Origin of the sequence: Mesorhizobium huakuii (genome assembly GCF_030160235.1) — a bacterium.
Classification (GTDB): domain Bacteria; phylum Pseudomonadota; class Alphaproteobacteria; order Rhizobiales; family Rhizobiaceae; genus Mesorhizobium; species Mesorhizobium huakuii.
The window spans coordinates 1-55,213 of record NZ_BSNY01000010.1 but is presented as its reverse complement, the minus strand read 5'-3'; the positions used below and the strand labels follow the sequence as shown (position 1 = coordinate 55,213).

The 55,213-nt window shown below is 62.1% G+C and carries 55 protein-coding genes, 1 tRNA gene and 1 pseudogene (1 of these 57 cut by a window edge); 21 read left to right on the top strand and 36 right to left on the bottom strand.

The annotated features are described in order from the left end of the window. Nucleotides 1–876: the 5' portion of a glycosyltransferase family 4 protein gene (locus QQK95_RS03525; RefSeq protein WP_284268989.1), read on the bottom strand. 186 nt of this gene lie to the left of the window's left edge; the window shows 876 of its 1,062 coding nt (coding positions 1–876); it begins with the start codon at nucleotides 874–876; its stop codon lies beyond the left edge, outside the window. On the opposite strand from QQK95_RS03525, the gene QQK95_RS03520 reads away from it, so the two are divergent. From QQK95_RS03520 to QQK95_RS03510, 3 genes are all read left to right on the top strand, one after another. Next, a complete protein-coding gene (locus tag QQK95_RS03520) occupies nucleotides 875–1,564 on the top strand; it encodes a hypothetical protein (protein ID WP_284268987.1) in 690 nt (229 codons plus the stop codon). The two genes, QQK95_RS03525 and QQK95_RS03520, sit on opposite strands and share 2 nt — an antisense overlap. Before the next feature lie 147 nt (nucleotides 1,565–1,711). Next, a tRNA-Lys gene (locus QQK95_RS03515) sits at nucleotides 1,712–1,787 on the top strand. 209 nt (nucleotides 1,788–1,996) lie between these two features. Then, nucleotides 1,997–2,479 (top strand): BA14K family protein, encoded by a 483-nt coding sequence (locus tag QQK95_RS03510; RefSeq protein ID WP_284268985.1) that lies wholly within the window; start codon nucleotides 1,997–1,999, stop codon nucleotides 2,477–2,479. 110 nt (nucleotides 2,480–2,589) lie between these two features. Here the strand turns inward: QQK95_RS03510 and QQK95_RS03505 are convergent, their stop codons facing one another. The 16 genes from QQK95_RS03505 to QQK95_RS03430 all read right to left on the bottom strand — a co-directional run bounded on the left by QQK95_RS03505 (nucleotide 2,590) and on the right by QQK95_RS03430 (nucleotide 19,396). Beyond that, nucleotides 2,590–3,066 (bottom strand): DUF6882 domain-containing protein, encoded by a 477-nt coding sequence (locus QQK95_RS03505; protein WP_284268983.1) that lies wholly within the window; start codon nucleotides 3,064–3,066, stop codon nucleotides 2,590–2,592. A 31-nt stretch (nucleotides 3,067–3,097) separates the two neighbouring features. Beyond that, nucleotides 3,098–4,591 carry a glycerol kinase GlpK gene (gene glpK / locus QQK95_RS03500; RefSeq protein ID WP_284268981.1) on the bottom strand — a complete coding sequence of 498 codons (1,494 nt, stop codon included), beginning with the start codon at nucleotides 4,589–4,591 and terminating at the stop codon, nucleotides 3,098–3,100. 90 nt (nucleotides 4,592–4,681) lie between these two features. Further along, nucleotides 4,682–6,406, bottom strand: coding sequence for an ABC transporter substrate-binding protein (locus QQK95_RS03495; RefSeq protein WP_284268979.1), 1,725 nt, complete (start codon nucleotides 6,404–6,406; stop codon nucleotides 4,682–4,684). Between the two features lie 79 nt (nucleotides 6,407–6,485). Beyond that, nucleotides 6,486–6,773: a DUF2160 domain-containing protein gene (locus QQK95_RS03490; protein WP_127278379.1), complete on the bottom strand. Its 288-nt coding sequence runs from the start codon at nucleotides 6,771–6,773 to the stop codon at nucleotides 6,486–6,488. A gap of 2 nt (nucleotides 6,774–6,775) precedes the next feature. Next, entirely contained in the window at nucleotides 6,776–7,657 is an 882-nt protein-coding gene (locus tag QQK95_RS03485) for a carbohydrate ABC transporter permease (protein WP_409371652.1), read from the bottom strand. 37 nt (nucleotides 7,658–7,694) lie between these two features. Next, a complete protein-coding gene (locus tag QQK95_RS03480; RefSeq protein WP_284268975.1) occupies nucleotides 7,695–8,561 on the bottom strand; it encodes a carbohydrate ABC transporter permease in 867 nt (288 codons plus the stop codon). Beyond that, nucleotides 8,562–9,626, bottom strand: a complete 1,065-nt coding sequence (locus QQK95_RS03475) for an ABC transporter ATP-binding protein (protein ID WP_284268974.1) — start codon at nucleotides 9,624–9,626, stop codon at nucleotides 8,562–8,564. Between the two features lie 10 nt (nucleotides 9,627–9,636). Then, entirely contained in the window at nucleotides 9,637–10,716 is a 1,080-nt protein-coding gene (locus QQK95_RS03470; RefSeq protein ID WP_284268972.1) for an ABC transporter ATP-binding protein, read from the bottom strand. A gap of 41 nt (nucleotides 10,717–10,757) precedes the next feature. Beyond that, nucleotides 10,758–12,284 carry a glycerol-3-phosphate dehydrogenase gene (gene glpD, locus QQK95_RS03465; RefSeq protein ID WP_284268971.1) on the bottom strand — a complete coding sequence of 509 codons (1,527 nt, stop codon included), beginning with the start codon at nucleotides 12,282–12,284 and terminating at the stop codon, nucleotides 10,758–10,760. A gap of 127 nt (nucleotides 12,285–12,411) precedes the next feature. Then, nucleotides 12,412–13,179, bottom strand: coding sequence for a DeoR/GlpR family DNA-binding transcription regulator (locus QQK95_RS03460; RefSeq protein WP_284268970.1), 768 nt, complete (start codon nucleotides 13,177–13,179; stop codon nucleotides 12,412–12,414). A 126-nt stretch (nucleotides 13,180–13,305) separates the two neighbouring features. Beyond that, nucleotides 13,306–14,718 (bottom strand): pyridoxal phosphate-dependent decarboxylase family protein, encoded by a 1,413-nt coding sequence (locus QQK95_RS03455; RefSeq protein ID WP_284268969.1) that lies wholly within the window; start codon nucleotides 14,716–14,718, stop codon nucleotides 13,306–13,308. A 210-nt stretch (nucleotides 14,719–14,928) separates the two neighbouring features. After that, complete coding sequence (locus QQK95_RS03450) at nucleotides 14,929–15,660, bottom strand: peptidase (protein ID WP_010909605.1); 732 nt, start codon at nucleotides 15,658–15,660, stop codon at nucleotides 14,929–14,931. 31 nt (nucleotides 15,661–15,691) lie between these two features. After that, on the bottom strand, nucleotides 15,692–16,483 hold the full coding sequence (locus QQK95_RS03445; protein ID WP_284268967.1) for a transglutaminase family protein: 792 nt from the start codon (nucleotides 16,481–16,483) through the stop codon (nucleotides 15,692–15,694). A 7-nt stretch (nucleotides 16,484–16,490) separates the two neighbouring features. Then, entirely contained in the window at nucleotides 16,491–17,432 is a 942-nt protein-coding gene (locus QQK95_RS03440; protein ID WP_038646939.1) for an alpha-E domain-containing protein, read from the bottom strand. Nucleotides 17,433–17,576: 144 nt separating this feature from the next. Continuing rightward, the gene (locus QQK95_RS03435) at nucleotides 17,577–18,989 is read right to left on the bottom strand and encodes a circularly permuted type 2 ATP-grasp protein (protein ID WP_284268964.1); all 1,413 of its coding nucleotides are present in this window, start codon (nucleotides 18,987–18,989) and stop codon (nucleotides 17,577–17,579) included. Between the two features lie 170 nt (nucleotides 18,990–19,159). Beyond that, nucleotides 19,160–19,396: an Lrp/AsnC family transcriptional regulator gene (locus tag QQK95_RS03430; protein WP_010909609.1), complete on the bottom strand. Its 237-nt coding sequence runs from the start codon at nucleotides 19,394–19,396 to the stop codon at nucleotides 19,160–19,162. Between the two features lie 252 nt (nucleotides 19,397–19,648). Between QQK95_RS03430 and QQK95_RS03425 the strand changes: the two genes are divergently transcribed. Beyond that, nucleotides 19,649–20,068, top strand: coding sequence for a DUF4864 domain-containing protein (locus QQK95_RS03425; RefSeq protein ID WP_284268909.1), 420 nt, complete (start codon nucleotides 19,649–19,651; stop codon nucleotides 20,066–20,068). A gap of 4 nt (nucleotides 20,069–20,072) precedes the next feature. On the opposite strand, the gene tgt is transcribed toward QQK95_RS03425, so the two are convergent. The 7 genes from tgt to coaD form a co-directional block, all read right to left on the bottom strand. Further along, entirely contained in the window at nucleotides 20,073–21,203 is a 1,131-nt protein-coding gene (gene tgt, locus QQK95_RS03420) for a tRNA guanosine(34) transglycosylase Tgt (RefSeq protein WP_284268907.1), read from the bottom strand. After that, the gene (locus QQK95_RS03415) at nucleotides 21,196–21,465 is read right to left on the bottom strand and encodes a hypothetical protein (RefSeq protein WP_010909612.1); all 270 of its coding nucleotides are present in this window, start codon (nucleotides 21,463–21,465) and stop codon (nucleotides 21,196–21,198) included. The genes tgt and QQK95_RS03415 overlap by 8 nt, the downstream gene beginning before the upstream one ends. Continuing rightward, complete coding sequence (gene queA / locus QQK95_RS03410) at nucleotides 21,458–22,543, bottom strand: tRNA preQ1(34) S-adenosylmethionine ribosyltransferase-isomerase QueA (RefSeq protein ID WP_284268904.1); 1,086 nt, start codon at nucleotides 22,541–22,543, stop codon at nucleotides 21,458–21,460. The genes QQK95_RS03415 and queA overlap by 8 nt, the downstream gene beginning before the upstream one ends. After that, complete coding sequence (locus tag QQK95_RS03405; RefSeq protein WP_284268902.1) at nucleotides 22,543–22,992, bottom strand: DMT family transporter; 450 nt, start codon at nucleotides 22,990–22,992, stop codon at nucleotides 22,543–22,545. The genes queA and QQK95_RS03405 overlap by 1 nt, the downstream gene beginning before the upstream one ends. An 8-nt stretch (nucleotides 22,993–23,000) precedes the next feature. Continuing rightward, the gene (locus tag QQK95_RS03400; protein ID WP_010909615.1) at nucleotides 23,001–23,513 is read right to left on the bottom strand and encodes a peptidylprolyl isomerase; all 513 of its coding nucleotides are present in this window, start codon (nucleotides 23,511–23,513) and stop codon (nucleotides 23,001–23,003) included. Between the two features lie 27 nt (nucleotides 23,514–23,540). Beyond that, the gene (locus QQK95_RS03395; protein WP_284269401.1) at nucleotides 23,541–24,035 is read right to left on the bottom strand and encodes a peptidylprolyl isomerase; all 495 of its coding nucleotides are present in this window, start codon (nucleotides 24,033–24,035) and stop codon (nucleotides 23,541–23,543) included. A 112-nt stretch (nucleotides 24,036–24,147) separates the two neighbouring features. After that, nucleotides 24,148–24,648 carry a pantetheine-phosphate adenylyltransferase gene (coaD, locus tag QQK95_RS03390; protein WP_027044617.1) on the bottom strand — a complete coding sequence of 167 codons (501 nt, stop codon included), beginning with the start codon at nucleotides 24,646–24,648 and terminating at the stop codon, nucleotides 24,148–24,150. A 194-nt stretch (nucleotides 24,649–24,842) separates the two neighbouring features. Here coaD and QQK95_RS03385 point away from each other — a divergent pair, with 194 nt between their 5' ends. Further along, nucleotides 24,843–24,995, top strand: a complete 153-nt coding sequence (locus QQK95_RS03385; RefSeq protein WP_019858284.1) for a hypothetical protein — start codon at nucleotides 24,843–24,845, stop codon at nucleotides 24,993–24,995. Between the two features lie 72 nt (nucleotides 24,996–25,067). Here the strand turns inward: QQK95_RS03385 and gyrA are convergent, their stop codons facing one another. Further along, nucleotides 25,068–27,872: a DNA gyrase subunit A gene (gene gyrA / locus QQK95_RS03380; RefSeq protein WP_284268896.1), complete on the bottom strand. Its 2,805-nt coding sequence runs from the start codon at nucleotides 27,870–27,872 to the stop codon at nucleotides 25,068–25,070. 174 nt (nucleotides 27,873–28,046) lie between these two features. Here gyrA and QQK95_RS03375 point away from each other — a divergent pair, with 174 nt between their 5' ends. Both QQK95_RS03375 and QQK95_RS03370 read left to right on the top strand, forming a co-directional pair. After that, nucleotides 28,047–29,786: a SulP family inorganic anion transporter gene (locus QQK95_RS03375; RefSeq protein ID WP_284268894.1), complete on the top strand. Its 1,740-nt coding sequence runs from the start codon at nucleotides 28,047–28,049 to the stop codon at nucleotides 29,784–29,786. After that, nucleotides 29,783–30,406 (top strand): ParB-like protein, encoded by a 624-nt coding sequence (locus tag QQK95_RS03370; protein ID WP_284268892.1) that lies wholly within the window; start codon nucleotides 29,783–29,785, stop codon nucleotides 30,404–30,406. Before QQK95_RS03375 ends, QQK95_RS03370 begins: the two co-directional genes overlap by 4 nt. On the opposite strand, the gene QQK95_RS03365 is transcribed toward QQK95_RS03370, so the two are convergent. Then, on the bottom strand, nucleotides 30,403–31,257 hold the full coding sequence (locus tag QQK95_RS03365) for a helix-turn-helix transcriptional regulator (protein WP_284268890.1): 855 nt from the start codon (nucleotides 31,255–31,257) through the stop codon (nucleotides 30,403–30,405). The two genes, QQK95_RS03370 and QQK95_RS03365, sit on opposite strands and share 4 nt — an antisense overlap. Nucleotides 31,258–31,342: 85 nt before the next feature. Between QQK95_RS03365 and QQK95_RS03360 the strand changes: the two genes are divergently transcribed. From QQK95_RS03360 to QQK95_RS03350, 3 genes are all read left to right on the top strand, one after another. After that, nucleotides 31,343–31,870, top strand: a complete 528-nt coding sequence (locus tag QQK95_RS03360; RefSeq protein ID WP_284268888.1) for a hypothetical protein — start codon at nucleotides 31,343–31,345, stop codon at nucleotides 31,868–31,870. Between the two features lie 384 nt (nucleotides 31,871–32,254). Then, nucleotides 32,255–33,382 (top strand): acyltransferase family protein, encoded by a 1,128-nt coding sequence (locus QQK95_RS03355; RefSeq protein ID WP_284268886.1) that lies wholly within the window; start codon nucleotides 32,255–32,257, stop codon nucleotides 33,380–33,382. 162 nt (nucleotides 33,383–33,544) lie between these two features. Continuing rightward, nucleotides 33,545–34,174 carry a MarC family protein gene (locus tag QQK95_RS03350; protein ID WP_010909625.1) on the top strand — a complete coding sequence of 210 codons (630 nt, stop codon included), beginning with the start codon at nucleotides 33,545–33,547 and terminating at the stop codon, nucleotides 34,172–34,174. 18 nt (nucleotides 34,175–34,192) lie between these two features. On the opposite strand, the gene QQK95_RS03345 is transcribed toward QQK95_RS03350, so the two are convergent. Together QQK95_RS03345 and QQK95_RS03340 are read right to left on the bottom strand one after the other, a co-directional pair. Further along, entirely contained in the window at nucleotides 34,193–34,618 is a 426-nt protein-coding gene (locus QQK95_RS03345) for an OsmC family protein (protein ID WP_284268878.1), read from the bottom strand. A 110-nt stretch (nucleotides 34,619–34,728) separates the two neighbouring features. Beyond that, complete coding sequence (locus QQK95_RS03340) at nucleotides 34,729–35,247, bottom strand: single-stranded DNA-binding protein (RefSeq protein WP_064985641.1); 519 nt, start codon at nucleotides 35,245–35,247, stop codon at nucleotides 34,729–34,731. 226 nt (nucleotides 35,248–35,473) lie between these two features. Here QQK95_RS03340 and QQK95_RS03335 point away from each other — a divergent pair, with 226 nt between their 5' ends. The 8 genes from QQK95_RS03335 (at nucleotide 35,474) to QQK95_RS03300 (ending at nucleotide 43,621) form a co-directional block, all read left to right on the top strand. Further along, the gene (locus QQK95_RS03335; protein ID WP_284268876.1) at nucleotides 35,474–35,788 is read left to right on the top strand and encodes an ArsR/SmtB family transcription factor; all 315 of its coding nucleotides are present in this window, start codon (nucleotides 35,474–35,476) and stop codon (nucleotides 35,786–35,788) included. Beyond that, nucleotides 35,785–36,279 (top strand): SRPBCC family protein, encoded by a 495-nt coding sequence (locus QQK95_RS03330; RefSeq protein WP_284268874.1) that lies wholly within the window; start codon nucleotides 35,785–35,787, stop codon nucleotides 36,277–36,279. The genes QQK95_RS03335 and QQK95_RS03330 overlap by 4 nt, the downstream gene beginning before the upstream one ends. A 22-nt stretch (nucleotides 36,280–36,301) precedes the next feature. Continuing rightward, the gene (locus QQK95_RS03325) at nucleotides 36,302–36,907 is read left to right on the top strand and encodes an ATP-dependent Clp protease proteolytic subunit (RefSeq protein ID WP_284268871.1); all 606 of its coding nucleotides are present in this window, start codon (nucleotides 36,302–36,304) and stop codon (nucleotides 36,905–36,907) included. An 87-nt stretch (nucleotides 36,908–36,994) separates the two neighbouring features. Next, nucleotides 36,995–37,294, top strand: coding sequence for a hypothetical protein (locus QQK95_RS03320; protein ID WP_284268870.1), 300 nt, complete (start codon nucleotides 36,995–36,997; stop codon nucleotides 37,292–37,294). 703 nt (nucleotides 37,295–37,997) lie between these two features. Further along, on the top strand, nucleotides 37,998–40,919 hold the full coding sequence (gene uvrA / locus QQK95_RS03315) for an excinuclease ABC subunit UvrA (RefSeq protein ID WP_284268869.1): 2,922 nt from the start codon (nucleotides 37,998–38,000) through the stop codon (nucleotides 40,917–40,919). A gap of 34 nt (nucleotides 40,920–40,953) precedes the next feature. After that, entirely contained in the window at nucleotides 40,954–41,424 is a 471-nt protein-coding gene (locus tag QQK95_RS03310; protein ID WP_284268868.1) for a GNAT family N-acetyltransferase, read from the top strand. 58 nt (nucleotides 41,425–41,482) lie between these two features. After that, nucleotides 41,483–42,289, top strand: a complete 807-nt coding sequence (locus tag QQK95_RS03305; RefSeq protein ID WP_284268867.1) for a DUF72 domain-containing protein — start codon at nucleotides 41,483–41,485, stop codon at nucleotides 42,287–42,289. A gap of 183 nt (nucleotides 42,290–42,472) precedes the next feature. Further along, complete coding sequence (locus tag QQK95_RS03300) at nucleotides 42,473–43,621, top strand: GGDEF domain-containing protein (RefSeq protein ID WP_284268866.1); 1,149 nt, start codon at nucleotides 42,473–42,475, stop codon at nucleotides 43,619–43,621. 50 nt (nucleotides 43,622–43,671) lie between these two features. On the opposite strand, the gene QQK95_RS03295 is transcribed toward QQK95_RS03300, so the two are convergent. The 6 genes from QQK95_RS03295 to urtA all read right to left on the bottom strand — a co-directional run bounded on the left by QQK95_RS03295 (nucleotide 43,672) and on the right by urtA (nucleotide 49,871). After that, nucleotides 43,672–43,848 (bottom strand): hypothetical protein, encoded by a 177-nt coding sequence (locus QQK95_RS03295; RefSeq protein WP_019858306.1) that lies wholly within the window; start codon nucleotides 43,846–43,848, stop codon nucleotides 43,672–43,674. 269 nt (nucleotides 43,849–44,117) lie between these two features. Continuing rightward, the gene (gene urtE / locus QQK95_RS03290) at nucleotides 44,118–44,813 is read right to left on the bottom strand and encodes an urea ABC transporter ATP-binding subunit UrtE (RefSeq protein ID WP_013895283.1); all 696 of its coding nucleotides are present in this window, start codon (nucleotides 44,811–44,813) and stop codon (nucleotides 44,118–44,120) included. Nucleotides 44,814–44,882: 69 nt separating this feature from the next. Further along, a complete protein-coding gene (gene urtD, locus QQK95_RS03285; RefSeq protein WP_284268859.1) occupies nucleotides 44,883–45,629 on the bottom strand; it encodes an urea ABC transporter ATP-binding protein UrtD in 747 nt (248 codons plus the stop codon). 4 nt (nucleotides 45,630–45,633) lie between these two features. Further along, nucleotides 45,634–46,869 carry an urea ABC transporter permease subunit UrtC gene (gene urtC / locus QQK95_RS03280; RefSeq protein WP_284268858.1) on the bottom strand — a complete coding sequence of 412 codons (1,236 nt, stop codon included), beginning with the start codon at nucleotides 46,867–46,869 and terminating at the stop codon, nucleotides 45,634–45,636. Beyond that, entirely contained in the window at nucleotides 46,866–48,482 is a 1,617-nt protein-coding gene (gene urtB / locus QQK95_RS03275; protein WP_284268857.1) for an urea ABC transporter permease subunit UrtB, read from the bottom strand. Before urtB ends, urtC begins: the two co-directional genes overlap by 4 nt. Nucleotides 48,483–48,590: 108 nt before the next feature. After that, nucleotides 48,591–49,871, bottom strand: a complete 1,281-nt coding sequence (gene urtA, locus QQK95_RS03270; RefSeq protein ID WP_244420714.1) for an urea ABC transporter substrate-binding protein — start codon at nucleotides 49,869–49,871, stop codon at nucleotides 48,591–48,593. Nucleotides 49,872–50,214: 343 nt separating this feature from the next. Here urtA and QQK95_RS03265 point away from each other — a divergent pair, with 343 nt between their 5' ends. Together QQK95_RS03265 and QQK95_RS03260 are read left to right on the top strand one after the other, a co-directional pair. Further along, entirely contained in the window at nucleotides 50,215–50,622 is a 408-nt protein-coding gene (locus QQK95_RS03265) for a hypothetical protein (protein WP_284268855.1), read from the top strand. Between the two features lie 54 nt (nucleotides 50,623–50,676). Continuing rightward, nucleotides 50,677–51,003, top strand: a complete 327-nt coding sequence (locus QQK95_RS03260; RefSeq protein ID WP_322791206.1) for an alkaline phosphatase PhoX — start codon at nucleotides 50,677–50,679, stop codon at nucleotides 51,001–51,003. Between the two features lie 90 nt (nucleotides 51,004–51,093). Here the strand turns inward: QQK95_RS03260 and QQK95_RS03255 are convergent, their stop codons facing one another. Next, nucleotides 51,094–51,807: a purine-nucleoside phosphorylase gene (locus tag QQK95_RS03255; protein ID WP_284268852.1), complete on the bottom strand. Its 714-nt coding sequence runs from the start codon at nucleotides 51,805–51,807 to the stop codon at nucleotides 51,094–51,096. Between the two features lie 89 nt (nucleotides 51,808–51,896). Then, nucleotides 51,897–54,473, bottom strand: coding sequence for a cell cycle histidine kinase CckA (gene cckA, locus QQK95_RS03250; protein ID WP_284268850.1), 2,577 nt, complete (start codon nucleotides 54,471–54,473; stop codon nucleotides 51,897–51,899). A gap of 316 nt (nucleotides 54,474–54,789) precedes the next feature. Between cckA and QQK95_RS03245 the strand changes: the two are divergent. Then, nucleotides 54,790–55,213, top strand: a pseudogene (locus tag QQK95_RS03245) (flagellar biosynthetic protein FliO); the annotation flags it as partial.

The window sequence follows — 55,213 nt, the reverse complement described above, 5'->3', positions numbered from 1 at the left end:
CCCATAGTCGACGATCTCGGGCATGGCGCCGCAACTCCAGGCCATGACAGGGGTTCCGCAGGCCATGGCTTCGATCACGGCAAGACCGAAAGGTTCAGGCCAATCGATCGGAAACAGCAGGGCGGCTGCATTGCCAAGAAACCTGCTCTTCTGGTCCTCGCCGATCTCGCCGACATATTCGATCCGGTCGCCATCGATCAGCGGTTGGACGACTTCCTCGAAATAGGCGCGATCGCCGTCGCCGATCTTGGCCGCGAGCTTGAGCTTCAGGCCGGTGCGCCGAGCGATTTCGATTGCCCGGTCCGGCCGCTTGTCCCGCGACATCCTGCCGAGAAAGGCAAGATAGCCGCCATCCGAGCCCGCCTCGAAATCGGGTTCGTAGAGGTCGACGGGCAATCCGTGGTGGATCGTAGCCAGCCAGTTCGCCGATGCGAATCGTGCACGCTGGCTGCGCGATATGGAAATCATCGGAAAGCGCGGGAACCGGTCATAGGCTTGTGCGAGGTCCGCGTAATCCAGCCTGCCATGCGGCGTCGTCACCGTGCGCTGCGGCATGTCGCGGAAAAACGGAAAATGCAGGAAATGGCTGAGATGAAAATGAATGACGTCGAAATCGTCAGCGTGTTTCCTCACCTCGTCAAGCATCGACAGATGCGCCGCGATCTCGGACTTCAGCGGGCGCGGATCGAGACGAAGCGCCCGCTCGCGGCACGGCACGAGTTTGGCGGAGGTTTTCGTGTCGCCGCTGGCGAATAGCGTCACGTCGTGGCCAAGGTCGACGAGGGCTTCAGTCAGGTAGGAAATAATGCGCTCGGTGCCGCCATAGAGCCTCGGCGGCACGGATTCGTACAATGGCGCGACATGGGCGATCTTCATGGCCCGGCCTTCCCTCAATGCGCTGGTCATGGAGCGAAAATGCTTCAGCCGCGGGATCGTTCCGGCCCATTGGCGGGTGCGACGAAATGATCGAAGGACGTTTGATGTTCGATCGGGCCGCCCTATTTTGCTTTGGCAGCCGAATTTGCGCGCACGGCAGCCTAGGGAGGCCCCGGTGGAACCCAAGGATGTGCAGGAACCCAGGGATATTGCGGCCCGCCGGCTGAGCATGATCATCGAACAATATGTCGGGGCCAGAAAACGGCGTTATGACTTCGTGTCGACCGATCAGGCCGCCAGGGTGATCCGCAGGATCCTCAAACCCGCCGACCCAGCCCTCTCCGACCGCAAGCTCGACGATATGGTCGCCGCCCTCGCCGTCAAGAACGGCCTGGCTGTCGTTTTCGATCGCGGCGTCAGAGCACCGACCGACGCCGCCGAGGCCGACCTGAACAGAAAGGAACCGACCATGCGGGCGCCAACGGAGACTCCGGATGTCGCCGGCGCGGTGGATGCCATTCTGGCCGCCCAGGCCACCCCGCTTTCCCAAATCACCCCGCTTTCAATGCGCGCGGTGATCTCGCTGCTGCGCGAGCGGACCGGCACCAAAAGGTCGGACGCGGATCTGGAAGGCCTGATCGCCAAGAAGGCAGCCGTCCTGGACGTGCATTTGTCGCGGAACGGCTGAGGGTCGCTGCGTTTCCAACGTGCGAATCAAAAGCGCTGACTGGTGCTTGAAAACTCTGGCTTATGGACACTCTTTTCCGGTTGACCGGTCGAGGCACTCTCCCTATGTTCCGCGCAATTTCGAGGGCGGCCTTTTTCAAGCCCGCGGGAGCGCGTAGCTCAGCCGGTAGAGCAACTGACTTTTAATCAGTAGGTCATGGGTTCGAATCCCATCGCGCTCACCATTGTCACAGCCCGTCGACCTGTCTCCCTGCCACTTCGGTCAAGAGCGCTGCGCCCTTGGCCAGCCCATGGCACACCCTCTCGTCGCCACAGCTGACAGGCCGGAGAAACATTACAAATCAGCAACTTGGGATTTAGCGAGGAACCTTCCCCCCTACCACCCGTTGTCTCGCCACAAGGGACGTCAATCACCCTTTCGAAGGAGAAGACAATGAACAAGATCGTAACGGGTATACTGGCGACCACCCTTTCGGCTTCGTTTGCCGCGACTGCTCTGCCTGCCAATGCGGCGCAGATGTTCGTACCACAGGCGGCATCGGCTTCGAGCGATGCGCAGACGGTCGATTACAAGCCGTGGATGAAGAAGCGCCACTTCAACCGCAATTTCGGCAACCGCAATTTCAACGGCGATCGCAACTTTGCGCGAAACGGCGACGGTTACTGGAATGGCCATCGCGGATATCGCGAATACCATCGCGGTTATCGCCGCCACGGCGACTACTGGTTCCCGCTGGCAGCTTTCGCGACTGGCGCGCTGATTACGGGCGCCATCGTCAACAGCGAGAACAACCGCGTTTACGCAGGCAACTCGCACGTGCAGTGGTGCTACGACCACTATCGCAGCTATCGTGCTTCGGACAACACATTCCAGCCGAACTACGGACCGCGCCAGGAATGCCGTTCGCCTTACTGATCCAAGAGTGAGTGTCAGTAGCCGAGTGTGAGTGAGGGACCCGCGTCGGAAACGGCGCGGGTTCTTTTCGTTGAGACTTTCAGCACCCGATCAACGGAATGAACTTCCTTTCAGTTGGCCCAGTTTGCGCTTTTGAGGATCAGATAAAGACCGCCCCCTTCCCCGCGCGGAGAACGATAGGCGCCGAGTGCATCGCAGACCCGCACCATTGCCGAGGTCAGTTCCCAGCCGAGTGCTTCCAGGTCATCCTTCGCGTCGGTCACATAGGCCTGCCGAAGTTCGGCAATATCGTTCTCCTCGCCGAAGGAAAGGACGCGCTTGGCGTCAGCAAGAAGTTCGTTGGGCAAGTTGGAATTCGACCACGCCCAAAGCCAGTTGCCAGCCTTGGCGCTTGTCGAACCAGCAATCTGAATATCGGCAACCACCTTGACGGCACCATTGTCCGAAAACAACAGCCTGCCGGTCGTCAGGTCATAGTCATAGCGCGGCCAGTGGCCGAGGCGAAACTCTTTCTCCAAACGGGCATTCTTGGCGATCAGCTGTTCAATGGCCTCGTCGCGCCAAGCAGGATACCAGTCTGGCTGCATGTCCCCACCCTCAGGTCGTTGCGTGTGACCGTTATGGCACGCTCAGCGTCCTGCGCACAGCATCGCGCCAGCCTGCCAGCTTGGCGGATCGTGTGGAGGTGTCCATCTCCGGCTTGAACCGCCGCTCCAGCGCCCAACTCTTGGCGAATTCCTTCGCCTTGGGCCAGACACCAGCCTTCGAGCCGGCAAGCCAGGCCGCACCCAGCGCGGTCGTCTCCAGAATGGTCCGGCGGTCGACCGGCGCGTCGAGAATGTCGGCCAGGCGCTGCATGGTCCAGTCCGACGCCACCATGCCGCCATCGACCCTGAGCACGGTTTTCGCCGAAGTGCCCTTCCAGTCCTTGCGCATGGCGTCGAGCAGGTCCCGGGTCTGGTACGCCACGGATTCGAGTGCCGCGCGCGCGAACTCCGCAGGACCGGAATTGCGGGTCAGCCCGAAAATCGCGCCGCGCGCGTCGGCGTCCCAATGCGGCGCGCCCAGTCCGACAAAGGCCGGCACCAGATAGACATTCTGCGTCGGATCGGCCTCGGCAGCCAGTTTACCGCTCTGCTCGGCCTTGCCGATCACCTTGATGCCGTCGCGCAGCCATTGCACGGCAGCGCCGGCGATGAAGATCGAGCCTTCCAGCGCATAGGTGGTCTTGCCATCCAGCCGATAGGCTATGGTGGTCAAGAGCCGGTTCTTCGAACGCACCAGATCGCTGCCGGTGTTGAGCAGCGCAAAACAGCCGGTGCCGTAGGTGGATTTCATCATGCCCGGCTCGAAGCAGGCCTGGCCGATGGTCGCGGCATGCTGGTCTCCGGCAACGCCGAGGATTCTTATCTCGGCACCAAACAGGTTCTTCTCGGTCACTCCATAATCGTCGGCGCAGTCCTTGACCTCCGGCAGCATTCTTGCCGGAATGTTGAGAACGGCCAAGAGCTCGTCGTCCCAGGCATTTTCCGCGATGTTGTAGACCAGCGTGCGCGAGGCGTTGGTGGCGTCGGTGGCGTGGACCTTGCCGCCAGTCAGCCGCCAGATCAGAAAACTGTCGATGGTGCCGGCCAGCAATTCGCCTTTCGAGGCGCGTTTCCTGGCGCCCTTCACCTTGTCGAGCATCCAGGCGATCTTGGTGCCGGAGAAATAGGGATCGAGCAGCAGGCCGGTCTTGCGCGTGAACTTCTTCTCCAGCCCTTGCTTCTTCAGTTTCTGGCAGAGCGGCGCGGTGCGGCGGTCCTGCCAGACGATAGCGTTGTGGATCGGCTTGCCGGTCGCCTTGTCCCAGACGACGACGGTCTCGCGCTGGTTGGTGATGCCGATGGCGGCGACATCAGACGCTTCGCGACCAGCATCCTTCAGCGCGGCCCTCACGGTCGTCACGACGCTTGCCCAGATCTCTTCCGGGTCATGTTCGACCCAGCCTGAGGCCGGATAATGCTGGGTGAATTCCTTCTGCCCGCTGCCGGCGACTTTCATCTGGCCGTCGAACAGGATCGCCCGGGTCGATGTCGTTCCCTGGTCGATTGCCAGCACAAAACCGCTCATTGCGTCCTCCGCCTTCACACAAACAGGGGAGACGGCAACATGCCGCCTCCCCCAATCTCACACGGGCGCGAGCGCCCGCATAGGACAGTCCTACTTCTGCCAGCTCTTCACCAGTTCGTCGTAGTTGATGGTGATCGGCTTGTCCTTTTCCTTCTCCAGCTTCAGCTGAGGAGCGAGATTACCGCCCTTGACAGCGTCGGCGTTCCAGTAGGCAAGGTCATGCTCTTCGGCCATCTTCGGTCCGATGTCGCCCTGGACACCGGATTTCTCGATACGGGCCATGACTTTTTCCTGATCGGCGCAGAGCGAATCCATGGCTTCCTGCGGTGTCTTGGCACCAGACGATGCGTCACCGATATTCTGCCACCAGAGCTGCGCCAGCTTCGGATAGTCCGGCACGTTGGTGCCGGTCGGCGTCCACTGCACACGGGCCGGCGAGCGATAGAACTCGATCAGACCGCCGAGCTTCGGCGCGCGTTCGGTGAAGCTCTTGTCATGGATGGTGGAATCGCGAATGAAGGTCAGGCCAACCTGGCTCTTCTTCACGTCGACGGTCTTCGAGGTGACGAACTGGGCATAAAGCCAGGCGGCCTTGGCGCGGTCGGTCGGCGTCGACTTCATCAGAGTCCAGGAACCGACGTCCTGATAGCCGAGCTTCATGCCGTCCTTCCAGTAGGAGCCGTGCGGAGACGGCGCCATGCGCCACTTCGGCGTGCCGTCGTCGTTCATGACCGGCAGGCCGGGCTTGACCATGTCGGCGGTGAACGCGGTGTACCAGAAGATCTGCTGGGCAACATTGCCTTGCGACGGCACGGGGCCGGATTCGGAGAACGTCATGCCCTGGGCTTCCGGCGGCGCATAGGCTTTCAGCCAATCAAGATACTTCTGGATGGCATAGACCGATGCCGGTCCATTGGTGTCGCCGCCGCGCGCCGTGCACGAGCCGACAGGCCGCGAATTCGCATCGACCTTGATGCCCCATTCGTCGACCGGCACACCGTTCGGCAGGCCCTTGTCGCCATTGCCGGCCATCGACAGCCAGGCGTCGGTGAACCGCCAGCCGAGCGACGGATCCTTCTTGCCGTAGTCCATGTGGCCATAGACCTTCTTGCCGTTGACGTCGCGGCCCGTGAAGAATTCGGCGATGTCCTCATAGGCCGACCAGTTGACCGGCACGCCGAGATCGTAGCCGTACTTGGCCTTGAAGTCGGCCTTGTTCTTCTCATCGTTGAACCAGTCGTAACGGAACCAGTAGAGGTTGGCGAACTGCTGGTCGGGCAGTTGGTAGAGCTTCTTGTCCGGCGCGGTGGTGAACTTCGTGCCGATGAAGTCGTTGACGTCGAGCATCGGATCGGTAACGTCCTTGCCTTCGCCTGCCATCCAGTCGGTCAGGTTGCGCACCTGCTGGTAACGCCAGTGGGTGCCGATCAGATCGGAATCGTTGACCCAGCCGTCATAGATGTTCTGGCCGGTTTGCATCTGGGTCTGGATCTTCTCGACGACGTCGCCTTCCTGGATGACGTCATGCGTGACCTTGATGCCGGTGATGGCGGTAAAGGCCGGCGCCAGCACCTGAGACTCGTACTGGTGGGTGGTCAAGGTTTCCGACACGACTTTGATGTCCATGCCGGCGAAGGGCTTGGCCGCGTCGATGAACCATTGCATTTGCTTTTCCTGGTCGGCGCGGGAAAGCGTCGACACGCCGCCTATCTCTTTGTCCAGAAAGGCTTTTGCTTCATCCATCCCGGCATAGGCATTGCCCACGCCGAGCAACAGGACAAGGGCCGTTGTTGATGTTAAAAATTGCCGTCGCATGTGTTTCCTCCACTGTTTCAGGTTTCAAGTGCGATCTGGAGCGGTCGCCGGCACGCGGCCGCTCCAACAGTTTCCCCCTCTATACGTAGCGGAACACGCCAATGGCGTAGACCACGGAGAGAGCGAGAGCCCACCACAGGTTGGATCCAACGAGACCCAGCCAAGCGAGATGAATAAAGGCGCTGCCAAGCAGCGACAGGAAAAGACGATCGCCGCGCGTCGTCTCGAAGCGCAGGATGCCGACGCGCGGATTGCCGCCCGGCGAGGCGTATTCCCACGCAGCCATGCCGCACAGCAACAGCAGAATGGTCGCGAAGAAGGCCGCCGTCGGCCACGTCCACGCCATCCAGGAGAGATCCAGGTTCATGATCACACCCTCCCCAGGGCAAAGCCCTTGGCGATATAATTTCGCACGAACCAGATGACGAGCGCGCCCGGGATCAGCGTCAGCACGCCGGCGGCGGCGAGCAGGCCCCAATCCATGCCCGCGGCCGAAACGGTACGCGTCATCGTGGCGGCGATCGGCTTGGCGTCGGTGGTGGTCAGCGTGCGTGCGATCAGCAATTCGACCCACGAGAACATGAAGCAGAAGAAGCAGGCGACACCGATGCCGCTCGCGATCAGCGGCATGAAGATCTTTACGAAGAAGCGCGGGAAGGAATAGCCGTCGATATAGGCGGTCTCGTCGATTTCCTTCGGCACGCCCGACATGAAGCCCTCGAGAATCCACACCGCCAGCGGAACGTTGAACAGGCAATGCGCCAGCGCCACCGCGATATGCGTGTCGATCAGCCCGAAGGCCGAATAGAGTTGGAAGAACGGCAATGCGAACACCGCCGGCGGCGCCATGCGGTTTGTCAGCAGCCAAAAGAACAGATGTTTGTCGCCAAGGAAGCGGTAGCGCGAGAAGGCATAGGCCGCCGGCAGCGCCACCGACACCGAAATCACCATGTTCATGACCACATAGGTGATCGAGTTGATGTAGCCGGAGTACCAGGCCTTCTCGGTGAAGATGGTGACGTAGTTGGCGATTGTCGGCGCGTGCGGGTAGAGCGTCATCGAGTTGACGATCTCGGCATTGGTCTTGAAGCTCATGTTGATGAGCCAGTAGATCGGCAGCAAAAGCACGATGATGTAGAGCGTCGGCACGATCCACCACCAGCGCGATTCCTCGCCGCGCCGGCGCATGCGCCTGTCGAGATCACTCTGCGACAGCGTACCCGAGAGACCTTCCGAGGCGGTCCCGTTCATCGCATTGCGCTCGGTTCGTTCATTGGCGCCAGCCATTTCAGCGCTCCGCGTCGTAGTTGGTCATCACGGTGTAGAACACCCATGACAACAACAGGATGATGAGGAAGTAGACCAGCGACATGGCGGCCGCCGGGCCAAGGTCGAACTGGCCGAGCGCCGTCTTGACGAGGTCGATCGACAGGAAGGTCGTCGAGTTGCCCGGCCCGCCGCCGGTGACGACGAAGGGTTCGGTGTAGATCATGAAACTGTCCATGAAGCGCAGCAGCACGGCGATCAGAAGCACGCGCTGCATCTTCGGCAACTGGATGTAGCGGAACACCGCCCAGCGTGAGGCCCCGTCGATCTTGGCCGCCTGGTAGAAGGCATCCGGGATCGAGACCAGTCCGGCGTAGCAGAGCAGCACGACCAGGCTGGTCCAGTGCCAGACATCCATGATGATGATCGTCACCCAGGCATCGAACGGATCCTGCACGTAGTTGTAGTCGATGCCGATCGCATTGAGGTAATAGCCCAGCAGCCCGATGTCGTTGCGTCCGAACACCTGCCAGATGGTGCCGACGACGTTCCACGGGATCAGCAGTGGCAGTGACATCAGCACCAGGCAGACCGGCACGCCCCAGCCCTTCTTCGGCATGTTGAGCGCGATGAAGATGCCGAGCGGCACCTCGATCGCCAGGATGATGAAGGAAAAGATCAGGTTGCGGACCATCGCTTCCCAGAAGCGGCTGGAGGACAGCAGTTCCTCGAACCATTCGGTGCCGGCCCAGGTGAAGACATTGTTGCCGAACGTGTCCTGCACCGAATAGTTGACGACCGTCATCAGCGGGATGACGGCGGTGAAGGCCACTAGCACCAGCACCGGCAGCACGAGGAACCAGGCCTTGTTGTTCCAGGTCTTGTCCATCTAGGCCCCCATCTCGACACGCCACGAATCGGCATAGATGTTGATGCCGGCCGGATCGAACCGCACCTTCGGTTCGGCTGGCACGGTCTCGTCCTCGCCGATGACGGCAGCAATGTCCCTGCCCTCAAGCTTCGCGCGCACCACCTTGTGGCGGCCGAGATCCTCGACCTTGCTGATCGAGACGGCCATGCCCTCGCGGCCGAGCCGCACATATTCTGGGCGGATGCCGAGTTCGACAGCGCCGGAGGCTTTGGGGGCTCCGGGCAGTTCGATCCGCTGCGAGCCAAGCGTCGCCGTCTTGCCGTCGATCGCCACCGGCATGACGTTCATGCCCGGCGAGCCGATGAAATAGCCGACGAAAGTGTGGCGCGGCCGTTCGAACAGTTCGGCCGGCGTGCCGATCTGGACGATGCCGCCATCATACATGACCACGACCTGGTCGGCGAAGGTCAGCGCCTCGGTCTGGTCATGGGTGACGTAGACCATGGTGTAGCCGAAGCGGCGGTGAAGCTGCTTCAACTGTGAGCGCAGCACCCATTTCATGTGCGGATCGATGACGGTCAGCGGCTCGTCGAACAGAATGGCGTTGACGTCGGAGCGCACCAGGCCGCGGCCGAGCGAGATCTTCTGCTTCTGGTCAGCGGTGAGGCCCCTCGCCTTCTTCCTGGCCCAGGACGCCAGGTCGATCATCTCCAGCGTCTCGCGCACCTTGCGGTCGACGTCGGCCTCCGGCACGCCGCGATTGCGCAGCGGGAAGGCCAGATTGTCGTAGACGGTCATGGTGTCGTAGATGACCGGAAACTGGAACACCTGCGCGATGTTGCGCTCTTGCGTCGACAGGTTCGTCACGTCCTTGCCGTTGAACAGCAACCGGCCGTGCGAGGGATGCAGCAGTCCCGAAATGATGTTGAGCAGCGTGGTCTTGCCGCAGCCGGACGGCCCGAGCAAAGCGTAGGCGCCGCCATCCTCGAATGTGTGGTGCACTTCCCTAAGCGCGAAATCGGCATCCTTCTGCGGGTTCGGCAGGTAGGAATGCCTGACATGGTTGACGTCGATGCGCGCCATATCGCCCTCCTCAAGCCGCCAGCTTCGGCGCGGTCACGGCGTGGCCGTGCTCGTCGAAGACCATGATGTGACGCGGATCGATGAACACCTCGACCACTTCGTCGGTCTCGAAATCCCGGATGCCGTGGGTCAGCATGACCCAGCGCACGTCGGCGAAATCGAGATGGATGAAGCTCTCCGACCCGGTGATCTCGGTGATCGTCACTTTTGCCCGCACCGGCACGGCGCTGGCATTGGGCCGCTCGAGCGACAGATGGTGCGGCTGGAAGCCGATCGTGTAATTGCCGTCGGCAATGCCAATCAGTTCTGATGGCACCGGCAGCTTCACCCCGCCTTCGAGCAGGAAGTCGACGCCCTTCTTGGCCAGCACGATGGTGTTGAGCGGCGGATCGGCGAAGGTCCTGGCCGTCACCAGGTCGACCGGCTTGCGGAAGACGTCGATGGTCGGTCCGAACTGCGTGATACGACCTTCCGACAGCGTTGCCGTGTTGCCGCCGAGCAGCAACGCCTCGTGCGGCTCTGTCGTGGCGTAGACGAAGATGGTACCGGCGGCGGCAAAGATCCTCGGCAGTTCCGCCCGCAATTCCTCGCGCAGCTTGTAGTCGAGATTGGCAAGCGGCTCGTCGAGCAGCACCAGGCTGGCATTCTTGACGATGGCGCGCGCCAGTGCGGTGCGCTGCTGCTGGCCGCCCGACAGGCTGAGCGGCGTGCGGTCGAGATAGGGCGTCAGCTTCAGCAGCGCCGCGGCCTCGCGCACCTGGCTGTCGATCTTGCCTTGCTCCGCGCCGGCCACCCGGAGCGGCGAGGCGATGTTCTCATAGACGGACATCGCCGGATAGTTGATGAACTGCTGGTAGACCATGGCGATCTTGCGCTTCTGCACCGGCATGCCGGTCACATCATGGCCGTCGAACCAGACCGAGCCGGAGGTCGGCACATCGAGACCGGCCATCAGCCGCATCAGGCTGGTCTTGCCGGAAAGCGTCGGCCCTAGCAGAACGTTGAGCGAGCCATGCTGAAGCGTCAGCGACACGTCACGAATATGTTCGACCGCACCGACCGTCTTGGTGACGTTCCTCAGTTCCAGCATGACGCCTCCTCCCAGGCTTTCCGCATCAGCTCAATATCCTTTCATTCGGCGGCCGCGACATGCCGCCGGCTTATGCCGAGCATGAATTCATCGAGTGCCGCGACCTGCTCGCGGCTGAGATGCAGTCCACGCTTGGTGCGGCGCCACAGCACGTCTTCCGCCGTGAGAGCCCATTCGTTTTCAACGAGATAGCGCACCTCGGCCTCATAGAGATCGCCGCCGAAATTACGGCCGAGCTCGGCATTCGACTTGGCAAGACCAAGCAGAACCGGAGCGCGCGTCCCGTAGAGCCGGGTCAGCCGGCGGGCAAGGCGCGCATCGAGGAAAGGATAGGCTGTCTTCAGCTTCGCCACCTGCGCGTCGAAACCGGTCGCCGGAAAATCGCCGCCCGGCAACGGTGCGTCCGATGTCCATGGCTTGCCGCGCTTGCCGAGAAAACCTTCGATCTTCTCCAGCATCGATTCCGACAGCCGGCGGTAGGTGGTGATCTTGCCGCCGAAGGCATTGACGATCGGAGCGGCACCCTCGCCGCCATCGGCCTTCAGCACGTAGTCGCGCGTCGCTTCCTGCGCCTTGGAGGCGCCGTCATCATAGAGCGGGCGCACGGCCGAATAGGTCCAGACGATGTCGGAGCGCTTGACGGGTTGCGCAAAATACTCGCTGGCCGCCGCGCAGAGATAATCGATCTCGGTGTCGCTGATCTTCACATCGTGCGGATCGCCGGGATAATCCCGGTCGGTGGTGCCGATCAGCGTGAACTCGTCCTCGTAGGGAATGGCGAAGATGATGCGGCCATCCTTGTTCTGGAAGAAATAGGCGCGCGGATCGTCGAACTTCTTGGCGATGACGATATGGCTGCCCTGCACCAGGCGGACATTGTGCACATCATTCAGGCCGACGACACCGGAGAGCACGTGATCGACCCAAGGTCCGGCGGCATTGACCAGAAGCCGCGCCTTGACCTCTTCGGTCTCGCCGCTCCGCAGGTTTTCGATCTTGATCGTCCAAAGGCCGTTTTCGCGGTGCGCGCCGACCACCTTCGTGCGGGTCCGGATCGTTGCTCCACGATCGGCGGCATCGCGAGCGTTGAGCGCCACCAGGCGTGCATCGTTGACCCAGCCGTCGGAATACTCGAACGCCTTTTTGAACAACGGCTTCAAAGGCTTGCCGGCCGGATCGCTTGCCATGTCGAGCGTCCTGGTCGCCGGCAGCAATTTGCGCCCGCCAATGTGGTCGTACAGGAACAGGCCGAGCCTGATAAGCCAGGCCGGGCGCAGGCCCTTGGCATAGGGCAGCACGAAGCGCATCGGCCAGATGATGTGCGGCGCGTTCTTCCACAGAACCTCGCGTTCCATCAGCGCCTCGCGCACCAGGCGAAACTCGTAGAATTCGAGATAGCGCAGGCCGCCATGGATCAGCTTGGTCGAACCGGAAGAGGTTCCGCTGGCGAGGTCGTTCATCTCGGCGAGAAAAACCGAAAACCCGCGTCCAACGGCATCGCGGGCTATGCCGCAACCGTTGATACCGCCACCTATGACGAAAATATCCCGGACTGAAGACGTGTCCACTTAACTCCTCCACGATTTCGCATTGCACCATTTTTGGTCTTTTGCGAAACCGTGGCGGAATTATTTCGAACTCATAACGAATGTCAAACGAAATATCACAGCCCTGTGAAATGATCGTGACTGGGTCTCATCCCGGCGACGTTTCGATCAGCTGAACCTCGGCCTCCTGGCAGATCTTGCGCACCGAGGGGATGTCGCAGCGGTCGGTGATGAAGGTGTTGACCTGCGACAGGTGGCCGATGCGCACCGGCGCCGTGCGTTCGAATTTGGTCTGGTCGGAGACCAGAATCACATGCCTGGCATTGGCAATGATCGCCTGCGCCACCTTCACCTCGCGAAAATCGAAGTCCAGCAAGGCGCCATCATGGTCGATGGCCGAGGCGCCGATAACGGCGTAGTCGACCTTGAACTGCCTGATGAAGTCGACCGCCGCTTCACCGACGACGCCGCCATCCGAACCGCGAACCACTCCGCCGGCAATCACCACCTCGATCGAAGGATATATCCGCATCCTGTTGGCAACATTGATATTATTGGTGATGACCATCAGGCCGTTATGGTCGAGCAAAGCTTTGCTGACCGCTTCCGTCGTGGTGCCGATGTTGATGAACAGCGAGGCGTTGTCGGGGATCAGCCTTGCCGCCGCGCGGCCGATCGCTTCCTTCTCGTCCGCGGCGATCTTGCGCCTCGCCTCATATTCCATGTTCTCGATACCGGACGGGAACAGGGCGCCGCCATGGATGCGCGAAAGCAGACGCTGGTCGCAGAGATCGTTGAGATCCTTGCGAATGGTCTGCGGCGTCACGTTGAAATGCGTGGCCAGATCGTCGACCAGCACGCGGCCATGGTCCTTGGCCATCTGGATGATCTCGGCATGGCGTGGTGACAGATACATGGGCGGCCTCCCGTTTTCGTTTTTCTTGTATATAGCTGAAAACGAAAGCAATGAAAAGGCATAAGCCGGCTAATAGAAATCACCTGATTGCAAAGGCAAACTCCAGCGCAATCCCATATTGGCCTGTCAGACCAAGCCGCGCGCGATTCCTTTGATGACGCCAAAAGCCGCATCGACATCGCTTGCGGTCGCCTCGAACTGGCCGACCTGGAAGCGGATTGCCACCTGCCCGTCGACCCTCGTCTGCGTCAGGTAGATGCGGCCATCGTCGTTGATCGCATTGACCAGCCGCAGATTGTGCGCGTCGGCATCGGTGCTTGAGCCCGCTCTGTGCCGGAATGAAAACAGCGACAGCATCGGTTGGCTGACGATCTCGAAATCCGGCTCCTTTGCCAGTCGCGCGGCAAGGCCTTCGCTCCAGGCCACATGGTTGCGGATCATCGCCCGTAGGTTTTCCAGCCCATGAGCCCGCAACAGGAACCACAACTTTAGGGCGCGAAAACGCCGGCCGAGCGGCACCGACCATTCGGAATAGTTGATGATGCCGTCATGACCGTGAGTCCTGAGATAGTCCGGCTTGATGGCCAGCGTCCTGACATGGCTTTCGGGATCGCGCAGGAATTGGATCGAGCAGTCGAACTGTGCGCCCAGCCATTTGTGCGGATTGAAGACGATCGAATCGGCGCCGTCGACACCGGTCCAGAAATGCCGGTACTCCGGGCAGATCATCGCCGATCCGGCCCAGGCCGCATCGACATGAAGGTAGAGCCCATGCCGCCTGGCGACCTCGGCGACCGCCGCAATGTCGTCCGTGCCGCCCGTGCTGGTGCCGCCGACGCAAGCGATGATGCCCGCCGGCAGCAGGCCGGCTTGCAGGTCGGCCGCGATGGCTGCTTCCAGGGCAACGGTGTCCATGGCGCGAAAACGCCCTGAAACCGGAATGCGCACGAGATTGTCCTCGCCGATGCCCGAAACCCAGATCGCCCGGTCGATGGACGTGTGCACCTGATCCGAGGAATAGATGCGCAGCCGCGCCTGCCCGGCCAGCCCCTTCTTGTTGCCTTGCCAGTCCAGCGCCCGCTCGCGCATGGTCAGCACGGCATTGAGTGTCGCCGACGAGGCCGAATCCTGGATTACGCCGGAAAATCCCTCGGGCAGGCCAAGTGCCTGACGCATCCAGTCGACGGTGCGGGTCTCGAGTTCGGTCGCCGCCGGCGAGGTCTGCCAAAGCATGCATTGCGCGGCCATTGCGGAGACGAGATACTCCGCCACCACCGAAACCGGCGCCGCATTGGCTGGGAAATAGGCGAAGAAGCGCGGGTGCTGCCAGTGCGTCATGCCCGGCACGATCTTCTCCTCGAAGTCGGCGAAGATTCTGTCCATCGGTTCGGCGTCTTCGGGCGGCGAGGCTTCAATGCTCCTGAAAATGTCGCCCGGCTCGACCAGCGGCCGCACCGGCCGCTCGCGCAATGAATTGCGATAGTCGGCACCCCAGTCGGCGGCACGCCGCGACCACTGCCGGAACTCATCATTGTTCATCCTGTCCTCCCGACACGAATGCGATGCCGGAACGCTTTGCCCGGCTCTCAAATTCCATCAATAATTAACACGTGAAATAGACGCAAGCGCTGGCGGCTATGGCAAGCGCCCTAAGCGCGTCGCTTGATCGGATTCAAGCGATGCGCTTTAGGTCCTTGTTCTTGTGCATGTCGTTCCCCCAAAACCGGGGCCACTTTTGGGCGACATGCATCATCCCGGAAAATCCGGCAGGCTGGCAAAGGCGCTCTTCAGCGCATTCGACCAGCCATCGGAGATGGTACGGTAATACTGGTCGTCCTGAGCGATCCGCTTCTTCAAGCCGACCTTGAAGGCGTCCTTCTCCAGGAACAGCAGGTCAAGCGGCAGACCGACCGACAGGTTCGACTTGAGTGTCGAATCGAACGACACCAGAAGCAGCTTCACCGTCTCGGCCAGGCTCATCGTGCGCTCATAGGCGCGGATGATGATCGGCTTGCCGTATTTGGTCTCGCCGATCTGGAAGAACGGCGTGTCGTCGGTCGATTCGATGAAATTGCCCTCGGGATAGATCATGAACAGCCGCGGCGGACTGCCCAAGATCTGCCCGCCGAGGATGAAGGAGGCGTTGAAATAGGAATCGGCCTTCTCGCCGGCGGGAGACGATTGCGCGATCACCTCTTTCACCGTGTCGCCCACCAGCCGCACCGTCTGGTACATGGATGGTGTCTCGAGCAGCTTCTCGTGGCGATCGGTCACCGCCTTGGTGCGTTCGTCGAGCAGGCTGACCACGGCCTGCGTCGTCGCCAGATTGCCGGCCGACATCAGGACGATGACGCGCTCACCCGGCTGTTCCCAGACATGCATCTTCTTGAAGGTCGAGATCGAATCCATGCCGGCATTGGTGCGCGTGTCCGACATGAACACGAGCCCGCGATCGATCTTCAGGCCGACGCAATAGGTCATGGAATCTCTTCTGGCACTAATCCTTGCGGGATTACTGCTCTACCGTGACCGTGACCGCAAGCCGTTCTTCCGCCTGTCCCAGTCGAATTCCCGACACCGGCGAGGCATCGCGGTAGTCGCGGCCGATCGCCACCTTCACATAACGTTCGTCAGGAGAAATACCGTTGGCGGGGTCGAAGGCAACCCAGCCGAGACCCGCAACATGCGCTTCGGCCCAGGCATGGCTTGCCGCCTGCTCGACGGCATCCATCATCAGATAGCCGCTGACGTAGCGCGACGGAAATCCCATGGCGCGCGCGGCGGCGGCAAAGATATGGCTGTGGTCCTGGCAAACCCCGGTTTTCAGCGCCAGCGCCTCTTCGGCCGGTGTGGTCGCATTGGTGGTGCCTGGTGTGTAGGCGACGCGCTCGCCGATTATGGCCATCAGCCGGTGCAGCCTTTCGATGTCAGTACCCGTGCCGACCGCTTCGGCCAGCTTCCGGATGCCGCCACCGATGGTGGTCAAGGGCGTTTCCTGCGCGAACAGCCACAGCGGCGCGAAGCCCTGATGCGACCCGCAAACGCCTGATGTATCGCGCGTCACCACCTCGCCAGACGCCTCGACCGTGATGAAATCGTGGTCACCCTCGACACTCAGCAGTCTCGTGTCGTTGCCGTAGTGGTCGGTAAACCGCACTTCCTCACGCGCGCCTTCGACCTTCAGCGCCCAGGACAACACCGTCTGCGTCTGCCCGCTGGCTGGAAGCAAACGCAGCCGCTGCAGCAGATATTGCACCGGCGCATCGTATCGGTATTCGGTCCGGTGGGTGATCTTGAGCCGCATGGAGTCCTCAATAAAACCTGTAGTCCTGCGCGATCTCGTCGCCGAGCCGGGTGTTGTCGCGAATGAACCCGGCAAGGAACTCATGCAGGCCCGCGTCGAATATATCCTTGATCGACCCGGCCCTCAGCATGGCTTGCGTTTTCTCCGCCGTCGCGTGGCAGGCGTGGCGCTCGCCATAGTCGTCGCCGAGGAATTTCAGATGTTCGGACAGAAAGCGATAGCAGAAGGTCAGCGAACGCGGCATGCGGACGTTGAGGATCAGGTAATCGGCGATGTTGGTCGGCTTGTAGTCGGCATCATAGACCCAACGGTAGGAGCGGTGCGCCGACACCGAGCGCAGGATCGATTCCCATTGATAGTTATCGAGCGTCGAACCAACCCAGGAGATCGACGGAAGCAGCACGTAATATTTCACGTCGAGGATTCGCGCCGTGTTGTCGGCGCGCTCGACATAGGTGCCGAGCTGCGAGAAGTCGAAAATCTCGTTGCGCAGCATGGTGCCGTAGAACGAGCCGCGGATCAGCGCCGTCTCGCGCTTGATGGCATCGAGCACGCTTGGCAGGTCGCGCTCGTCGATCGGCCTCGCCAGCATCCGCTTCAGCGACATCCAGGCTTCGTTGATGCTTTCCCAGGTCTCGCGCGTCAGCGCGGTGCGCACCATGCGGGCATTGTTGCGAGCCGTCTCGATCGACGACATCGTGCTCGACGGGTTCGACGTGTCGCGCAAAAGGAAATCGGCCACATCGGCGGCCGTATAGTCCGAATACTTCTGCTTGAAGGCGACGTCGGAACCGGCGCTGAGCAGCACCGAATTCCATTCCTCCGACGCGCTTTGCGTGCGGGTCAGCGCCATGCGCAGCCCGGCATCGACAAGCCGCGCCATGTTTTCGGCCCGCTCGATATAGCGGTTCATCCAGTAGAGCCCGTTGGCGGTGCGGCCGAGAAGCATGGGGAGGCCCTTCGGGGTTAGTGAGCAGGGATTAGTGAGTAGGGATTAGTAAGCGTTTGAATTTCAATCGAATATGGCATTCCCCAGTCCCCTACGCTTTTGCCTACTGCCTACTGCCTACTGCCTAATTCCTACTCACTCGTCTCAATCATCCAACACCCAGGTATCTTTCGTTCCGCCGCCCTGCGATGAGTTCACGACCAGAGAGCCTTCCTTCAACGCCACGCGCGTCAGACCGCCGGGCACGATCTGGATGCGGTCGGAAACCAGTACATAGGGCCTGAGGTCGACGTGCCGTGGCGCCAGCCCCTTTTCGGTCAGGATCGGGCAGGTCGACAGCGCCAGTGTCGGCTGGGCGATATAGTTCGAGGGTTTCGCCGCCAGTTTCTTGGCGAAAGCTTCGCATTCTTTCTTGGTCGCCGCCGGGCCGACCAGCATGCCATAGCCGCCGGAGCCGTGCACTTCCTTGATCACCAGTTCGTGGATGTGTTCGAGCACGTATTTCAGGCTGTCCGGCTCCGAACAGCGCCAGGTCGGGATGTTGCCGAGGATCGCCTTGCGGCCGGTGTAGAATTCGACGATCTCGGGCATATAGGAATAGATCGCCTTGTCGTCGGCGATACCGGTTCCCGGTGCGTTGGCGATGGTGATGTTGCCGGCGCGATAGACATCCATGATGCCGGGTATGCCGAGGGCCGAATCCGGCCGGAAGGTCAGCGGGTCCAGGAAGGAATCGTCGACGCGGCGGTAAAGCACGTCGATCTGCTTGTAACCTTCTGTCGTGCGCATCGCGACATGACCGTCGACGACGCGCAGATCCTGGCCCTCGACCAGTTGCACGCCCATCTGGTCGGCCAGGAAAGCATGCTCGAAATAGGCGGAATTAAAACTGCCGGGCGTCAGCACCGCGATGGTCGGCGCGCCCTTGGTGCTTTGCGGGCGCACCGCCGCCAGCGACTGGCGCAGCAGCTGCGGGTAGTTCTCCACCGGCCGCACCTTGATCTTCTGGAACAGCTCGGGGAACAGCTGCATCATCGTCTCGCGGTTCTCCAGCATGTAGGAGACACCCGACGGGGTGCGCGCATTGTCCTCCAATACGTAGAAGTCGTCCTCGCTGATGCGCACGATATCGACGCCGATAATGTGGGTGTAGACGCCGGCCGGCGGCCGCACCCCGATCATCTCCGGCAGGAACGCTTCGTTCTTGGCGATCAAGTCCCTGGGAACGCGTCCGGCGCGCAGGATCTCCTGGCGATGGTAGATGTCATCGAGGAAGGCATTCAGCGCCTGCACGCGCTGCTCGATGCCTTGCGTCAGGCGCCGCCACTCATTGCCTGAAATGATGCGTGGAACGATGTCGAAGGGGATCAGCCGCTCGGACGCCTCCTGCTCGCCATAGACGGCGAAGGTGATGCCGGTCTTGCGGAAGACGCGTTCGGCGTCCTGCATCTTCTCGGTAAGCCTGGCTGGATCCTGCTCCTTCAGCCAGCGATCATAAGCCGAATACGGTCTTCTCAATCCGGAAACTTCCGGAAGCATTTCATCGAACGCTGCCAATCGCATACTCCCCTGTGAAGCCATTTCACTGGCGTCGCCGAAGAAAATCAAGCGCAATCGGTGATTTGGGAGATGCGGACGATCAGTATGTTGCGGCTGCCTAAAATTGAGGCAGTCGAAATATGACCTTGATCAGGCTTTGCCTCGTGCCCGGGCAAATGCCTTCCCGGCTAGAAGGCGCGGAAGGTGACGACCGTAAACGTGTCCTTGATGCCGGGGAGAATCTGCACCTTCTCGTTGACGAAATGACCGACGTCTTCCTCGTCGTCGACATAGAATTTGGCGAGCAGGTCGTAATTGCCTGCGGTTGAATAGATTTCCGAAGCGATCTCGGCGTCGGCAAGCGCGCTGGCAACCTCGTAGGATTTGCCCAGCTCGCATTTGATCTGCACGAAAAACGCCTTCATGGCTTCGTCCCGCTAAACGTCCAAGTCCAAGCGGCCCTTCTGGCAGACTGGAGGCGGCCTTTCAAGCACTGGAATCCGCACTTAGCCGGCGCAGGCCCTGGCCACGGCCCAGCGCAGCGCCACAACAGGCATGACATTCCGGTGGCGAATATTCGCAATCGGTGAAACCGGGATGCACCGCCAAGCGTATGTTATCGTGCGTCTTCGGACATCATTTTGAGGGACCGTTCCGAGGGACAACGGAGACAAGCCATGCGCCACGCCTTTTTCGCATTCGCAGTCATTCCATTCCTCTTGATATCCTCGGCCTTTGCCGGCGACGCCGAAATCAAGGCAGGCCAGGCCGTCATCGACGGTCAGTTGAAGGCTCTGCTGGCCGATGACGGCGCCAAGGCCTACGGCTTTGCCGCCCCGAACGTGAAGCAGGTCTTCCCGACCGTCGACGCCTTCATGAACATGGTGACCAATGGCTACCCGCCAGTGCGCAAGCCGCAGTCCTATGCCTTCGGCAAGGTCGAGCAGACGGGTCCGGGCTCGATTATCCAGCAGGTGCTGATCGTCGGGCCTGACGGCAAGGATTATGAGGCGGTCTATACGCTGCAGCAGCAGCCCGACGGCACGTTCCAGATCACCGGCTGCAGCCTGCGCGCATCCAACTCGCTGAGCACCTGAGGTCCTACAGGACGGGTATATCGCCCCTCGCCCAGCCCTCTGTGATCTCGGCCCCGCGCGCCTCGAAGCTGCCGGTCTCGATCGCGGCTCGAATGTCCTGCATCAGCTTCTGATAGTAGGACAGGTTATTCCAGGTCAGCAGCATCGCGCCGAGCGCCTCCTGCGAGCGCACCAGATGGTGCAGATAGGCGCGCGAATAATCCCGCGCCGCCGGGCAGTCGCTTTCCTCGTCCAGCGGGCGCGGATCGTCGGCATGGCGGGCGTTGCGCAGATTGACCTTGCCACGTCTTGTGTAGGCCAGGCCGTGCCGGCCGGCCCGTGTCGGCATCACGCAGTCGAACATATCGATGCCGCGCGCCACCGATTTCAGGATATCGTCAGGCGTGCCGACGCCCATGAGATAGCGCGGCTTGTCCGCGGGGAGTTCAGGACATGTGATGTCGAGCATTTCGAGCATCACCGCTTGCGGTTCGCCGACCGCCAGGCCGCCAACCGCATAGCCCTTCAGGTTCATCGCGCTCAGCGCCTGCGCCGAACGCACCCTGAGCGCCGCGTTGTCGCCGCCCTGCACGATGCCGAACATCGCCTTGCCCGGCTGGTCGCCAAACGCCGACTTGCAGCGCTCGGCCCAGCGCAGCGACAGCTCCATGGCGCGCTCGATCTCCTTCAACTCAGCCGGCAGCGCCGTGCATTCGTCGAGCTGCATCTGGATGTCGGAATCGAGCAGACCCTGGATCTCGATCGAGCGCTCCGGCGACATTTCGTAAGGCGCGCCATCGATATGTGAGCGGAAAGTGACACCCTTTTCGGTCAGTTTCCTCAACTTCGACAGCGACATCACCTGGAAACCGCCGCTGTCGGTCAGGATCGGATGCGGCCAGCGGGCGAATTCGTGCAATCCGCCGAGCCGCGCGACACGCTCGGCGCCGGGCCGCAGCATCAGATGATAGGTGTTGCCCAGGATGATGTCGGCGCCGAGGCCGCGCACCTGATCCATGTACATGGTCTTGACGGTGCCGCCGGTGCCGACCGGCATGAACGCGGGCGTGCGGATTTCGCCGCGCGGCATATCGATGACGCCGCGCCGCGCCTTGCCGTCGGTGGCGAGGACCTTGAAGCTGAACGGCTTAGCCATTGAATTCCTTGTCGTGGATCGGCGCGTCAGGCGCCTGTCTGTCGAGCGACTGGCGATATTGGATGCAGCCGCGCATGAATTTGGGCCAGGGCGGCACGGCGATCGATGGCTCGGTCTTTTCCGGCAGCAGATCCCACAAGTCGGGGTGATGCCAGCATAGATCGTGGCCGGACGTGTCGCGATGCGCGCGAATGCCGGCGCGCAGTTTCTTCACCTCGGCGATCAGGGCATCGCGATCAAGGGTTTGCAGGTCATCATCCATCGCTCATCTCCGCTCGATACAGCAGGCTTGCGTCCCCATAGGAGTAGAACCTGTAGCGGTTCGCAATGGCATGCGCATAGGCTGCACGCATCGTGTCGAGGCCGCTGAAGGCTGAAACCAGCATGAACAGCGTCGAGCGCGGCAGATGGAAATTGGTCATCAGCATGTCGGCGGTGCGAAAACGATAGCCGGGCGTGATGAAGATATCGGTCGGGCCCGACCACGCGGGCACCGTCCCGTCTTCGCGCGCCGCACTCTCCAGCAGCCGCAGCGAGGTCGTGCCGACGGCGATGATGCGCCCGCCCCTCGCTTTGGCCGCGTTCAGCGCATCGGCTGTTTCCCGGCTGACCGAGCCGATCTCGGCATGCATCTTGTGGTCGGCGGTGTCGTCCGCCTTGACCGGCAGGAACGTGCCGGCGCCGACATGCAAGGTGACGAAGCGGCGCTCGACCCCTCTGGCATCGAGAGCGGCAAACAGCTCCGGCGTGAAATGCAAACCTGCCGTCGGCGCTGCCACGGCGCCCTCTTCCCTGGCATAGATGGTCTGGTAGTCGGCCCGGTCGCGCTCGTCGTCATCGCGCTTCGAGGCGATGTAAGGTGGCAGCGGAATGTGGCCGACGGCATGCAGCGCCTCGTCGAGGAACGGCCCCGACAGGTCGAAGCCAAGAAGCGCCTCGCCGCCCTCGCCCTTCTCGATCACCGTGGCGTCGAGCTGGCCGAGGAAGCAGGAATTGCCGTCATGGCCGAAATGGATGCGGTCGCCGGCGGCGATGCGCTTGCCTGGCCGCATGAAGGCCAGCCAGCGATCCGGCGCCACGCGCATATGCAGCGTGGCCTCGACCTGCGCCTGCGCCGCGCCGCGCCGCCTTATGCCTTTGAGCTGCGCCGGAATGACCTTGGTATCGTTGAACACCAGCACATCGCCGGTCCTGAGCAGGGATGGCAGGTCGCCGACTGTGCGGTCATCGAGCGCCTCGCCCGGTTTGACCACCAGCATCTTGGCGCTGTCGCGCGGCTCCGCAGGGCGAAGCGCGATGCGCTCCTCCGGCAGGTCGAAGTCGAAGAGATCGACGCGCATCAGTAGAGCCGGACGAGCAGCGCTCCGACCAGCAGCAACACCGCGCCGGCGACGCGGCCGAGCGAGATTTCGCGCACCGCGACACCAAGGAAGCCGATGCGGTCGATGAGCATGCCGGCCAGCAGTTGACCGGCCACCAGGAACGCCATCAGGGCGGCGGCGCCGATGCGCGGCGTCAGGATTGTGGAGAGCGTGACATAGAAGCCCCCGAGCATGCCGCCGGCGACGAACAGCCAGGGTGCCGGTGCCTTCCAGTCGAGCGAAATGCCTTGCAGCCTCACCACCGTGACGGAGATGATGCCGAGCACGATCGCGCCCGACAGGAATGAGAACGCAGCCGCCGCGACCGGGAGACCCAGGCCGCGCGCCAGCTGCGAATTGATCGGTGCCTGAATGGCAATAAAGGCGCCGGACAGGATGCCGAGAAGCGACCAGACGACGCCCATCATTGTCGGCCTTACTTGACGTCGGCCGCGACCTTCAGCGACACGATCTTGTCGGGATCGACCACCGGTTCGCCGCGCTTGATCTTGTCGACATTGTCCATGCCTTCGATGACTTGGCCCCAGACCGTGTACTGGCGGTTTAGGAAGGCGGCATCGTCGAAGCAGATGAAGAACTGCGAATTGGCCGAGTTCGGGTTCTGTGAACGGGCCATCGAGCAGGTGCCGCGACCGTGGTTGGCATTGGAGAACTCAGCCTTCAGGTCCGGCTTGTCCGAGCCGCCCATGCCCGCGCGCGACGGCGCGAAGGTCGGCTTGCTCGAATTGCCGAACTTCACGTCGCCGGTCTGCGCCATGAAGCCGTCGATGACGCGGTGGAAAACCACGCCGTCATAGGCGCCTTCCCTGGCCAGTTCCTTGATGCGGGCGACATGGCCGGGGGCCAGATCGGGGAAAAGTTCGATGACGACCTTGCCCTTGGTCGTTTCCATGATGAGCGCGTTCTCGCGGTCCTTGATTTCGGCCATGTCAGATATCCTTTTGAGAAAACAGTATTACTTGTCGGCGGCGATGCGCACCTTGATCATCCGGTCGGGGTCGGAAACCGTGCCGTTGTCCGCCTCGTCACCCTTCTTGATGTGGTCCACCAGTTCCATGCCGCTGACGACATTGCCGACGATGGTGTACTGGCCGTCGAGCGGCGGCGCCGGCGCGAACATGATGAAGAACTGCGAATTGGCGGAGTTCGGATCCTGCGAGCGGGCCATGCCGACCACGCCGCGCTTATAGTGCTCGGTCTGCGAGAATTCGGCCGGCAGGTCCGGCAGGTCCGAACCGCCGGTGCCGACGGCCTGGGCGTTGAAACCCTTCTTCATGTTGCCGAACTTGACGTCGCCGGTCTGCGCCATGAAACCGTCGATGACGCGGTGGAAGGCGACATTGTCATACGCATGGTCACGCACGAGCTTCTTGATCTGCGCGACATGCTTGGGCGCCAGATCTGGCCGCAGAGCGATGGTGACGTCACCGTCCTTCAGCGTGATGATCATGGTGTTTTCCGGGTCGGCGGCATAGGCCGAGACCGAGGCGGTCACGAGACCGGCAAGCACGACGAGGAACGAGGCAAGCTTTTTCAGCTGCATGGATAGTTCTCCGAAATTTCTATTTCGCGAATTTGGCGGTGAGCGCGCCGGCGACAGCGGCCGGCACGAAGGGGCGGATGTCGCCGCCCATCGAGGCTATCTGGCGCACAAGTGTGGCGGTAATGGTGCGCACGGACGGGCTGGCTGGCAGAAAAACCGTCTGCAGCTCGGGCGCCATGGTTTCGTTCATGCCGGCCATCTGCATTTCGTAATCGAGATCGGTGCCGTCGCGCAGGCCGCGGATCATGATCGAGGCGCCCTGTTTCCTGGCCGCGTCGATCACCAGCCCGTCGAAGGCAACAACCTTTATGCGAGCGCCATCGCGGCCGAATTCGGCCTTCGTGGCGGCTTCGATGAGTTGCACCCGCTCCTCGAAGGAAAACAACGGCTTTTTGCCCGGATGAATGCCGATTGCGGCATAGACGATATCGGCCACGGCCAGCGACGCCTTCAGCACATCGAGATGGCCGTTGGTCAGCGGGTCGAAGGAGCCAGCGTAAAGGGCGGTGCGTTCAGTCATGGGAGGTGCTTCTAGCGAGCCTCTCTCGCAAAGGCAAATCCGATCGGCGCGAAGGCCGTGAACCTTTTCAGGCACATGAACGACAGATGAACACGCTGATCACGAAGCCTTCACGCAGCGTTCACTAGGTTGCACCTTAATAAGATGAAACCAAAATCCCATCTATCCGTTGTAAGGCGCAGGAGAACACGCACATGCTGATCTACATGCTCGCCACCGCAATGACAGTCGCCATGCTGATCGCCACCGTATTCGGGCTGCATCAGGAGGCACAACGCATCCGCGTCAAGGCAACCACCAAGCGCTTCGAAGGCTTCGGCCCGCGCAAGCCGTATCGTCACTACTGAGTCAGTCCAGAACTAAGTCAGTCCAGACTTGCTGCCACGCCGGCCAACGGGCCGGCGTTGTCATGTCTGGACTTATTCAGCGCTTTCCGGACCGGTATCAGTCTCGGGAGCAGACTCCGTACCGCCCTCGATGGTCTCTTCGCTTTCCTCGTCCGCCTGCGGCTCCGAGATGCGCTCGACCGAAACCACCTTCTCGCCTTCAGCCGTGTTGAAGATGGTCACGCCCTTGGTGGCGCGGCTGGCGAAACGGATGCCGTTGACCGGCACCCGGATGACCGTGCCGCCATCCGACACCAGCATGATCTGGTCGTCATTGCCGACCGGGAAGGTCGCCACCAGCCGGCCGATCTCCGCCACTTTCGACACATCGGTAGCGCGGATGCCCTTGCCGCCGCGGCCGGTCAGGCGGAAATCGTAGGACGACGAGCGCTTGCCATAGCCATATTCGGTCACAGTCAGCACATACTGCTCATGCGCCTTGAGGAACTCGTAGCGCTCGTCGGAAAGCTCCGCCTCCTCGCCGACCTCTTCATTGGTGAGCGCGATCTCTTCCTCCTCACCGGCCGCGATGCCGGCGGCGGCCCGCCGTTCGGCCGCGGCCCGCTTGAGATAGGCGGCGCGTTCGGCCGGCGGCGCATCGACATGCTCGATCACCGACATGGAGATGATGCGGTCGGTCTCGGCCATGGTGATGCCGCGTACGCCGACGGAGTTGCGGCTCTGGAAGACGCGCACGTCACCGACCGAGAAGCGGATGCATTGGCCGGAGCTGGCGGTCAGAAGCACATCGTCATTGTCGGTGCAGGTCTCGACGCCGAGGATTTCGTCGCCTTCCTCCTCCAGCTTCATGGCGATCTTGCCATTGCGGTTGACCTGGACGAAGTCGGACAGCTTGTTGCGGCGCACGGTGCCGCGCGTGGTGGCGAACATCACGTCGAGCTCGCCCCAGCTGGTCTCGTCCTCGGGCAGCGGCATGATGGTGGTGATGCGTTCGCCCTGCTCGAGCGGCAGCATGTTGATCAGCGCCTTGCCGCGTGACTGCGGATTGCCGATCGGCAGCCGCCACACCTTCTCCTTGTAGACGATGCCGCGCGAGGAGAAAAACAGCACTGGCGTATGCGTGTTTGCCACGAACAGCCGGGTGACAAAATCCTCTTCCTTGGTCGACATGCCGGAGCGGCCCTTGCCGCCACGGCGCTGCGCCCGGTAGAGCGAAAGCGGCACGCGCTTGATGTAGCCGGAATGGCTCACCGTCACGACCATGTCCTCGCGCTGGATCAGGTCCTCGTCTTCCATGTCCGCGCCGCCGTCGGTGAGCTCGGTGCGGCGTGGCGTGCCGAACTCGTCGCGCACGGCGGCAAGCTCGTCCTTGACGATCTGCTGGACACGCGCCCGTGACGACAGAATATCCAGATAATCAACGATTTCGGCGCCGATCGTGTTCAACTCGTCGGCGATTTCGTCACGGCCGAGCGCGGTCAGGCGCTGCAGGCGCAATTCGAGGATGGCGCGCGCCTGTTCCTCGGACAGATTGTAGGTGCCGTCCTCATTGATGCGGTGGCGCGGATCGTCGATCAAAAGGATCAGCGATTCGACGTCACCCGCCGGCCAGCGCCGCTCCATCAACTGCTCGCGTGCCGTCTGCGGATCCGGCGCGGTGCGGATCAGCTTGATGACCTCGTCGATATTGGCGACGGCGATGGCAAGACCGACCAGCACATGAGCGCGGTCGCGCGCCTTGCGCAGCAGGAATTTCGTCCGCCTTGTGATGACCTCTTCGCGGAAGGAGACGAACGCCTTCAGCATGTCGGTCAGGGTCAGCAGTTCCGGCTTGCCGCCATTCAGCGCCACCATATTGGCGCCGAAAGAGGTCTGCAGCGGCGTGAAGCGGTAAAGCTGATTGAGGATGACGTCGGCGACGGCGTCGCGCTTCAGCTCGATAACGACGCGGTAGCCCTGGCGGTCGCTTTCGTCGCGGATGTCGGAAATGCCCTCGATGCGCTTGTCGCGCACCAGCTCGGCCATCTTCTCGATCATCGAGGCCTTGTTCACCTGGTAGGGAACCTCGGTGATGATGATCGATTCACGGTCATTACCGCGCTGTTCGATGTTGACCTTGCCGCGCATGACGATCGAGCCACGACCGGTCGAATAGGCGCTGTAGATGCCGGAACGGCCAAGCACGATGCCACCGGTCGGGAAGTCGGGGCCTGGAATGATCTCCATCAGCGCCGGCAGGTCGATCGCCGGATTGTCGATGATGGCGATGGCGCCGTTGCAGACTTCGCCCAGATTGTGCGGCGGGATGTTGGTGGCCATGCCGACGGCGATACCGCCGGAGCCATTGACCAGCAGATTGGGAAAGCGCGCCGGCAGAACCTTCGGTTCGGTATCCGAGGCATCATAAGTGTCCTGGAAATCGACAGTGTCCTTGTCGATATCCTCCAGAAGCTCATGCGCTACCTTGGTCAGCCGCGATTCGGTGTAGCGCATCGCCGCCGGCGGATCGCCGTCGATCGAGCCGAAATTGCCCTGCCCGTCAATCAGCGGCACGCGCAGCGACCAGTCCTGCGCCATGCGCACCAAGGCGTCGTAGATCGAGGCGTCGCCATGCGGATGGTATTTACCCATCACGTCGGCGACCGGGCGGGCCGACTTCACATATTTGCGGTTCCAGTGGTAGCCGCTCTCATGCGCAGCATAGAGAATGCGGCGATGCACGGGCTTCAGGCCATCGCGCACATCGGGCAGCGCTCGGCTGACGATCACGCTCATGGCGTAAGAAAGATAGGAGCTCTGCATCTCCTCGATAATGGAGATCGGCTCGATGCCGGTGGGGCCGCCGTCGGCGCCGCGCGGTGTCTTTTGGTCGGTCAAATCGGATCACAATCTAATCAGGAATCACTGACCGCTTATATAGGAAGCAAGGCCGAAACTCCAATGTTCGCGGCACTTTTCCAGTGTCATTTTTGATGGTAATTTCAAAAGGATACCGCTCATTGCGACGATATGGCCACGACGCTTTTCGCCGCCACAAGGCAAAAGCCGGCAATGGACCAACTTTCCCACGCGAAAGCCGCAAGCGCCATGAATTGGCGCCGGTGGCTGCCTTTGCAGGCGCTGAGCGGCTGGCAGTTCCGGGATCTCAACGGTGATCTGATCGCCGGCCTGACATTGGCCGCGATCGCCATCCCCGAGCAGATGGCAACGGCCAGGCTCGGCGGCTTTGCCCCCGAAGTCGGTTTTTTTGCTTTTGTCGCCGGTTCGGTGGCGTTTGCCCTGTTTGGCGCCAATCGTCACCTCTCGGTTGGCGCGGATTCGACCATCACGCCGCTGTTCGCCGGCAGCCTGGCGCTGCTCGCCACATCCGGCTCGCCGCATTATCTGGCGCTGGCGGCAATGTTGGCACTCATGGTCGGGCTGGTCGTGACGCTCAGCGGCATCCTTCGCCTCGGCTGGATCGCGGATCTCCTGTCGGTGCCGGTCACAACGGGGTTTCTGGCCGGCATTGCCGTCCATATCATCGTTTCGCAGATGCCGGGACTGCTCGGCCTGCCTGCCGAGAGTGGAGAAACCTTGCGGCGTGTCGGCGAGATCGCCGGCAATCTCCATCTCACCAATCCCTGGAACTTCGGGCTCGGCCTCGGCGTGTTCGCGATCGTGTTCTGTTCGGAACGGATCAGTGCCCGCATCCCCGGAGCCTTGATCGGCATGGTGCTTGCCACGCTTGCGGTCGTCGTCTTCGACCTCAGGGATCACGGCGTCGAGGTGCTTGGGGCACTGCCAAACGGCCTGCCGGGCGCCTATTTGCCGGAGGCGGGCCTCAATGACGTGCAGGCACTCGTTCCGCTGGCGTTGCTGATCGCCGTTATCGTCATGGTACAGACGGCCGCCACTTCGCGTTCTTTCGCTTCGCAACAGGACGACGCACCCGACGTCAACCGCGATTTCGTCGGCGTCGGCGCCGGCAGCATCGCGTCGGGGCTGTTCGGCGCCTTTGCCGTCAATGCCAGCCCGCCGCGGACAGCCATCGTCTCCCAGTCGGGTGGCCGCTCGCAACTGTCCGGCCTCATCGCCGCGGCCATTGTGCTGGCGCTCGGCGCCTTTGGCGGCGGCCTGCTCACCAATGTTCCGCAGGCCGCCTTGGCCGGCGTCCTGATGTTCGTTGCCCAGCACATATTGCGCTGGAAGGTGTTCGCCGGCGTCTACCGGCAGGCGCCCGTCGAATTCCTGTTGATCCTTGCCACCATGGCAGCGATCGTGGTGTTGCCGATCGCAACCGGCGTGGCGGTGGGCATCGGCCTGTCGCTGCTGCATGGCATATGGAGCGCGACGCGGACGGAACCGATCGAGCTCGAACAGGTGCCAGGCACGTCCGTCTGGTGGCCTCCGGCCAAGCCCAGCGCTGGCGAACAACTCCCGGGCGTGTTGGTCGCGGCCTTCCAGGCGCCATTGTCCTTCGTCAATGCCGACCGTTTCAAGCGCGGCGTTTGCGGCCTTGTCGATGCCAGGGACGAAGCCGTGAAACTGGTCGTGCTGGAGGCCAGCAACATCGTCGAGATCGACTACACCGCCGCGCAGGCCCTGATCGACACCATCCTTCATTGCCGCAAGGCGGGCGCGGTCTTTGCCATAGCGCGGCTGGAATCGCTGCGCGCCCAGGCGGCGCTGGCGCGGTTCGGCATTGCTGAAATGGTCGGCCCGCAGCGCATATTCCACAGCGTCGACGCGGCGATCAAATCACTTGGTCCGGGCAAACAGCAGCAGCAAGAACAGGATGGAGTGCCATGATCGACCCGCGAGAACCCATAGTCACGCCGGTTCCCGTCGAGGACCTTCGGCCGACGCAGATAACGGTCGGCATGAGAGAAGTTGCGTTGAAGCGCCAGATGATCCGGGAACAGGACGCCAGGAAGAAGACCGGCGCTTTTCTCGGCAAACACATGGTGCCGGTCGTATTAGGCCCCAAGAATCGCAACTACGTCACCGATCACCATCATCTCGCTCGCGCCCTGCTCGAGGAAGGCGTCAAGGACGTGCTGGTGACCGTGATCAGCGACCTGTCCGCGCTCGACAAGGACGCGTTTCTTTTCGTGCTCGACAACAGAGGCTGGATGCATCCATTCGATGAGAACGGCCGGCGCCGCGATTATTCGGCAATTCCGAAGACAATCGGCGAGCTGATCGATGATCCCTACCGGAGCATGGCGGGCGAGCTGCGCCGGATGGGCGGCTTTGCCAAGGACACCACACCGTTCAGCGAATTCATCTGGGCGGATTTTCTGCGCCGGCGCATCGACCGCAATGCGATTGCGAAGAACTTCGACAAGGCGATGAAAGAGGCACTCAGCCTGGCCAGGGGCAAGGACGCGGACTATCTGCCGGGCTGGTGCGGCCCGACCTCCGACTAAGCCTGCCTCGGCCGAGGCGAGTGCACGGCGGCACCGCCTGACCGACGATAATCGCCTGGCGTTTCACCCATGACGTGCCGGAACCGGCGGTTGAACGTCGACAGGTCATTGAAGCCGACGTCGAAGGCGATCGCCGAGATCGCGTCGGCGGACAGTCGCAGCCGCAATGCCGCACGGTGCAAGCGGGTCTTGAGCAGGAACTGGTAGGGCGTCATGCCGGCGACCTGCCGGAAAATACGCAGGAAATGATAGGGGCTGGTTGCCGTCTCATCCGCCAGTGCCGAAAGCGAAACCGGCCCGTCGGCATCCAGTTCGATGCGCCGCACGGCTTCGGCCACCCGTTTCTGATCACGACGGCTTGGTCCGCGCCTGGCGGACGTGGCGCCGGAAATCGTGGCCACGGCCGCGGCGGCAATGCGCACACCGAGTTCCTCGAAGGCCTCGCTGTCGACCGTCTCCCGCGCGACCTCCGCCTCGGCCAGCAAAGGCGCCAAGGCCGGAAAGGGCGGCAGGCGCGGCGCTTCGAAGACAAGCCTCCTGACGCCCGGCACGCCGGCGACGATCCGTTCCATATAGGCGGGCTCGAAATGGAACGATAGACAGCGGTCGCCGCTGCCGTGCTCGTGCCCGCATTCATAGCACGTGCCGGAATTGCCGAGCAGCAGCGCGCCGGGCGCCAGCATGGCCGTTCCCTGCCGTGCGCGGTAGCGGAACGTGCCGCAGGTGACGGCCGCAACGCAGAAATCCCGATGGGCTTCCTCGAACGGCCGGTCGTTCACCCCGGCCGTGCAGATCACATCCGCCACATGCCAGCCGGGTCCGGATGCGAGAGTGCGGGTCGTCGCTGTCATGGCCGAAATATAGCAATTTTTCCCAAGCCCAGAACCCCGTCAGCGCCTACCGCTCCCGGTCTCCTGACAGAAAGAGACCGCAGTCATGTTCGACCCCTTTGCCGAAGCCCTGCACAGTCCCGGACCCATCGGCGGACTTGCCGGAAAACTGAACCTTTACGGCCGTTTCGTCGGCGCCTGGACGTTCGATGCCTCGCGTCATCTCGAGGATGGCACCGTGCTGACCGGACGCGGCGAGGTGCATTTCGGCTGGGTGCTCGAGGGCCGCGCCATCCAGGACGTCTGGATCCTGCCCGCGCGGAACACCGGTTCCCAGCCTTCCCTGGGCAAATGGACGTTCTATGGCACGACGCTGCGGGTCTATGATCCCGGCGCGGACGCCTGGCACATTTTCTGGAGCGATCCGCGCAATCAGTATTTCAGCCGCCAACTCGGCCGGGCAGAGGGCGACACGATCGTTCAGGTCGGCGCTGACGGCACCGGTTCCTCGGTGCGCTGGAGTTTTTCGCGGATCACCGAAAACTCCTTCCGATGGCTCGGCGAGCGCTCGCACGACGGCGCGGACTGGCACCTCGAAGTCGAGTTCCTGGCGCGGCGCATTGCAACAGAGTGACGCGGCAACCTCTTGTAGCACCGGAGAAAACCATGTTCGACATGGCGCCTAGTGCGTGGCACTGCGGGTGAACGAGGCACCGCGGCCGGTGCCGGCGGACGAAAAAGCCGGCTGCCCTCAAAAGCCCGGCACGGAGGGCGGCACATAGTTGCCGAGGCAAGGCCGCGCAGTCGAGGAATATCCTTTCCGGGCAGAGGATCGATCCTCCGCTGAGATGGAAGTGGATGCGGCAGCGCGCGGCGCCATTTCCTGACCATACACACGACAAGCCCCTTCCGCCGACCTGCGCCGGCCCAATTGTGAAAAAGAAACTGCCGAGCCGATGCGCGTATTGAACCGGCGACAGGCGAGGATATAGGGTCGCCCCAAGGCAGGGTTTTTCTAATGGCTAAGAACGCCGAGATTGAAATTCTACGCGCAATCTCCATCCTCATGGTGATTGCCGCGCACATTCCCTTCATACTGCCTTGGGAATCGGCGTATTGGTGGCCTATATTCAAGGTTGCTCATTTTTGGGCGGGCGTGGATATCTTCTTCGCGATATCGGGATTTGTGGTCACTGCCACGCTACTCCGCCATATCCGGTCTGAAACGCCCCTCATAGCGTTGAAGTCGTTTTGGATCCGGCGCTTCTTTCGTCTTGCCCCGCTTTCCTGGGCGACTTTGGCTCTTTCGATAGTGTTGGCCGCTACCTGGAACGGGTTCGGCTTTTTTGGCAGCCCGCAGAACAATTTCTACGACGCTGTGGCCGTTGTGATCTACGGCCAGAATTGGCACTTTTTCCTATGCACGTCTGCCGGCTGGACAACATGCGGTATCAACCGGCATTTTTGGTCCCTGTCCTTGGAAGAACAGTTCTATATCGCCCTTCCGCTGGTGTTCATCTTCTCGCGTCGATGGCTTGCAGCGGTCTGCGCTCTCCTGATCGTCATCCAGTTTCCGCTTTACCGACCCAACACCTCATGGCTCTGGATCACGCGGACTGATGCCATCTCATGGGGCGTCCTGCTCGCCCTGTTTTCGCAGCATGCCGACTATTGGCGACTGGCTCCGACAATCTTTCGCTACCGCCACATCGGTCTTCTTTTCGTGGCGCTCGTCATCACCGCCATTTGCTTCCTGTCGGGCGGACTGATCGTTTCGTTCTTCGTCGGGTTGATAGCTCTGCTGGCTGGCCTTCTGGTCTGGATCGCCTCTTATGATCGAGGCTACCTGTTCCGGAACGCAGAAAACCAACGTCTTCTGCTTTGGATCGGCAAGCGCTCCTACGCCATCTACCTTTTCCACTCCATAGCCTTCAGGCTGGTCAAAGAGGGCTGCGCCCGCTACGCCGGCAGTGCGGACGCCATCCAGAACTCGGCGCATTCCGTCGTTATCCTGGCGGGTGGGCTTGTCCTCACTGCCGCCATCGCCGAGATTTCGTGCCGCCTCATCGAAGCGCCGTTCCAGACAAAGGGGCGAGCCATGGCGCAGCGGATAGTTGCGCCAACGACTGTAGCCGTCCCGACTTAATTCCGAGGCACAACGGCCGCAAACCCGGAGAATGTGGCAGTCCCGCCAGGCAGCGGCGCTGACGGCCAACCTGCTCTGCAGTTTCGCAGTCCCGACAGTTTCCACCGGCCGGGCTTTGCTCTACCAATACGGCACGGGCTCGGCCCGGCGGGAGGGTCAGCGATGCCGAGTTTCGACAGCCTGTTCAATGCCTTCGTCACCATTCTCGTGACCATCGATCCGCCCGGCCTGGCGCCGCTGTTCCTCGCCGTGACGCGCGGCATGAACCGCGAGGAGCGTCAGCAGGTGTCGGTGCGCGCCTCGGTCATCGGCTTCCTGGTGATGGCGCTGTTCGCGGTGGCCGGCGCCTCGATCCTGTCGGTGTTCGGCATCACGCTGCCGGCCTTCCGCGTCGCCGGCGGTTTCCTGCTGTTCTTCATCGCCTTCGAAATGGTGTTCGAGCGGCGCCAGGACCGCAAGGAGAAGATCGGCGACGTCGCCATCACCAAGGACATGATCCACAACATCGCCGCCTTCCCGCTGGCGATCCCGCTGATCGCCGGCCCCGGCGCGATTTCAGCGACGGTGCTGCTCTCCGGCTCGTTTCAGGGCTTTGCCGCACAGGCAGCACTTGTCGGCATCATCTTCGTCTGCCTCGCCATCACATACCTGGTGTTCGTGCTGTCGGAACGTATCGACCGCATCCTCGGCCAGACCGGCCGTTCGATTCTGACCCGCCTGCTCGGTGTCATCCTAGCGGCGCTGGCCGTGCAATTCGTGGCCGACGGCATCAAGGCGCTGATGGCGGGGTGAACAGCAGTCCCTACCGTCCTACTTCGCCGCCGTATCAATCACTTCGAAATCATGTGTGATCGTGGCCGTCTTGGCCATCATGGCGGAGGCCGAGCAGTATTTTTCGATCGAGAGATTGATCGCGCGCTGAACCTTGTCGGAAGATAGCGCCCTGCCCTTGACGATGAAATGCATGTGGATGCGGGTGAACACCTTGGGGTCGGTCTCGGCCCGGTCGGCATCGAGTTCGACGACGCAGTCCTCGACCGCCTCACGGCCCTTTTCCAGGATATGCACGACGTCATAGGCCGAGCAGCCGCCAGTGCCGATCAGCACCAGTTCCATAGGGCTCGGGCCCGGCGTCTTGCCTTCAGGGCCGGATGCCGTTCCCAGCACCAGTTTGTGGCCGCTGCCGGACTCGCCGACGAAGGTGCGCTCTTCGACCCATTTTATCCGTGCCTTCACAGCCCTGTCCTTTCAGTCCTTTGATCCCAATCAACAATGCAAAACCCCGAAAGTCCATGCAGGACCTTCGGGGCATCGATCACGCGACGTCAGCCGTTGGTTGCTTTCGATCAGAACGGGATCTCGTCGTCCAGTTCGCGCGACGAACCGCCGCCACCGCCGCCCCTGGGGGCGCCGCCGCCACGGTTGAAGCTTTCGTTCGGGCTGGACTGGCCGAAATCGGAACCACGGCTGCTGCCGCCACCGGAATAACCGCCGACCTGGCCGCCCTCACCCTGGCGCCCGTCGAGCATCTGCAGTTCGCCGCGGAATCTCTGCAGCACGACTTCCGTCGTATACTTGTCGGCGCCGGTCTGGTCCTGCCATTTGCGCGTCTGCAACTGGCCCTCGACATAGACCTTCATGCCCTTCTTCAGATATTGCTCGGCCACCTTGGCGATGCCCTCATTGAAGATGACGACATTGTGCCACTCGGTCTTTTCCTTGCGCTCGCCGGAATTCTTGTCGCGCCAGCTTTCCGACGTGGCAATACGGATGTTGACGACCGGCTCGCCCGAGTTCAGGCGGCGGATTTCAGGGTCCGCGCCGAGATTGCCTACCAGAATGACCTTATTGACGCTGCCCGCCATGATTTTTCTCCGCGCTCATCCGAAACAAATTTTTGTCGCAGCACCTTACAGGCTGCGCACGTCAGCCGCCTGCTAAGGCTGGCTTTTCCCACAAGGTTTTTGTTCCCTTTTCGTTCCTATATGCACCGCTGCTGATTGTCAAGGAATGGCAGCAATGCCCAAGCCCATCATATGGGATTCAAAACAGCGCTTGCCAAATCAATAAGTATCGACTTATGCTTTTGCCATGATCGAAGCAGAGATTTTCCGCGCTTTGGCCGACCCGACGCGCCGCGCCGTCTTCGAGCGCCTCGCCGCGGCTGAGATGAGCGTGTCGGAATTGCGCAGCGGCCTGACGGTATCGCAGCCGGCGGTATCGCAGCATCTGGCGGTGCTGCGTGGCGCCGGCCTCGTGGTCGAACGGCGGGCCGGCCGCAACGCCTACTATCGTGCCGATCCGCAGGGGCTTGCCCCCTTGCTCTCCTGGATCGAACGCTACCGGGCCTTCTGGCCGGAGCGCATCGAAAGGCTGAAAACGGTTCTGAAGGACATGGATCAATGAAAAGCGTGGGATCAATGAACGGTGGAAACCCGAGCGAAGCCACCCCGGATGCGTTGGAGTTCGAATACGACCTTGCCGAGCCGCCGGAAAAAGTGTGGCGGGCGCTGACCGTGCCGGAATTGCTCGCCGCCTGGATGATGCCGAACGACATCAGGCCGGAAATCGGCAATCGTTTTGCCTTCGCCGGGACTGAAGCTGCCATCGAATGCGAAATCCTCGACGCCGAGCCGGAGCGCCTGCTGCGCTATTCCTGGCGCGAGCAGCCGGGCGACGACGCGCGCCAGGATACACTCGACAGTGTCGTCACCTTCACACTCGCCCGCACCGTTTCCGGCGGCACGCGTCTGCGCATCGTCCATGACGGTTTTGCAGGGAAAGCGATGCCTGCCGTCGCCATGGCGGGCACCGGCTGCCGGCTTTCGCTTGGATTGCACGGGCGCGCAAAGCCTGTCGCCGCGAACTTACCGAACACCTTGCTGCTCGCAGCCTGAACACGGGAATCGGAGACGAAAAATGAGCGGTCTTGCCAGTCTGGTGCCGATGGTGATCGAGCAATCGAGCCGCGGCGAACGCGCCTTCGATATTTTCTCGCGGCTGCTGCGCGAGCGCATCATCTTCATCAATGGCGAGATCAACGACGACGTGTCGGCGCTGGTCTGCGCGCAGCTTTTGTCATTGGAATCAGACAATCCCGAAAAGGAGATATCGCTCTACATCAACTCGCCGGGTGGCGTTGTGACCAGCGGTTTCGCCATCTACGATACGATGCAGTATGTCAGTTGCCCGGTATCGACCGTGTGCATGGGGTTTGCCGCTTCGATGGGCTCGTTCCTGCTGATGGCGGGCACGCCGGGGCGCCGCATCGCGCTGCCCAACGCCACCGTCCTGCTGCATCAGCCGCTGGGTGGCTTTCAGGGCCAGGCTTCCGACATCCAGCGCCATGCCGAACGGATCGGCAAGACCAAACAGCGCATGGCCGAACTCTATGCTCAGCATTGCGGCCGCAGCTATGAGGAGGTCGAACGCACGCTCGATCGCGACCATTTCATGACCGCCCGCGAGGCCCAGGCATGGGGCATTGTCGACCATGTCTTCGACACCCGCAAAAAGGCGGCATGAGGTCCAGGCCAGATCGGATTTCTGCACTGTCGAAGATTTGACGACACCTGTCTGGTTCCGGGAGCGGCTCGTCCCTATAATCCCGGGATGATCGACACTTATTCGCCCAGCACGTCGCATCGCCTCATCGTCGCCGCGATACTCACTTTCGCCAGCCTTTTGAGCAGCGCTGCACTCGCCAACGACAGCGCACCGCCGGCGCAGAAAGACGCCCTGCCCGGCGTGAGCGGCGATTATCGCATCGCCAAGCCGGCTCCCCAGCCGGAACCCGACGATGCGTTCCCCAGCAACGGGAACGGCGCGTTCAAGATCGGCGATACCGATGTCAGGATTTCCGGCACCATCACGGTCGATATGGCCACAGGCGGGTTCAAAGCCCCGAGGTGAGTAGCCCTCCCGCTGGGGCAGTTCAACCATTTCCCCAAAAAGAATAGCCCCGCCGTGCCTTAGGCAAACGGACGGGGCTTTTCTGGATCTCAAATCCATATTTTGCCGGGAGTGTACTGCCGGCGTTTGATTTCGGATGCTACGCGGCGTCAGCCGACGATCCGACTAGCAGTCTCTGATTTTGGGGGATACGGCAAGTCACGGTTTGTCGGGTGGCGCAAACGCTAAACCCTGGCACTTATGCCTGCCGCGGCTCCAACGAGGTGTGGAGCCCTTGGGGACTGTCCGGTGGCGTCATGCTCCGCTCCTGTGTCCGTTGCGACGTTGTCGTAGCGAAGCGCAAATCGCAAATACCTGCGGCGTCTCGCAGGCCGCCTTGAGGCGGCGAGGCCATCGAAAGACGGCCGGCTTCGCTGACCTCAGGAGACTGCTCCCGTGAGCCGGCCACGTCAACCTTCAATAGCCGGTTACGGAAAATTGTGATCGCCGGGAGGTTACGTACAGGTCAGCTTTCTGCACAGCTTTGTCAGGAGCGTGTTCGGCCTTTGTTCTTTCCGCTTGCCCCTTCGCGCGAAAGGCGGTTAAACGACGTCTGTCGGGAATTGTGGCGTCTCTCGACGTGGCGGCAAAAACACCTACATAGGGGATGGCCGGGACAATCCCGCCAATCCCACGAATTCCAGATCTGAGGCGGCGACCGGCGATGGCCGACCATAAATTCCTTTCCATTCGCGGGGCGCGCGAACACAATCTGAAGAATGTCGATCTCGACCTGCCGCGTGACAGCCTGATCGTCATGACCGGCCTGTCGGGTTCCGGCAAATCGTCGCTCGCCTTCGACACCATCTACGCCGAAGGCCAGCGTCGCTATGTCGAGAGCCTTTCGGCCTATGCCCGGCAATTCCTCGAAATGATGCAGAAGCCCGACGTCGACCAGATCGACGGCCTGTCGCCTGCCATCTCGATCGAGCAGAAGACCACGTCGAAGAATCCGCGCTCGACGGTCGGCACAGTCACCGAGATCTACGACTATATGCGCCTGTTGTTCGCGCGTGTCGGGGTGCCCTATTCGCCGGCCACCGGCCTGCCGATCGAGAGCCAGACGGTCAGCCAGATGGTCGACCGCGTGCTGGCGCTCGAGGAAGGCACCCGCCTGTTCCTGCTGGCGCCCATCGTGCGCGGCCGCAAGGGCGAGTACCGCAAGGAACTCTTGGAACTGCAGAAGAAGGGCTTTCAGCGCGTCAAGGTCGACGGCTTCTTCTATGAGATCGCGGATGTTCCGGCGCTCGACAAGAAGTACAAGCACGACATTGACGTCGTTGTCGACCGCATCGTCGTGCGCGGCGACCTGGCCACGCGTCTAGCCGACTCCATCGAGACGGCGCTGAAGCTCGCCGAGGGACTGGCGGTGGCCGAGTTCGCCGACAAGCCGCTCGATTCCAGCCAGACCGGTGAGGATTCGGTCAACAAGTCGAAGAACGAGACGCATGAGCGCATCCTGTTCTCGGAAAAGTTCGCCTGCCCGGTGTCCGGCTTCACAATCCCTGAGATCGAGCCGCGGCTGTTCTCCTTCAACAACCCGTTCGGCGCCTGCCCGACCTGCGACGGTCTCGGCAGCCAGCGCGCCATCGACCCCAATCTCGTCGTGCCCGACGAGAACGTATCGCTACGCGACGGCGCCGTCAGCCCGTGGGCGAAGTCGACCTCGCCCTACTACGTGCAGACGCTCGAAGCCTTGGGCAAGGCCTACAACTTCAAGCTCGGCGACAAGTTCAAGGATTTGAGCGCCGAGGCCCAGGAGGCGATCCTGCGCGGCACCGGCGAGCGCGAAGTCACCTTCCAGTATGATGACGGGCTGCGCTCCTACAAGACGACCAAGACTTTCGAAGGCGTCATCCCCAATCTCGAGCGGCGCTGGAAGGAAACCGAATCCGCCTGGATGCGCGAGGAGATCGAGCGCTTCATGTCGGCGACGCCCTGCCCCGTCTGCAAGGGCTACCGGCTGAAGCCGGAAGCGCTGGCGGTGAAGATCGGTGGCAAGCACATCGGCGAAGTCACGGAACAGTCGATCCGCAACGCCGACAAATGGTTCACCGATCTGCCCGCCCAGCTCAACGACAAGCAGAACGAGATCGCGGTGCGCGTGCTCAAGGAAATCCGCGAGCGCCTGCGCTTCCTCAACGATGTCGGGCTCGACTATCTGACGCTGTCGCGCAATTCGGGCACGCTGTCGGGCGGCGAGAGCCAGCGCATCCGCCTGGCATCGCAGATCGGCTCGGGCCTGACCGGCGTGCTTTACGTGCTGGACGAGCCGTCGATCGGCCTGCACCAGCGCGACAACACGCGGCTGCTCGATACGCTCAAGCACCTGCGCGACATCGGCAACACGGTGATCGTCGTCGAGCATGACGAGGACGCCATCCTGCATGCCGACTATGTCGTCGACATGGGTCCGGCCGCCGGCATCCATGGCGGCGAGATCATCGCCCAGGGCACGCCGCAGCAGGTGATGGCCAATCCCAACTCGATCACCGGCAAATATCTGTCGGGCGCGCTTGAAGTCGCCACCCCCGGTGTGCGGCGTGAGGCGAAAAAGAACCGGCGCCTGAAGATCGTCGGCGCGCGCGGCAACAATCTGAAGAACGTCACCGCCGAAATCCCGCTCGGCACCTTCACCGCCGTCACCGGCGTGTCGGGCGGCGGCAAGTCGACCTTCCTCATCGAGACGCTGTTCAAGGCGGCCTCGCGCCGCATCATGGGCTCGCGCGAGCATCCGGCCGAGCATGACCGCATCGAGGGCCTCGAATTCCTCGACAAGGTCATCGACATCGACCAGTCGCCCATTGGACGGACGCCGCGTTCGAACCCCGCCACCTATACCGGCGCCTTCACGCCGATCCGTGACTGGTTCGCCGGTCTGCCCGAGGCCAAGGCGCGTGGCTACCAGCCGGGACGCTTCTCGTTCAACGTCAAGGGTGGCCGCTGCGAGGCGTGCCAGGGCGACGGCGTCATCAAGATCGAGATGCACTTCCTGCCCGACGTCTACGTCACCTGCGACGTTTGCCACGGCAAGCGCTATAACCGGGAGACGCTCGACGTCCTGTTCAAGGGCAAGTCGATCGCCGACGTGCTCGACATGACCGTCGAGGAAGGCGTCGACTTCTTCGCCGCCGTGCCCGGCGTGCGCGACAAGCTCGACACGCTGAAGCAGGTCGGCCTCGGCTACATCCATATCGGCCAGCAGGCGACGACGCTGTCCGGCGGCGAAGCCCAGCGCATCAAACTCGCCAAGGAGCTGTCGCGCAAGGCGACAGGCAAGACGCTCTACATCCTCGACGAGCCGACCACCGGCCTGCATTTCCACGACGTCGCCAAACTCCTGGAAGTGCTGCACGAACTGGTCGACCAGGGCAACACGGTGGTGGTCATCGAGCACAATCTCGAAGTGATCAAGACCGCAGACTGGGTGCTCGACCTCGGCCCCGAAGGCGGCGACGGCGGCGGCGAGCTGGTTGCCCAGGGCACGCCGGAAGCGATCGTCCGCGAGAAGCGCAGCTACACCGGCCAGTTCCTCAAGGAACTGCTGGAGCGGCGCCCCGGAGGCAAGCGCGAAGCAGCGGAGTGATGATCGCACCGGTTGGCGCCTGGAGAGTTTTTGGATGACAATCAGAAGAGCGCTCGCCGGTGATATTCAAACCGTCGTTTCGCTGACCGCCGCCGCCTACGCTCCTTACAGCGCCATACTCGACGCGCCGCCGATCCCGGTGACCGAAGACTACGCGCCGCGCATCGCGCGCGGCGAGGTCTGGCTGCTGGAGAGCGGCAGCGAACCTGCCGGCGTGCTCACACTGGAGCGGCATACGGATTACGCGATGATCTTCTCGGTGGCGGTGTCGCCCGTCTTCCAGGGCAAGGGGTTTGGCATAAAACTGCTCAATCACGCGGATCAACAGACGCGCTCGTGGGGCCTGCCCGAGATACGGCTCTACACCAACGCGAAGATGGAACGGAACATCGCGCTCTATCTCGCTTACGGCTATCGCGAAACGGGTCGCCGGACCAACCCCTACCGGCCAGGATGGGTGCTTGTCGACATGGCAAAACCGGTCGACGAGACCACGACGGCCTGATTTCTGAACGCCGCCAGATTTCTGAATTTGGCCACACATTGCACTCGGGAGGACGACAATGAGCAAATCGGGAACAATCCGCTCCGGCATGGGCGGCTGGACCTTCGAGCCCTGGGATACGTCCTTCTATCCAGACAAATTGTCCAAGGCCAAACAGCTGCAATATGCCAGCCGGCAGGTGCCAAGCATCGAGGTCAACGGCACCTATTACTCCAGCTTCAAGGAGCCGACCTTCGTCAAATGGGCCAGCGAGGCGCCGGACGGTTTCGTCTATTCGCTGAAAGGCAACCGCTTCGTCACCAACCGCCGCGTGCTGGGCGAGGCCGGTGAATCCATGATGCGCTTCCTCGGTTCCGGCGTTGCCGCGCTCGGCGACAAGCTCGGCCCGATCCTGTGGCAGTTCGCGCCGACCAAAAAATTCGATCCCGACGATTTCGAAGCCTTTTTGAAACTGCTGCCGGAGAAACAGGACGGTGTCGCGTTGCGTCATGCGCTCGAAGTCCGCAACGACAGTTTCATCGTGCCGGAATTCGCCGCACTTGCCCGCAAATACAGGGCGGCGATCGTCTATGCCGACCATGCCAAATATCCTGATATCGCCGACGTCACCGGTGACTTCGTCTACGCACGGCTGCAGTCCGGCTCTGACGACAATCCTGACTGCTACACGCCGAAGGGTCTCGACGAGTGGGCGGCGCGGGCAAAGACATGGGCGGAAGGCAAGCAGCCGGCCGATTTGCGGCGCGCCGATCCCGCCACCGACGCCCCTGTGCAGCCGCGCGATGTGTTCGTCTACTTCATCACCGAGGGCAAGGTTCGCGCACCGTTCGGGGCGATGGCGCTGATGAAGCGTGTAGCCGGCTGACAAGCATCTGTCGTTGTTCGGCTACATGCTGTAAGCGCATCATCTATGCGTTTTGCGCGTAGCAAAGCATCTATTGCTGGGCATCTTCGCCACGATCGTAACCTTATCGACACTTCCTTGCTGCATGAATGCGGCGACGCCAAGCCGCACAGCTGGAGCCGCCGCCGGCAGGGAAAGAGGGGCATGTCGCTCGACTACACTTCACTTCTGCTGGCTGTGGGTTTCTCCGCCGCTTGCCTGAGCCTGACATTGTTCGGCATGTGGCTGACCGCCCGCACGGAACGGTTCCTGCTGACATGGGCGCTCAGCCTGGTGTTCGTGGTCGGCGATATCTTTGTCTATGACGCCTATATCGATATGCCCGGGCGCTTGCTCGGCATAGCCACCCTTGCCCTGTTGCTGCTCGGTTTCTCGACGATGCTCGGTGCGGCCTACCAGTTCAGAACCGGCGGATCGCCGCTGCCGCGAGCCCTGTTGGGCTGTGTTTCACTGGCGATGACGCTGCCACCCATGGCTCTGGGCTATGATGGCCTCGGCTTCATGTTCGAGAACCTTTTCGCCGCCCTGCTCCTGTTCGCGACGGCATTCGAATACTGGCGGGGCCGCGACGAAGCCCCTGCCCTGACGATCGGCATCACCACGCTCTACTCGGCCACCGCCGTTTCCTTCATGCTGTGCGCGGCGGTGCTGGCATGGGACGGCAAGCTGGTCCTCGGCCATGCACCAAGCAACTGGGCCGAGGAACTGAGCCTCATTGTCGTCATTGCCAGTATGACGGGCATTGGCGCCCTGTCACTTGCGCTCAACCAGGGGCGTCTGGCGAGGCATCACCGCCGCAACGCTCTTACCGATCCCTTGACCGGCCTGCTCAACCGGCGCGCGCTGTTCGACCTGCATGGCCATCTCCCGGTCGGTGCTTTTACCGCTGTGGTCGTCTTCGATCTCGACAATTTCAAAGCCATCAACGACGAGTTCGGCCACGCGGCCGGCGATGAGGTGCTGAAGGTGTTTGCGAGTGAACTCGCCGGCAATCTTCGCCAGACCGACGTCGCCGCGCGCATGGGCGGCGAGGAATTCGCACTGGTGTTGAAGCGCACCCTGCCGGAGACGGTCGAGGACACGGCAGAGCGCATCCGGACCGCTTTCGCGACGCGCCTGATAGAGACCGAAACCGGCTCCCTGAGATGCACGGTCAGTGCCGGATTTGCATTCGGCAGCAAAGAGGGCCTCAGCTTCGACAAGGTGCTCAGTGCCGCCGACAAGGCGCTCTACGACGCCAAGCGCGGCGGCCGCAACCGCGTCACCGCCTCTCCATTCCGGCGCGCGAGCTGACCAAGCTCACCAATGCCGAGCCTGTGATTGCCGGGTGTGCGATGGCGGCTCTATGCCGCCATGACGATTTCATTGAAAGTATCGAGATCGACGTAGAAAACCTTGGTGATCTCCTCGATCAGGTCGTCGTATTCGCAGCCCTGTGACCTCAGAATGTTGATGGCCGCGATGATGTCGACCCGTTCGGTAAGCCGCCGCTTCTGGTAGTCCTCGACGAAACGTTCCATGGCTGTCCCTTAGCCTGTGTGCCCAAACGCGTTTGAACGACAAAGATCGCAGGAGGGAAGCTAGGAAGCCTTGCTTGCGTGGAACTTGCCCGGCCTTCGCCGCGCCCTCGATCTGCGATAACCAGACTGATACGGAAGCGGCCGACTCACAGAAGCCAACGAAAGACTAGCATGCAGCCTCTGGCGCGCCAGAGATGCCGATCGCTGTGTGGAAGAAATATTGGACTTGCCAGGGACTTTGGATCGTCAGCCGAAGTCCAGCGCCGATTCTAGACGGTAAGGAACTTTCGCACATCAGCCCTGTCTAGATCTTCCGCCGGGCCAGTATGGACGATCTGGCCCCGGTCCATGATATTGACCTCGTCGGCGAGTTCGCGGCAGAAGTCTAGATATTGTTCGACCAGCAGCACGGCGATACCGGCCTGGTCGCGCAAATAGCGGATGGCGCGGCCGATATCCTTGATGATCGACGGCTGGATGCCTTCGGTGGGCTCGTCCAGCACCAGCAGCTTCGGCCGCATCACCAGCGCCCTGCCGATGGCGAGTTGCTGCTGCTGACCACCCGAAAGATCGCCGCCGCGGCGGCCAAGCATCTGCTTCAGCACCGGAAACAACTCGAAGACATGCGCCGGCACGTTGCGGTCAGCGCGCTTCAACGGCGCAAAGCCGGATTCCAGGTTTTCGCGCACCGTGAGCAGGGGAAAAATCTCCCTGCCCTGCGGTACGAATGCGATGCCCGACCGGGCGCGGTCATACGCCGCGCTCCGGTCGAGCGCCTTCCCCTCGAAGGCAACGCTTCCGCTCGTCAGCCGGTGGTGGCCGACGATCGATCTCATCAAACTGGTTTTGCCGACGCCGTTGCGGCCGAGCACGCAAGTGATCTTGCCGGCGCCCGCCTTCAGCGAAACGCCGCGCAGCGCCTGGGCGGCGCCGTAGTGGAGCGTGGCGTTGGAAACTTCGAGCATGTCAGCGCCTTCTCCAGAACCGGAGAACCGACAGATCGAAGCGATGGAATTGAACGCGCCAGACCATGCTCATCTCCCCAGATAGACTTCGACGACACGCTCGTCGGCCGAGACGAAATCGAGCGTGCCTTCCGACAGCACCGAGCCTTCATGCAGGCAGGTGACCTTGACGCCGAGTTCGCGCACGAAATGCATGTCATGCTCGACGACGATGACCGAATGGTCGCGTGCAATGTCCTTGAGCAGCCGCGCCGTCTCCTCGGTTTCCGCATCGGTCATGCCCGCGACCGGCTCGTCGACCAAAAGCAATTTCGGATCCTGCGCGAGCAGCATGCCGATCTCCAGCCACTGTTTCTGGCCGTGGCTGAGATTGGCGGCCTGCTCATGACGCTTGTCGCCCAGCCGGATGATGCCGAGAATGTCGTCGATCTGCCGCGCCTCGGCGGCCGAGCGGCGGTGGAACAGCGCCGGGAAGATCGAACGCGGCCCCTTCAGCGCCAGCATCAGATTGTCCTCGATCGTGTGGCTTTCGAAAACCGTCGGTTTCTGAAATTTGCGGCCGATGCCCATCATGGCGATCTCTGCCTCGTCATGCCTGGTGAGATCCACCTGGCCGTCGAAGAACACTTCGCCCTCGTCAGGCCGCGTCTTGCCGGTGACGATGTCCATCATCGTCGTCTTGCCGGCGCCGTTGGGGCCGATGATGGCGCGCATCTCGCCCTTGTCGAGCACCAGCGACAGATTGTTGATAGCGCGAAAACCGTCGAAGGAGACCGAGACGCCGTCGAGATAGAGGATGGTGTTCGACTTGCTCATGGTCCTACTCCGCCGCCTGCGGTTCGGGGTCGGACCAGGACCATTCGCCCGGATTCCTCGCCGGCGAGCGGGCGGGCTTCGAGGTCGCGGACGCCACGCCAACCTTGGCGGCGGCTTCTTCAACGACGGAGGCCGCACGCAACGCCCTGGCATTGCCGCGCCAGCTGTCCCACATGCCGATGATGCCCTTCGGCAGGAGCAAGGTGACGGCGACGAACAAGCCGCCGAGCGCGAATAGCCACAATTCCGGCAGCACGCCGGTGAACCAGGATTTGCCGGCATTGACCAGCAGCGCGCCGATGATCGGCCCGACGATCGTGCCGCGCCCGCCGACGGCGGCCCAGATCACCACCTCGATCGAATTGGACGGTTCGAACTCGCCGGGATTGATGATGCCGACCTGCGGCACGTAGAGCGCGCCGGCAATGCCGGCCATGACGGCCGAGACGGTGAAGGCGAACAGTTTCACATTCTCCGCCCGCCAGCCGAGGAAGCGCGTGCGGCTCTCCGCATCGCGCACCGCCATCAGGAGCTTGCCGTATTTGGAGCCGACGATCGCCCAGGTGACGAACACGGCAAGCGCCAGCATCACCGCGCTGGCGGCGAAAAGCGCCGAACGCGTCGCGTCGGCCTGCACGTTGAAGCCCAGAATATCCTTGAAATCGGTCAGGCCGTTGTTGCCGCCGAAACCCATATCGTTGCGGAAGAAGGCGAGCAGCAGCGCATAGGTCATCGCCTGGGTGATGATGGAGAGATAGACGCCGGTGACGCGGCTGCGGAAGGCGAACCAGCCGAAGATGAAGGCAAGCAGGCCGGGCACGGCCAGCACCGTGATCGCCGCAAACCAGAAATGGTCGAAGCCATACCAGAACCAGGGTAATTCCTTGTAGTTCAGGAACACCATGAAATCGGGCAGGATCGGGTTGCCATAGACACCGCGCGAGCCGATCTGGCGCATCAGATACATGCCCATCGCATAGCCACCGAGCGCGAAGAAGGCACCGTGGCCGAGCGAAAGGATGCCGCAATAGCCCCAGACCAGGTCGAGCGCGAGCGCCAGCAGCGCATAGCAGAGATATTTGCCGGTCAGCGCCACGATATAGGCCGGGACGTAGAAGGCGCTGGTCGGCGACACCGCCAGGTTGAGCAGCGGCACGATAATGGCCGCGGCCAGCAGGATGAAGATGGTGATGGCGATCCGGCGGTCGGCGCCGGCGGCAAAGAAGCGTCCCGTGATCATGCTTCCACCGCCCTGCCCTTGAGCGCGAACAGGCCGCGCGGGCGCTTCTGGATGAACAGGATGATCAGCACCAGCACGACGATCTTGCCGAGCACGGCGCCGGCATAGGGCTCGAGGAACTTGTTGACGATGCCCAGCGAAAAGGCGCCGACCAGCGTGCCCCAGAGATTGCCGACGCCGCCGAAGACGACGACCATGAAACTGTCGATGATGTAGCCGCGGCCGAGATTGGGCGAGACATTGTCGATCTGGCTGAGCGCGACGCCGGCGATACCGGCAATGCCGGATCCCAGCGCGAAGGTCAGCGCATCGACCCACGGTGTCCTGATGCCCATGGAGGCGGCCATGCGGCGGTTGGCGGTAACGGCGCGCATCTGCAGGCCCCAGGGCGTGCGCTTCATCACATAAAGCAGCACGCCGAAGACGGTGAGCGCGAAGACCAGGATCCAGAGTCGGTTCCAGGTGATGGCCAGCTGGCCGATATCGAACGAACCCGACATCCACGAGGGATTGCCGACCTCCTGGTTGGTCGGCCCGAAGATCGAGCGCACAGCCTGCTGCAGGATCAGCGACACGCCCCAGGTCGCCAGCAGCGTCTCCAGCGGCCGTCCGTAGAGGAAGCGGATGACGCCGCGTTCGATGACGAGGCCGACGAGTGCGGCGACCAGGAAGGCCAGCGGCAGCGCGATGACCAGCGACCAGTCGAAAAGGCCGGGAAAGGATGTGCGGATCACCTGCTGGACGACGAAGGTCGTATAGGCGCCGAGCATCACCATCTCGCCATGCGCCATGTTGATGACGCCCATGACGCCGAAGGTGATGGCAAGCCCGATCGCCGCGAGCAGCAGCACCGAGCCCAGCGAAATGCCGTACCAGATGTTCTGCCCGGCATCCCAGAGCGCCAATGTCGAATTGATGTTGGCGATCGCGGCTGTCGCGGCTTCCTTCACCGCGCCCGAAGCATTGGCCTCGACCGAGGTGAGCAGTGAAACCGCGTCACGATCGCCGCGCGAGCCGATCAGGGCGATTGCGGCGAGCTTGTCTGCATCGGGCTTGTCTGAAACCAGTACGGAAGCGGCACGCGCCTGCTCCAGCAGCGCCTTGACGCTCGCCACGGTTTCACTGGCGATCGCTGCGTCGAGCGGCTCGATATTGGCGGCATCAGGTGTCTTGAACATAGTGTCGGCGGCGGCGATGCGGACCGTCGGATCCTTGGACCCAAGCGTCAACGTGCCCAACGCATCGCGAATGGCGCGGCGCAAGGTGTTGTTGACGGTGATTTTGGTTATGTCGTCTTCGGAGGCCACCCCCGCAGCCTCGCCGCTCAGCGGGTCAAAAAGCTGGACGTTTTCATCGCCCTCCTTGCCGACAAACACCATCGAGTCGGCCGTGCGAATGTAAAGATTGCCCTCAGCCAATGCAGCGAGCGGCCGTTCGACGGCGGGATCCCCTGTGGCCGTCAACTCTTGAACGACGGCGCCCGTCTCGGAGAACTCCGTTACCGTAGCGAATTTGGCGATAATGGCACGCAGATCGGCTTCCGCTGCGCCCGAAGACGACAGCGTCGTCAGCAGGAGCAAAAGCGTCAGGCCCATCGCATGGAAAATCTTCATCGGTTTTTGATGACCCCTTGAAGGTTGAGTGGGCGTCCGGACAGCGGAGGAAACCGTCCGGACGCGCGCGGCCTTGGGCATGGACCTGAAGGTCCAGCCCGGGGAGGATCAGTTCGTGCCCTTACCGCCGCACTTGCCGGTTTTGACGTTGAAGTTGCCGCAGCTGAGCGGCGCGCGCCAATCGGAAATCAGGTCCTTGGAATCGGGCAGGTAGTCGGACCATTCGTCGCCCATCACCAGACCCGGCGTCTTCGAGACCGTTTCGAACTGGCCATTGGCCTGGATTTCACCGATCAGCACCGGCTTGGTGATATGGTGGTTCGGCATCATCGTCGAATAGCCGCCGGTCAGGTTTGGCACCGAAACACCGATCATGGCATCGATGACCTTGTCCGGATCGGTGGTGCCGGCCTTTTCAACCGCCTTCACCCACATGTTGAACCCGATATAGTGGGCTTCCATCGGGTCGTTGGTGGTGCGCTTGTTGTTCTTGATGAACTTGTGCCAGTTAGCGATGAACTTCTTGTTCTCAGGCGTGTTGACGCTCTCGAAATAGTTCCAGGCGGCGAGATGTCCGACCAGCGGCTTGGTGTCGAGACCGGCGAGCTCTTCCTCACCGACGGAGAAGGCCATGACCGGGATGTCCTCGGCCTTGATGCCCTGGTTGCCGAGTTCCTTGTAGAACGGCACATTGGCGTCACCGTTGACGGTCGAGACGACGGCGGTCTTCTTCCCGGCAGAACCGAACTTCTTGATCGCCGAGACTTCGGTCTGCCAGTCGGAGAAGCCGAACGGCGTGTAGTTGGTCATGATGTCCTCGGCCGCGACGCCCTTGGACTTCAGGTAGGCTTCCAGGATCTTGTTGGTGGTGCGCGGATAGACGTAGTCGGTGCCTTCCAGCACCCAACGCTTCACAGAGCCGCCGTCCTTGCTCATCAGATAGTCGACCGCCGGAATGGCCTGCTGGTTCGGTGCGGCACCCGTATAGAACACGTTGCGCTCGCTTTCCTCGCCCTCATACTGGACGGGATAGAACAGGATGTTGTCGAGCTCGGAGAACACCGGCAGCACCGACTTGCGCGACACGGAGGTCCAGCAGCCGAATACCGCCGCGACCTTGTCCTTCGAAATCAGCTCGCGTGCCTTTTCGGCGAACAGCGGCCAGTTGGAAGCCGGGTCGACGACAACGGCTTCAAGCTTCTTGCCGAGCAGGCCGCCCTTGGCGTTCTGCTCATCGATGAGCATCAGCATGGCGTCCTTCAGCGTCGTCTCCGAAATCGCCATGGTCCCCGACAGCGAATGGAGAATGCCGACCTTGATCGTATCGTCGGCCGCCCTGGCGGGAGCCGACATCAACAGGCCGGCGGCAACCACGCTCGCCGAAAACATTTTTGTTATTGTCGAGAAATTACCCCTCATACGGAAGACTCCCAAGCTGGTTGATTGCACCGCAACAATACAATGCAACCCCCATGCCAACCGCTGAAGAGACATGCAAAAACGGCAAATAACCAAACATTATCAGCTATTTATTATATTAGATTGAACAAAACAAAGAGAGTCGGTTAAAAATTGGTTGAGGGAAATTTGCGCAGCGCAAATAGCAACTGCCTAATTTCTGCCCAATTTTATCAAATGCCTAGATTTTGACCCGGACGCGTGAGGCGGGGACGACAAATGTTGCGGCACAGCGCCAAAATAGGGCAAGCTCCCGGCTCAACCGAGCAGCGTCATGGCATCCCTGATTTCACGCATTTTTATCGGCACAGCGCTTCTGGCGGCAGGGACCGGCGCCGCCCGGGCCGACTTCAGTGAAGGCAAGATGCCTGACGGCACCTATCACTGCGAAGTCTACCTGCTCGGCATGTTCCTCGACCTCGGCGACATCACCATCAAGGGGAACGTCTATACAGGCCCTGTAACCTTCGGAATCGCCCGGCAGGCTTACAATTATCAGATGGATGCAAATGGCGAGATTTCCTGGCTGGGACCGCTCGGCGGCTACACCACGGGCGGCAACTCGCTGTCGATGACCCAGGCGACGCTGGACGGCCAGAACCCTCCCTCCTTCGACATCATCATGAAGCAGCCCGACGGTGCCTTCACCGCCTCCACCTGCACACGGGGAAGCAATCCGTAAGCCTCCCCTCGAACGGCGCCGGCCGTAAGGCCCGCAAGCCGTGTCCGCCCTCTCGTGTCATCTGCATGTTGCCGAAGCTGGATAGGCAGCGGTGCGCCGTGCTGGTTCGCCTGCCCCGACAACATCACTTTCGATCCAGCCGGCCGCCTCTGGGTGGCGACCGACGGCGCCAATGATTTCGACCTGCCGGACAGCGTCTATGGCGTCGACACGGAAGGTCGGGCGCGTGGCCTGCCAAAGCTCTTGTTCACCTGCCCGCATGACGCGGAAGCGACCGGCCCTTGCTTCACGCCGGATGGCACGACGCTGTCCTTTCGGTCCAGCATTCCTCCGAGGATTCCGAAACGCTCGACAAGGCACAGTCGCTGTGGCCCGATTTAAAGGATGGCCAGCCGGTTGGGGGCCCGAGACCGCCAGGTCCAAAAAAGAAGCGCGGAACCCGGTCGGGTCCCGCGCCGGCGGGAAGGCGGCCTAGCGCCCTTCCCGAGCGACTTCGAACGCCAGCCGGCTCATATCGGTGAAAAGCGCCTGGCGTTCGGAATAGTCGGCCTGTTCGCCGGTAACCAGATTGTCGACGACGGTCAGCAGCGATAACGCCCTTACGCCGAAATGCGCCGCGATGCGGTAAAGAGCGCTGGTCTCCATGTCCACGGCCAGCGCTCCAAGCGCCCTTGCCTCGGCATAACGGGTGCGCGCCTCAGGATGGTAGAATATGTCCGTGCAGACAGTCAGACCGCCGTGGTGGTCGATGCCGAGTTCGGCTGCCTTGGCCAGGGCGCGGGCGAGCAGCGTCGGATCCGGGCCGGCGTCAGCGTCATAAAGGCCAAAGACCTGACCATTCTCGGCGTTTTCCGGCCGCGCCAATTGCGAGATCACCAGGCTGCGCAGCTTTGCCTGCGCGCTCAGGCCGCCGCAAGTCCCGGTGCGGATCAATGTTCGGGCGCCATAATAATCAAGCAATTCATGGGCATAGATCAGGAACGATGAAACCCCGACACCCGTCGCCTGAATGCTGATGGGCTGGCCGCGATAAAGGCCGGTAAAGCCGAGAGCGCCCCGCCGGCGATTGACGCAGCGTGGTGCTTCGAGAAATGTCTGCGCCATCCATTCGGCGCGCTGCGGGTCACCCGGCAACAGCACCGTTTCGGCGTAATCGCCCTTGCCTGCCTCTATGTGTGGCGTCAATCGCCGCTCCCCCAAGCCCGCTTGCCCTCTCGCCCGCAATCATGGCGTTGTCAGGGCGTTGCGCAAGCGAACCATTGGAGAAAGCTGAATTAGGATTCCAGCATATCCTTGACGATCGTCGCCAGTTGCTTGAGCGAGAACGGCTTCGGCAGGAAGCCGAAATGCGCGTCGGCCGGCAGGTTCCTGGCGAATGCGTCCTCGGCGTAGCCGGACACGAACACGAACTTGATGTCCGGCTGGCGCTTGCGCAACTCGCCAAGCAGGGTCGGTCCGTCCATTTCCGGCATCACCACGTCCGAAACGACGATGTCGACCTTGCCGCCCAGGGCTTCGAACACTTCCAGCGCCTCGACGCCGGAGGATGCCTCATGCACGGTATAGCCGCGCGAGGTCAGCGCCCGCATGCCGCCCATGCGCACGGCATCCTCGTCCTCGACCAGCAGCACCGTGGCCGATCCCGACAGGTCCTTGGTGCTGTCAACCGGCTTGACCGGCGCGGCGCTCGGCGCTTCACCGGGTTCGGCTGCCTTCTTCGCTTCCGCGATGTGACGCGGCAGGAAGATGCGGAAGGTCGATCCCTTGCCGACCTCGGAATCGCAGAAAATGAAGCCGCCGGTCTGCTTGATGATGCCGTAGACCATGGACAGGCCAAGGCCCGTGCCCTTGCCGACCTCCTTGGTGGTGAAGAACGGCTCGAAGATCTTCTTCAGCACATCCGGCGCGATGCCGCTGCCGGTGTCCTCGACCTCGACCACGACATAGTCGGCCGCGGCGAGTTCGCGATAGGAGAAGGTCTTGCACTCCTCGGCGGTGACGTTGCGGGTGCGCACGGTGAGATCGCCGCCGGCGGGCATCGCGTCGCGCGCATTGACCGCCAGATTGACCACCACCTGCTCGAACTGGCCGATATCGACCCTCACCGGCCACAGGTCCCGGCCGTGGTCGATCTTCAGCTTGATGTCGTTGCCGACCAGGCGGGCAAGCAACATCCTGAGATCGGCGAGCACGTCGGTGAGGTTCAGCACTTCCGGCCGCAGCGTCTGCTTGCGCGAGAAGGCCAGCAACTGCCTGACCAGCGAAGCCGCCCGATTGGCGTTCTGCTTGATGTTCATGATGTCGGGGAAGGACGGATCCGACGGCCGATGATTGGTCAAAAGCAGGTCCGACGCCATGATGATGGCGGTCAGCACATTGTTGAAGTCGTGGGCGATGCCGCCCGCGAGTTGCCCGACCGCCTGCATCTTCTGGCTTTGCGCCATCTGCCCTTCGAGCGCCTTCTGCTCGGTCGTCTCGACGGCGTAGACAATGGCCGATTCCTCGGCGCCCTCGCCACCGGTGCCATCGGCGACGGCATTGACGTAGAAGCGGATATGCCGCTCCTCGTTGCCGGGCAGCACGGTGTCGATCGGCTCGATGTCGGCCTGCCGCTGCCGGGCCTTCTCGAATGCGGCGGCAAAGGCCGGCCGCTCACGCTCATGGATCACCGTATCGAGCCGCACGCGGCGATCCACGGCGTCCCGGTCGACGACCGAGGAAAACAGCGACAGGAACGGCGCGTTGGTGCGCAGGATGCGGCCGCTGGCATCAACGCCCGCGATCGCCATCGGCGTCGAATTGAAGAAGCGGGTGAAGCGCACTTCCGAGGCGCGCAGATCGGCCGAAGCATCCTCGCCCTGCGTGCGGTTGAGCACGATCGTGCGCGTCGGACCGCCGACACCTTCGCGGCTGGCCGAAACGCGATGCATGAAACGCACCGGCAGCGCCTCTCCCGTCATCGTCGTCAAATCGAGATCGATGACCGCGTTGCGCGTCGTGCCGGGATCGGCCTTGACGGAGCGCACCAAAGCCATGCCGTCGCCTGCAACGATATCCGGCAAGGTCACGGCGCCGGGCGTGAAACTGGCAAGATCGATGCCCAGCCATTCCGCGAGCGTGGCGTTGATATAGGTGACGCGACCGTCCTGGTCGGCGGAGAAGAAGCCGGCCGGGGCGTGGTCGAGGTGATCGATGGCCTTCTGCAGATCGAGGAAGAAACGCTCCTGCTCGGCCCGCTCCTGCGAGATGTCGGCGAGTTGCCAGGCCAGCATCGGCAAGCGCTGGCCCGGAACGTTGAAGGTGCGGGCGCGCGCCCGGTACCAGCGGGCGCCCGGTTCGGCGCCGGGCCGGATCGACTGCGCCAGTCGAAACTCGCCGTCGCCCGGCTGCCCGTCACGCAGGCCCGAGGCCAGCCGGTAGATTGTCACCGAGGCCTCGGGAACATCCGAAAGCAGCGCTTCGACCGTCTTGAGGTCGGCGGCGGAGGACGCTCCGGTCATATCGGCATAGGCACGATTGGCGTAGACGACGCGGCCCTTGGTGTCCGTCACAAGCAGGCCCTGCGCCATGGAATCGACGAAAGCCTTGGACAGTTCATCGCCGGTCGAGCGCGGCGTGACCTGCACGAAGCCGATCGCCGTCGCGAACAGGAAGCCAACGCCGATCATCGCCAGAACGCCCAGCATGCCGAGCAGGAATGGATCGCCGAGGCGCTCGCGGAACAGGCCGAAGACGATCGCGGCCCCCGTCAGGACGACGATGAAGATGATGAGCCGGGTGACCGCGCCCGGTCGCGTGTTCTGGTCGACGATCGGTACCGGATAGAAATCGCCGCGCGCTTCCTTGGCCATATGCCCCCTGCTCGTGAAGTCCGACGTTCCGACACCCGCCCCTAATGCATGTCGCCCAAAAGTGACTTCGGCTTTGGCAAACGACATGCATGAAAACAAGGACATGAAGCGCGTCGCATGAATCCGCTTCAACGCGACCCGCTTTAGCCGGTTGAATCACATTCTCCCAGTCCGGAAAAGGCCCGGGCGGCAAATGTCAGATAAAAATGACGCCGGCCGTGTTTCAAGCTGTTCACGATGCGTGAAAGGCAACTTGCGGTGGCCAGCCGCAACGGTCTAGTGTCGCGTCACTTTCCAAACCGATCAGGGGAAACCAATGCAGTGGCTGGATAGCGTGGCGGGCCCTGGTTATGCGGCGGCACTCCTGTGGACCTTCGCGGCGCTGATCCTGCTGGTCATCGTGCTCGTCATCATCAGGCTCGTGCGCAACCTGACCTTCGGTACGTTTGTCGCCGGTGGCCGGAACCGCAAGACGCGGCTGGCCGTCATGGACGCCACCGCCGTCGACAGCCATCGCCGGCTGGTGCTGGTGCGCCGCGATGACATCGAACATCTGCTGCTGATCGGTGGCCCGACCGACGTTGTGGTCGAACGCGACATACGTCTTGCCGCGCCGCGCCGTCCGGCGCTGACCGGAGATGGCGGTCTGCAGCCTGTCCCGGCCACTGCGGCCCCGGCGGCAAAACCGCGGGCGCCTCAGCCGGCGCCAGCACCGGCACGACCGGCGCAGCAGCCGATGA

What these genes read in the sequence shown, in the direction of transcription:
- QQK95_RS03520 (WP_284268987.1), top strand. Translation starts at nt 875, where the DNA reads ATGGCCCGGCCTTCCCTCAATGCGCTGGTCATGGAGCGAAAATGCTTC.
- QQK95_RS03510 (WP_284268985.1), top strand. Translation starts at nt 1,997, where the DNA reads ATGAACAAGATCGTAACGGGTATACTGGCGACCACCCTTTCGGCTTCG.
- QQK95_RS03505 (WP_284268983.1), bottom strand. Translation starts at nt 3,066, where the DNA reads ATGCAGCCAGACTGGTATCCTGCTTGGCGCGACGAGGCCATTGAACAG.
- glpK (WP_284268981.1), bottom strand. Translation starts at nt 4,591, where the DNA reads ATGAGCGGTTTTGTGCTGGCAATCGACCAGGGAACGACATCGACCCGG.
- QQK95_RS03495 (WP_284268979.1), bottom strand. Translation starts at nt 6,406, where the DNA reads ATGCGACGGCAATTTTTAACATCAACAACGGCCCTTGTCCTGTTGCTC.
- QQK95_RS03490 (WP_127278379.1), bottom strand. Translation starts at nt 6,773, where the DNA reads ATGAACCTGGATCTCTCCTGGATGGCGTGGACGTGGCCGACGGCGGCC.
- QQK95_RS03485 (WP_409371652.1), bottom strand. Translation starts at nt 7,657, where the DNA reads ATGAACGGGACCGCCTCGGAAGGTCTCTCGGGTACGCTGTCGCAGAGT.
- QQK95_RS03480 (WP_284268975.1), bottom strand. Translation starts at nt 8,561, where the DNA reads ATGGACAAGACCTGGAACAACAAGGCCTGGTTCCTCGTGCTGCCGGTG.
- QQK95_RS03475 (WP_284268974.1), bottom strand. Translation starts at nt 9,626, where the DNA reads ATGGCGCGCATCGACGTCAACCATGTCAGGCATTCCTACCTGCCGAAC.
- QQK95_RS03470 (WP_284268972.1), bottom strand. Translation starts at nt 10,716, where the DNA reads ATGCTGGAACTGAGGAACGTCACCAAGACGGTCGGTGCGGTCGAACAT.
- QQK95_RS03460 (WP_284268970.1), bottom strand. Translation starts at nt 13,179, where the DNA reads ATGTATCTGTCACCACGCCATGCCGAGATCATCCAGATGGCCAAGGAC.
- QQK95_RS03455 (WP_284268969.1), bottom strand. Translation starts at nt 14,718, where the DNA reads ATGAACAATGATGAGTTCCGGCAGTGGTCGCGGCGTGCCGCCGACTGG.
- QQK95_RS03450 (WP_010909605.1), bottom strand. Translation starts at nt 15,660, where the DNA reads ATGACCTATTGCGTCGGCCTGAAGATCGATCGCGGGCTCGTGTTCATG.
- QQK95_RS03445 (WP_284268967.1), bottom strand. Translation starts at nt 16,483, where the DNA reads ATGCGGCTCAAGATCACCCACCGGACCGAATACCGATACGATGCGCCG.
- QQK95_RS03440 (WP_038646939.1), bottom strand. Translation starts at nt 17,432, where the DNA reads ATGCTTCTCGGCCGCACCGCCAACGGGCTCTACTGGATGAACCGCTAT.
- QQK95_RS03430 (WP_010909609.1), bottom strand. Translation starts at nt 19,396, where the DNA reads ATGAAGGCGTTTTTCGTGCAGATCAAATGCGAGCTGGGCAAATCCTAC.
- QQK95_RS03425 (WP_284268909.1), top strand. Translation starts at nt 19,649, where the DNA reads ATGCGCCACGCCTTTTTCGCATTCGCAGTCATTCCATTCCTCTTGATA.
- tgt (WP_284268907.1), bottom strand. Translation starts at nt 21,203, where the DNA reads ATGGCTAAGCCGTTCAGCTTCAAGGTCCTCGCCACCGACGGCAAGGCG.
- QQK95_RS03415 (WP_010909612.1), bottom strand. Translation starts at nt 21,465, where the DNA reads ATGGATGATGACCTGCAAACCCTTGATCGCGATGCCCTGATCGCCGAG.
- queA (WP_284268904.1), bottom strand. Translation starts at nt 22,543, where the DNA reads ATGCGCGTCGATCTCTTCGACTTCGACCTGCCGGAGGAGCGCATCGCG.
- QQK95_RS03405 (WP_284268902.1), bottom strand. Translation starts at nt 22,992, where the DNA reads ATGATGGGCGTCGTCTGGTCGCTTCTCGGCATCCTGTCCGGCGCCTTT.
- QQK95_RS03400 (WP_010909615.1), bottom strand. Translation starts at nt 23,513, where the DNA reads ATGGCCGAAATCAAGGACCGCGAGAACGCGCTCATCATGGAAACGACC.
- QQK95_RS03395 (WP_284269401.1), bottom strand. Translation starts at nt 24,035, where the DNA reads ATGATCATCACGCTGAAGGACGGTGACGTCACCATCGCTCTGCGGCCA.
- coaD (WP_027044617.1), bottom strand. Translation starts at nt 24,648, where the DNA reads ATGACTGAACGCACCGCCCTTTACGCTGGCTCCTTCGACCCGCTGACC.
- QQK95_RS03385 (WP_019858284.1), top strand. Translation starts at nt 24,843, where the DNA reads ATGCTGATCTACATGCTCGCCACCGCAATGACAGTCGCCATGCTGATC.
- QQK95_RS03375 (WP_284268894.1), top strand. Translation starts at nt 28,047, where the DNA reads ATGGACCAACTTTCCCACGCGAAAGCCGCAAGCGCCATGAATTGGCGC.
- QQK95_RS03370 (WP_284268892.1), top strand. Translation starts at nt 29,783, where the DNA reads ATGATCGACCCGCGAGAACCCATAGTCACGCCGGTTCCCGTCGAGGAC.
- QQK95_RS03365 (WP_284268890.1), bottom strand. Translation starts at nt 31,257, where the DNA reads ATGACAGCGACGACCCGCACTCTCGCATCCGGACCCGGCTGGCATGTG.
- QQK95_RS03360 (WP_284268888.1), top strand. Translation starts at nt 31,343, where the DNA reads ATGTTCGACCCCTTTGCCGAAGCCCTGCACAGTCCCGGACCCATCGGC.
- QQK95_RS03355 (WP_284268886.1), top strand. Translation starts at nt 32,255, where the DNA reads ATGGCTAAGAACGCCGAGATTGAAATTCTACGCGCAATCTCCATCCTC.
- QQK95_RS03350 (WP_010909625.1), top strand. Translation starts at nt 33,545, where the DNA reads ATGCCGAGTTTCGACAGCCTGTTCAATGCCTTCGTCACCATTCTCGTG.
- QQK95_RS03340 (WP_064985641.1), bottom strand. Translation starts at nt 35,247, where the DNA reads ATGGCGGGCAGCGTCAATAAGGTCATTCTGGTAGGCAATCTCGGCGCG.
- QQK95_RS03335 (WP_284268876.1), top strand. Translation starts at nt 35,474, where the DNA reads ATGATCGAAGCAGAGATTTTCCGCGCTTTGGCCGACCCGACGCGCCGC.
- QQK95_RS03330 (WP_284268874.1), top strand. Translation starts at nt 35,785, where the DNA reads ATGAAAAGCGTGGGATCAATGAACGGTGGAAACCCGAGCGAAGCCACC.
- QQK95_RS03325 (WP_284268871.1), top strand. Translation starts at nt 36,302, where the DNA reads ATGAGCGGTCTTGCCAGTCTGGTGCCGATGGTGATCGAGCAATCGAGC.
- QQK95_RS03320 (WP_284268870.1), top strand. Translation starts at nt 36,995, where the DNA reads ATGATCGACACTTATTCGCCCAGCACGTCGCATCGCCTCATCGTCGCC.
- uvrA (WP_284268869.1), top strand. Translation starts at nt 37,998, where the DNA reads ATGGCCGACCATAAATTCCTTTCCATTCGCGGGGCGCGCGAACACAAT.
- QQK95_RS03310 (WP_284268868.1), top strand. Translation starts at nt 40,954, where the DNA reads ATGACAATCAGAAGAGCGCTCGCCGGTGATATTCAAACCGTCGTTTCG.
- QQK95_RS03305 (WP_284268867.1), top strand. Translation starts at nt 41,483, where the DNA reads ATGAGCAAATCGGGAACAATCCGCTCCGGCATGGGCGGCTGGACCTTC.
- QQK95_RS03300 (WP_284268866.1), top strand. Translation starts at nt 42,473, where the DNA reads ATGTCGCTCGACTACACTTCACTTCTGCTGGCTGTGGGTTTCTCCGCC.
- QQK95_RS03295 (WP_019858306.1), bottom strand. Translation starts at nt 43,848, where the DNA reads ATGGAACGTTTCGTCGAGGACTACCAGAAGCGGCGGCTTACCGAACGG.
- urtE (WP_013895283.1), bottom strand. Translation starts at nt 44,813, where the DNA reads ATGCTCGAAGTTTCCAACGCCACGCTCCACTACGGCGCCGCCCAGGCG.
- urtD (WP_284268859.1), bottom strand. Translation starts at nt 45,629, where the DNA reads ATGAGCAAGTCGAACACCATCCTCTATCTCGACGGCGTCTCGGTCTCC.
- urtC (WP_284268858.1), bottom strand. Translation starts at nt 46,869, where the DNA reads ATGATCACGGGACGCTTCTTTGCCGCCGGCGCCGACCGCCGGATCGCC.
- urtB (WP_284268857.1), bottom strand. Translation starts at nt 48,482, where the DNA reads ATGAAGATTTTCCATGCGATGGGCCTGACGCTTTTGCTCCTGCTGACG.
- urtA (WP_244420714.1), bottom strand. Translation starts at nt 49,871, where the DNA reads ATGTTTTCGGCGAGCGTGGTTGCCGCCGGCCTGTTGATGTCGGCTCCC.
- QQK95_RS03265 (WP_284268855.1), top strand. Translation starts at nt 50,215, where the DNA reads ATGGCATCCCTGATTTCACGCATTTTTATCGGCACAGCGCTTCTGGCG.
- cckA (WP_284268850.1), bottom strand. Translation starts at nt 54,473, where the DNA reads ATGGCCAAGGAAGCGCGCGGCGATTTCTATCCGGTACCGATCGTCGAC.